Origin of the sequence: Longibacter salinarum (assembly GCF_002554795.1) — a bacterium.
In the GTDB taxonomy this organism is placed as follows: Bacteria; Bacteroidota; Rhodothermia; order Rhodothermales; family Salinibacteraceae; genus Longibacter; species Longibacter salinarum.
In genome coordinates, this window is record NZ_PDEQ01000001.1 from 288357 (window position 1) to 346027 (window position 57671).

At 58.8% G+C, this 57671-nt stretch carries 48 protein-coding genes and 1 tRNA gene (1 of these 49 only partly in view); 20 read left to right on the forward strand and 29 right to left on the reverse strand.

The features are described 5' to 3' along the window. From CRI94_RS01155 to CRI94_RS01185, 7 genes are all read right to left on the reverse strand, one after another. Positions 1-651, reverse strand: the beginning of a protein-coding gene (locus CRI94_RS01155) for a trypsin-like peptidase domain-containing protein (protein ID WP_179862102.1). The gene continues 1710 nt to the left of window position 1, outside the view; the window shows 651 of its 2361 coding nt (coding positions 1-651); it begins with the start codon at positions 649-651; the stop codon falls past the left edge of the window. Positions 652-875: 224 nt separating this feature from the next. Then, positions 876-1382 (reverse strand): 5-(carboxyamino)imidazole ribonucleotide mutase, encoded by a 507-nt coding sequence (gene purE / locus CRI94_RS01160; RefSeq protein ID WP_179862103.1) that lies wholly within the window; start codon positions 1380-1382, stop codon positions 876-878. A gap of 55 nt (positions 1383-1437) precedes the next feature. After that, on the reverse strand, positions 1438-2589 hold the full coding sequence (purK, locus tag CRI94_RS01165) for a 5-(carboxyamino)imidazole ribonucleotide synthase (protein WP_098073827.1): 1152 nt from the start codon (positions 2587-2589) through the stop codon (positions 1438-1440). Between the two features lie 27 nt (positions 2590-2616). Continuing rightward, on the reverse strand, positions 2617-5670 hold the full coding sequence (locus tag CRI94_RS01170) for a DNA translocase FtsK 4TM domain-containing protein (RefSeq protein ID WP_098073828.1): 3054 nt from the start codon (positions 5668-5670) through the stop codon (positions 2617-2619). Positions 5671-5877: 207 nt separating this feature from the next. Further along, positions 5878-6645, reverse strand: a complete 768-nt coding sequence (locus CRI94_RS01175; protein WP_098073829.1) for a 2-phosphosulfolactate phosphatase — start codon at positions 6643-6645, stop codon at positions 5878-5880. Between the two features lie 168 nt (positions 6646-6813). Beyond that, positions 6814-7932 (reverse strand): glycine cleavage system aminomethyltransferase GcvT, encoded by a 1119-nt coding sequence (gene gcvT / locus CRI94_RS01180; protein WP_098073830.1) that lies wholly within the window; start codon positions 7930-7932, stop codon positions 6814-6816. A 158-nt stretch (positions 7933-8090) separates the two neighbouring features. Then, positions 8091-9203, reverse strand: a complete 1113-nt coding sequence (locus tag CRI94_RS01185; RefSeq protein ID WP_098073831.1) for a prephenate dehydrogenase — start codon at positions 9201-9203, stop codon at positions 8091-8093. A gap of 120 nt (positions 9204-9323) precedes the next feature. On the opposite strand from CRI94_RS01185, the gene CRI94_RS01190 reads away from it, so the two are divergent. Both CRI94_RS01190 and CRI94_RS01195 read left to right on the forward strand, forming a co-directional pair. Next, positions 9324-10103 (forward strand): rhomboid family intramembrane serine protease, encoded by a 780-nt coding sequence (locus tag CRI94_RS01190; RefSeq protein WP_098073832.1) that lies wholly within the window; start codon positions 9324-9326, stop codon positions 10101-10103. A gap of 65 nt (positions 10104-10168) precedes the next feature. Beyond that, entirely contained in the window at positions 10169-10840 is a 672-nt protein-coding gene (locus tag CRI94_RS01195) for a Dph6-related ATP pyrophosphatase (protein WP_098073833.1), read from the forward strand. Positions 10841-11214: 374 nt separating this feature from the next. Here the strand turns inward: CRI94_RS01195 and CRI94_RS01205 are convergent, their stop codons facing one another. The 7 genes from CRI94_RS01205 to CRI94_RS01235 all read right to left on the reverse strand — a co-directional run bounded on the left by CRI94_RS01205 (position 11215) and on the right by CRI94_RS01235 (position 22893). Next, positions 11215-13812 (reverse strand): ATP-dependent Clp protease ATP-binding subunit, encoded by a 2598-nt coding sequence (locus CRI94_RS01205; protein ID WP_098073835.1) that lies wholly within the window; start codon positions 13810-13812, stop codon positions 11215-11217. Between the two features lie 654 nt (positions 13813-14466). After that, positions 14467-14826, reverse strand: a complete 360-nt coding sequence (locus tag CRI94_RS01210) for a HesB/IscA family protein (RefSeq protein WP_098073836.1) — start codon at positions 14824-14826, stop codon at positions 14467-14469. Between the two features lie 128 nt (positions 14827-14954). Continuing rightward, a complete protein-coding gene (locus CRI94_RS01215; protein WP_098073837.1) occupies positions 14955-16751 on the reverse strand; it encodes a lamin tail domain-containing protein in 1797 nt (598 codons plus the stop codon). Positions 16752-16991: 240 nt separating this feature from the next. After that, positions 16992-18353 (reverse strand): amidohydrolase, encoded by a 1362-nt coding sequence (locus CRI94_RS01220; RefSeq protein ID WP_098073838.1) that lies wholly within the window; start codon positions 18351-18353, stop codon positions 16992-16994. A gap of 319 nt (positions 18354-18672) precedes the next feature. After that, positions 18673-20847, reverse strand: a complete 2175-nt coding sequence (locus tag CRI94_RS01225) for a hypothetical protein (RefSeq protein ID WP_098073839.1) — start codon at positions 20845-20847, stop codon at positions 18673-18675. 174 nt (positions 20848-21021) lie between these two features. Beyond that, positions 21022-21996 (reverse strand): calcium/sodium antiporter, encoded by a 975-nt coding sequence (locus tag CRI94_RS01230; protein WP_098073840.1) that lies wholly within the window; start codon positions 21994-21996, stop codon positions 21022-21024. Between the two features lie 63 nt (positions 21997-22059). After that, complete coding sequence (locus CRI94_RS01235; RefSeq protein WP_098073841.1) at positions 22060-22893, reverse strand: cytidine deaminase; 834 nt, start codon at positions 22891-22893, stop codon at positions 22060-22062. A gap of 635 nt (positions 22894-23528) precedes the next feature. Between CRI94_RS01235 and CRI94_RS01240 the strand changes: the two genes are divergently transcribed. The 4 genes from CRI94_RS01240 to CRI94_RS01255 all read left to right on the forward strand — a co-directional run bounded on the left by CRI94_RS01240 (position 23529) and on the right by CRI94_RS01255 (position 27037). Next, a tRNA-Leu gene (locus CRI94_RS01240) sits at positions 23529-23614 on the forward strand. Between the two features lie 200 nt (positions 23615-23814). Further along, positions 23815-25077, forward strand: a complete 1263-nt coding sequence (locus CRI94_RS01245) for an MFS transporter (RefSeq protein WP_098073842.1) — start codon at positions 23815-23817, stop codon at positions 25075-25077. Positions 25078-25289: 212 nt separating this feature from the next. After that, a complete protein-coding gene (locus CRI94_RS01250; protein ID WP_098073843.1) occupies positions 25290-25550 on the forward strand; it encodes a hypothetical protein in 261 nt (86 codons plus the stop codon). A 347-nt stretch (positions 25551-25897) separates the two neighbouring features. Next, complete coding sequence (locus CRI94_RS01255) at positions 25898-27037, forward strand: lysylphosphatidylglycerol synthase domain-containing protein (RefSeq protein WP_098073844.1); 1140 nt, start codon at positions 25898-25900, stop codon at positions 27035-27037. Between the two features lie 433 nt (positions 27038-27470). Here CRI94_RS01255 and CRI94_RS01260 read toward each other — a convergent pair whose 3' ends face one another. Together CRI94_RS01260 and CRI94_RS01265 are read right to left on the reverse strand one after the other, a co-directional pair. Then, positions 27471-28352: a DMT family transporter gene (locus CRI94_RS01260; protein WP_098073845.1), complete on the reverse strand. Its 882-nt coding sequence runs from the start codon at positions 28350-28352 to the stop codon at positions 27471-27473. A gap of 41 nt (positions 28353-28393) precedes the next feature. Continuing rightward, positions 28394-29197: a hypothetical protein gene (locus CRI94_RS01265; protein ID WP_143815259.1), complete on the reverse strand. Its 804-nt coding sequence runs from the start codon at positions 29195-29197 to the stop codon at positions 28394-28396. A gap of 448 nt (positions 29198-29645) precedes the next feature. On the opposite strand from CRI94_RS01265, the gene CRI94_RS01270 reads away from it, so the two are divergent. Together CRI94_RS01270 and CRI94_RS01275 are read left to right on the forward strand one after the other, a co-directional pair. Further along, entirely contained in the window at positions 29646-29945 is a 300-nt protein-coding gene (locus CRI94_RS01270) for an isoamylase early set domain-containing protein (protein WP_098073847.1), read from the forward strand. A 124-nt stretch (positions 29946-30069) separates the two neighbouring features. Then, positions 30070-31422: an NTP/NDP exchange transporter gene (locus tag CRI94_RS01275; RefSeq protein ID WP_098073848.1), complete on the forward strand. Its 1353-nt coding sequence runs from the start codon at positions 30070-30072 to the stop codon at positions 31420-31422. 110 nt (positions 31423-31532) lie between these two features. Here CRI94_RS01275 and CRI94_RS01280 read toward each other — a convergent pair whose 3' ends face one another. Continuing rightward, positions 31533-31712, reverse strand: a complete 180-nt coding sequence (locus tag CRI94_RS01280; protein WP_098073849.1) for a hypothetical protein — start codon at positions 31710-31712, stop codon at positions 31533-31535. A gap of 73 nt (positions 31713-31785) precedes the next feature. Beyond that, positions 31786-32052: a hypothetical protein gene (locus tag CRI94_RS01285; protein WP_143815260.1), complete on the reverse strand. Its 267-nt coding sequence runs from the start codon at positions 32050-32052 to the stop codon at positions 31786-31788. Between the two features lie 278 nt (positions 32053-32330). Here CRI94_RS01285 and CRI94_RS01295 point away from each other — a divergent pair, with 278 nt between their 5' ends. After that, positions 32331-32603, forward strand: a complete 273-nt coding sequence (locus CRI94_RS01295; RefSeq protein ID WP_098073852.1) for a hypothetical protein — start codon at positions 32331-32333, stop codon at positions 32601-32603. Between the two features lie 138 nt (positions 32604-32741). Here CRI94_RS01295 and CRI94_RS01300 read toward each other — a convergent pair whose 3' ends face one another. Both CRI94_RS01300 and CRI94_RS01305 read right to left on the reverse strand, forming a co-directional pair. Continuing rightward, positions 32742-34253 carry a Do family serine endopeptidase gene (locus CRI94_RS01300; RefSeq protein WP_098073853.1) on the reverse strand — a complete coding sequence of 504 codons (1512 nt, stop codon included), beginning with the start codon at positions 34251-34253 and terminating at the stop codon, positions 32742-32744. 410 nt (positions 34254-34663) lie between these two features. Next, a complete protein-coding gene (locus CRI94_RS01305) occupies positions 34664-36067 on the reverse strand; it encodes a class II fumarate hydratase (RefSeq protein WP_098073854.1) in 1404 nt (467 codons plus the stop codon). A gap of 413 nt (positions 36068-36480) precedes the next feature. Between CRI94_RS01305 and CRI94_RS01310 the strand changes: the two genes are divergently transcribed. From CRI94_RS01310 to panD, 8 genes are all read left to right on the forward strand, one after another. Beyond that, positions 36481-36672, forward strand: coding sequence for a hypothetical protein (locus CRI94_RS01310; protein ID WP_098073855.1), 192 nt, complete (start codon positions 36481-36483; stop codon positions 36670-36672). Positions 36673-36785: 113 nt separating this feature from the next. Next, entirely contained in the window at positions 36786-37829 is a 1044-nt protein-coding gene (locus tag CRI94_RS01315; RefSeq protein WP_098073856.1) for a glycosyltransferase family 4 protein, read from the forward strand. A gap of 9 nt (positions 37830-37838) precedes the next feature. Continuing rightward, positions 37839-40034 (forward strand): amylo-alpha-1,6-glucosidase, encoded by a 2196-nt coding sequence (locus CRI94_RS01320; protein ID WP_098073857.1) that lies wholly within the window; start codon positions 37839-37841, stop codon positions 40032-40034. 302 nt (positions 40035-40336) lie between these two features. Beyond that, on the forward strand, positions 40337-40894 hold the full coding sequence (locus tag CRI94_RS01330) for a DUF2179 domain-containing protein (RefSeq protein WP_098073859.1): 558 nt from the start codon (positions 40337-40339) through the stop codon (positions 40892-40894). A 99-nt stretch (positions 40895-40993) separates the two neighbouring features. Next, positions 40994-41473 (forward strand): YbhB/YbcL family Raf kinase inhibitor-like protein, encoded by a 480-nt coding sequence (locus CRI94_RS01335; RefSeq protein ID WP_098073860.1) that lies wholly within the window; start codon positions 40994-40996, stop codon positions 41471-41473. A 53-nt stretch (positions 41474-41526) separates the two neighbouring features. Further along, positions 41527-43257 carry a DNA polymerase/3'-5' exonuclease PolX gene (gene polX / locus CRI94_RS01340; RefSeq protein ID WP_098073861.1) on the forward strand — a complete coding sequence of 577 codons (1731 nt, stop codon included), beginning with the start codon at positions 41527-41529 and terminating at the stop codon, positions 43255-43257. Positions 43258-43571: 314 nt separating this feature from the next. Continuing rightward, positions 43572-44492, forward strand: a complete 921-nt coding sequence (panC, locus tag CRI94_RS01345) for a pantoate--beta-alanine ligase (protein ID WP_098073862.1) — start codon at positions 43572-43574, stop codon at positions 44490-44492. A 49-nt stretch (positions 44493-44541) separates the two neighbouring features. Then, positions 44542-44964 carry an aspartate 1-decarboxylase gene (gene panD / locus CRI94_RS01350; protein WP_098073863.1) on the forward strand — a complete coding sequence of 141 codons (423 nt, stop codon included), beginning with the start codon at positions 44542-44544 and terminating at the stop codon, positions 44962-44964. A 186-nt stretch (positions 44965-45150) separates the two neighbouring features. Here the strand turns inward: panD and CRI94_RS01355 are convergent, their stop codons facing one another. The 4 genes from CRI94_RS01355 to CRI94_RS01370 form a co-directional block, all read right to left on the reverse strand. Then, on the reverse strand, positions 45151-45486 hold the full coding sequence (locus CRI94_RS01355; RefSeq protein WP_098073864.1) for a hypothetical protein: 336 nt from the start codon (positions 45484-45486) through the stop codon (positions 45151-45153). A 45-nt stretch (positions 45487-45531) separates the two neighbouring features. Then, positions 45532-46617: a succinylglutamate desuccinylase/aspartoacylase family protein gene (locus CRI94_RS01360; protein WP_098073865.1), complete on the reverse strand. Its 1086-nt coding sequence runs from the start codon at positions 46615-46617 to the stop codon at positions 45532-45534. Between the two features lie 71 nt (positions 46618-46688). Next, on the reverse strand, positions 46689-47927 hold the full coding sequence (locus CRI94_RS01365) for a RimK family alpha-L-glutamate ligase (RefSeq protein ID WP_098073866.1): 1239 nt from the start codon (positions 47925-47927) through the stop codon (positions 46689-46691). A 206-nt stretch (positions 47928-48133) separates the two neighbouring features. Next, positions 48134-48586: an ATP-dependent zinc protease family protein gene (locus tag CRI94_RS01370; RefSeq protein WP_098073867.1), complete on the reverse strand. Its 453-nt coding sequence runs from the start codon at positions 48584-48586 to the stop codon at positions 48134-48136. A gap of 250 nt (positions 48587-48836) precedes the next feature. Here CRI94_RS01370 and CRI94_RS01375 point away from each other — a divergent pair, with 250 nt between their 5' ends. Continuing rightward, entirely contained in the window at positions 48837-49691 is an 855-nt protein-coding gene (locus CRI94_RS01375) for a 3-hydroxybutyryl-CoA dehydrogenase (RefSeq protein ID WP_098073868.1), read from the forward strand. A gap of 146 nt (positions 49692-49837) precedes the next feature. On the opposite strand, the gene CRI94_RS01380 is transcribed toward CRI94_RS01375, so the two are convergent. Beyond that, a complete protein-coding gene (locus CRI94_RS01380; protein ID WP_098073869.1) occupies positions 49838-50788 on the reverse strand; it encodes a PhoH family protein in 951 nt (316 codons plus the stop codon). A 231-nt stretch (positions 50789-51019) separates the two neighbouring features. On the opposite strand from CRI94_RS01380, the gene dapF reads away from it, so the two are divergent. Then, positions 51020-51883 carry a diaminopimelate epimerase gene (gene dapF, locus CRI94_RS01385; RefSeq protein WP_098073870.1) on the forward strand — a complete coding sequence of 288 codons (864 nt, stop codon included), beginning with the start codon at positions 51020-51022 and terminating at the stop codon, positions 51881-51883. A gap of 148 nt (positions 51884-52031) precedes the next feature. Here dapF and CRI94_RS01390 read toward each other — a convergent pair whose 3' ends face one another. Further along, positions 52032-54113, reverse strand: a complete 2082-nt coding sequence (locus tag CRI94_RS01390; protein WP_245846059.1) for a peptidylprolyl isomerase — start codon at positions 54111-54113, stop codon at positions 52032-52034. A 412-nt stretch (positions 54114-54525) separates the two neighbouring features. On the opposite strand from CRI94_RS01390, the gene CRI94_RS01395 reads away from it, so the two are divergent. Beyond that, positions 54526-55431 (forward strand): M90 family metallopeptidase, encoded by a 906-nt coding sequence (locus CRI94_RS01395; RefSeq protein ID WP_098073872.1) that lies wholly within the window; start codon positions 54526-54528, stop codon positions 55429-55431. 14 nt (positions 55432-55445) lie between these two features. On the opposite strand, the gene CRI94_RS01400 is transcribed toward CRI94_RS01395, so the two are convergent. The 3 genes from CRI94_RS01400 to rplU form a co-directional block, all read right to left on the reverse strand. Further along, complete coding sequence (locus CRI94_RS01400; RefSeq protein ID WP_098073873.1) at positions 55446-56708, reverse strand: aminotransferase class V-fold PLP-dependent enzyme; 1263 nt, start codon at positions 56706-56708, stop codon at positions 55446-55448. 137 nt (positions 56709-56845) lie between these two features. Further along, a complete protein-coding gene (rpmA, locus tag CRI94_RS01405; protein ID WP_098073874.1) occupies positions 56846-57106 on the reverse strand; it encodes a 50S ribosomal protein L27 in 261 nt (86 codons plus the stop codon). A gap of 148 nt (positions 57107-57254) precedes the next feature. Continuing rightward, the gene (rplU, locus tag CRI94_RS01410; protein WP_098073875.1) at positions 57255-57572 is read right to left on the reverse strand and encodes a 50S ribosomal protein L21; all 318 of its coding nucleotides are present in this window, start codon (positions 57570-57572) and stop codon (positions 57255-57257) included. Positions 57573-57671 lie beyond the last annotated feature (99 nt).

A 57671-nucleotide genomic window follows, 5' to 3' on the forward strand; every position in this document is an offset into this window, starting at 1 on the left:
GTAACTCATAACCGAGTCGACCTGATCGTTCCAAGGATCAGCGATCGAGCAGGCCACGTCGATATTGCATGCACCCGATTTCCCATATCGCCCGGCGAGAGCCTCTTCCAGTGGAATGAAGCCATGCACGACCTTAGAGATTTGGATCTCAAGATTCTCTCGCTGCATCTGTGGGACGACCGCTTCGATGTAGAGGGCGCTGCCGTCGACGTACGGTGTCCAGTAGAGCTCTTCCCCGAGATCAGCCGGCTGGATCGGCTTCCGTTTTGTGGAATAATCGGCACCATACACGTACAATTCTGCACCGTCAGGCAGCGTCCCGCGTAGCGCAGCGGACATTGTCAGCGCCTCGGGCGAGGAGATCTGCACGCGCCAGAGGAAGTCGCCATTCGCAAGTTGGGTCCAGGATCCATTGCGTCGGGGGTGTATGTCCACCGGGCGATTGGTACCGTACTGCAGAGGCCCATCTACCGACTGCGATTGTGCCAGCTCCACATTTGAACTCGGCATCCCGGTCAGTTGGACCGTCGAGACGTTCTGCTCATCCAGTGGATCGGTGAACAGTCGCTCCGATGGTGGCTGCACCGACTGCGCAGCGACACTCATCACGGAAAAAAGTGCGACGGCGAGGAAGAGGGTGAAACGCTTCATGAGCATGAGGAACGACGAAAGGGGAATGAGGGAGTGACCGGGGGAGATCACTCCAGAGGGCAGAAGAGTCAGGCGGTCACTAGTGCCTCAACGAACCGGCGATGCGACATCGAGCAGACGGACCAACAGGGGCACTCAGAACAACGGCTTTGGCGGTACTGGCCATTCGAAGCAGCGGGGGGCCGGCGCCAGAACCGCGTTCCGTGATGGTTCGTCCGTCCCGTCTAGAGAGAAGAGTGCTGGCGTACGCGCTCGTCCATATCGTTGACCTTCTTAATGAGTTTCTGCTTGTATTCGAGCATGCGACCCATGAGGTCCGGATCGGCTGTAGCAAGAATTTGAACCGCTAGCAGCGCGGCGTTCTTTGCCCCGTTGATAGCCAAACTTCCGACGGGCACGCCTCCTGGCATCTGGACGATGGAGAGGAGGGAGTCGAGGCCGTTGAGCTTGCTTGTTTTAACAGGCACACCCAGAACGGGGAGTGGGGTGCTCGCAGCAATCATGCCGGGCAAGTGAGCCGCTCCGCCCGCGCCGGCAATGATGACCTTGATGCCGCGTTCGTGAGCCGTCTCTGCATATTCCTTCATTGCGGCGGGGGTCCGGTGGGCAGACAGAACCCGCATCTCGTACGAGAGCTCGAACTCGTCAAGGAGTTCAGCACAATCTTTCATCACGGGCAGGTCGGACTCACTGCCCATAGCAATTCCGATTCTCGGTGTGGAGTCACTCATCAACTTCGGATTGGCTACTCGGGTGGAAAAATGAACATCCTAGAGGACAGCCGTGCTACAGTTCGATGGCAGCAGCTGCTTCTTCCGCTCGTGCGCGCACGCTCTCAGGGTCGTCGCCGACAACGGTAACGTGGCCCATCTTACGATTCGGGCGCACCTGAGGCTTGCCGTAGATGTGAACGGCAGCACCTGAAACGGACAGTGCCTCCCGCAAGCCGGTTGTCTTCGGCGGACGCCCATCTCGGTGACCGAGTACGTTGACCATCACGGCCGAATTCGCGCGAAGGCCCGGATCTCCGAGCGGCCAATCGAGGATGGCCCGAATGTGATTCTCGAACTGGGACGTATGCGAGCCCTCAATTGAGTAGTGTCCGGTGTTGTGCGGTCGCGGTGCGAGCTCGTTGACGAGAATATCGTTATCTTCCGTCTGGAACAGCTCGACTGCCGTGAGACCGACCCCGTCAACCGCATCGACAGCCGCGGCGGCCACCTCTCGCGCGCGCTCGGAAACGTCTTCGTCGATCGGGGCAGGCACGACAACGGCATGGCACCGGTGATCGCGCTGAACTGTGTACGCTACCGGGTATGTCACCTGCTCACCGCCGGGTCGGCGCGCGACCTGCACGGCCAGTTCGCGTTCGAAGGGGATGAACGCCTCGATGAGTGCGCCGTCGTCGGCCGCTAGATCTGGCCACGCCTGTCGAAGCTCTGACTCGTCACGCGCTGTTGCATTTCCGTAGCCGTCGTACGAGCCACGGTATTGCTTCACTACGACGGGGTAGCCGAGCTTAGATGCAGCGTCGACGGCATCGGAAAGCGTATGGCAGCAGGCAAACGGGGGAAGGGGGAGTCCCGCTTCGGCGAGCGTGCGATTCTGAACGCCTTTGTCTTTGATCAGGTCGAGCGTAGATGGCCCGGGACGAAGAGCGGCATTTTCCGGTAAAACCTCAGCCATTTCAGCCGCCGGAGCCCATTCGCTTTCGACCGTGATCACATCGCATTCTCGGGCGAAGCGGCGCAAGACCTCCGGATCTCTCCAGTCGCCCGATCGCGAGTCCGCGAAGAATTGCATGGGGCCGGCATCCTTCGGGGAGAGAAGTCGCGTGTGAACGCCTAGCTGCTGTGCGGCGGCGGCCATCATCTTGCCGAGCTGACCTCCACCAAGGACGCCGACCGTGGGGAAGGACTCGGATGAAACCGTGGACATGATGCAGTTCTGATTAGCGAAAAAAGACTATTCGTCCTCGTCGTCCTCGCCAGAGAGAAGGCGGTCCAGCTGTTGTTCGTCATCGACAAGGACGTCACGCGCTTTCGTTCCGTTGAAGGGGCCGACGATGCCTGCCTCTTCGAGTTGATCGACGATTCGTGCTGCACGTGTGTAGCCTACCGCGAGTTTGCGCTGGAGGAGGGAGACGGATCCCTGCTGGCGTCGGACGATGACGCGGGCGCCTTCTTCAAAGAGATCATCGGTGTCTTCGACACCGAGGGTGACGTCGGGGCCATGACCGGCATCGGACAGTGACGGCAACTCGTACGCCCCGTGTCCCGGCTGATCCGCGATATAGTCGACGATCCGTTCGACCTCGTCGACGGAGACGAACGGACCCTGCAGACGCCTGAGCGTGCTCCCGCTGAGGTAGAGCAGGTCGCCGTTCCCGACAAGCCCTTCGGCACCGATCTGGTCGAGAATCGTTCGCGAGTCGACCCGAGAGGCGACCTCGTAGGCAATCCGGGAAGGGAAGTTGGCCTTGATCAGGCCGGTGATGACGTCGACAGACGGACGCTGCGTGGCGAGAACGAGGTGAATGCCCACGGCGCGCGCCATCTGAGCGAGTCTCGCGATCGGCCCTTCAATCTCCTTCCCGGCTGTCATCATAAGGTCGGCGAGCTCGTCGACAACGACCACGATGTACGGCATGTGACGGTGGCCGTCGTCGGGGTCGAGCGAGCCTTCCTTGAACTTGCGATTGTAGGCTCGGATACCGCGGACGCTCGCTTCGGAGAGAAGGTCGTATCGTTCCTCCATCTCTTTCTCGCACGACTTCAGCACGCCCAGTGCTTCATCGACATCCGTGACCACGGCATCGGTCAGATCCTCGGGGCGCGCAATAAAGTGTTCGTCGAGGTGGGAGTACTGCTGAAGCTCGATCTTCTTCGGATCGATGATGACGAACTTCAGATTCGAGGGATGACACGCGTAGAGAAGCCCCGTAAGTAGTGTGTTCAGACCGACGGATTTACCCGATCCGGTGGCACCCGCGATGAGGAGGTGGGGCATCTTGGTGAGGTCGGCCAGGAAAACCTCTCCTTCGATGCTCTTGCCGAGCGGGAAGGGGAGCTCCATATCGGTATCCCGAAACTTCGCGGTGCCAATCACTTCTCGCAGTCGCACTAGTTCGCGATTGCGGTTCGGGATCTCGATACCCACGGCCGACTTTCCGGGGATCGGGGCGATCATCCGGATGCCCTGTGCCGCCATCGCCATGGCCAGGTCATCTTCGAGCGACTTGATCCGGCTCACTTTGATGCCTGGAGCCGGCGTGAGCTCGTACCGTGTGACCGTCGGTCCGACGACCGCCTTGATATCCTGGATCTCGACGTTGTACGTCTCAAGCTTGTCGAGCAGGATGCGCTTGTTCTCTTCAAGCTCATCGCGGTCAACGCTCCGGTCCGACTCCTGCGACTCGTCGAGCAGGGCGATCGATGGCGCCGTGTACGGCAGCTCTTCCGGCACATCAGCGGGTCGCTCGATGTCTTCCGCGCGCTCTTCCTCGACCTGCTCCTGAACCTGAAGCTCGACATCCTGACTCGTACGGTCCTCCTCGTCCGAATTTTCGGAGTCCAGATCGTCCTCTGGCGAAATGTCGTCCGTGTCAGCATCCGAGGTTTCGTTCTCTTGTACAGACGGCTCCAGCTCGATGACAAATGGGTCATCATCGAGCTCTTCGTCGTCGACCTGATCCTCGACGCGGTCGAACGCCTCGCTGAAATCGGCCTCCATGTCGTCGAGGTCGAAGTCCTCGTCGGACGGGGCTTGATCGTTCCCGGGACGCGCCGAACCCGACTCCGTCGGGGCGTGATTGTCCGAACGCGTATCCGATCCTTCTACCTCCTCCACCTCGTCATCTGTTGATTCAGACGGCGGCGCATAGGTAGAGTGGAGGCGATCACGGAAAAGGTCGTTCCGTATGGTCATTCCGGGTGAGGACGAGCGTCCTCCTTCAGCTGCTCCGTCACTCGACGACGCAGATGGACTGGGAGAAGGGGGGACGGGGGTATTCGCCTCCTCCGGTGCCGAAGAGATCTGATCCGGTGCTTCGGAGTCCGCTTTAGGTGCAGGCGAAGCGGACGATTCGTCCGGAGTAACGAGACGAGGCGCGGCATCCGAAGCGGCAGCCTGCTCCCTGCTATCGGTTGGGCTTGAACCTGAGGTTGCAGTGGTTTCTTCCTGCTTCTCAAGACGCGCCTGGTGCGCCTCGGCTCGCTGGCGTTTTTCTTCTTGCTTGCGTCGTTCCTCTTCAATGGCAGCTTCGCGCTTACGTCGTGCGGCCTCTCGCTCCTTCTGCCGCTCCGTACGCTGAGATTCCATTTCCAGCTTCCTGCGTGCTCGCTTTTCGTTCCACTCGACGTAGCGGGTGCGTACACGCTCACGGAACGTCTTAACGAAGTCGACGACACGGTCGATGGAGCGCTGGATGTCGTGGTCCACGACGAGCAGAAGCATCACCGTGACCGCCAGCAGAAGAAGGATGAAAGATCCGGTGACGCCGAAAATGCGCTGCATCCAACCGGCCGTGCCGACACCTACGGACCCCGCCCAGGTGAGCAGCCCGTTCTCCGTCTCCAAGGTGTGCCCAAACCAGCCGATAAGCGTGGCAACGACAAAGGTCGAAATGGCCGTGAGGCCGGTGGCATAGACCAGTCGGCGAGGGTCAAGATGCCGGAAGACGGCAAAACCCCAGGCGAAGAGCAAACCGGTGAGTGCTATCACCGTGTAGCCGAGAAAGCCCGGGACCATCACCATGGCGAGTTCGGCACCAACGATTCCCAGCGCATTTCGCACGCGAAACTGGGCCTGGTGATCAGCCGGGTTCACGATTGCGTCGCCGAGAGACAATGCGCGAGCAATGGCATCGTCACCCGGGTTGTAGGTGACGAACGCGAGGGTTAAAAGAATGGCGAATACCATAAGCACGAGGCCTAAGACCTCGAGCTTCCGCCGGGTGGAAATGACGGGGGCGTCGCTAGACGCGTTCTTCTTTTTCTTTTTTGAGCCCGTGGAGGCCATACCGCAGTGGGAACCGATTCATTCGACCGACACTCATCCCCGAACATCAGGCAGATAACGCGTCGGCATGTGCGCTATATGTTAACCTCGCGTCTGGCGTGCAAACTTACAAGCGGGATGCACGGCTGGCGATGGAGATGTAAATCTTAACATGAATCATGAGATGGCGTACAGGAGGCGATGTTTGCCCGCATACTCGGCCCTTCGTCATGCGCTAGATTCCGTCTTATCCGCTAACGGCGCCGGGGAGAGGTCTTCGTACAAGACGAGCCGATTGTCGGTATAATAGGGAAGAACGGGCAGAGCGTCGACCTTGAAGCAGTATTCAACGTCGTCGCTGTACCCACGTTCAACCAGGTTTTGCGCGTGGTTGGCTCGTCTCAGTGCCGAGCCCACATCCTCACGATCGGTGTGAAACAGGGTGAAGGCCGTATGGGCCGAATCGGTCGCATATTCTGGCTCTTGTCCTCCCCAGAGGCGTTCCAGCATCAGACCTGCGCACAGCGTGTCCTCGAGCGAGAGTCTGTTTTGACGTCCGGCACAGATGATTGCTACGTCCCGTCCGGCTTCCCGGATGAAGTCAACAATCCGGCCGGCGTTAAGAAAGCATCCGGCGATGAGGTGGGGGGCGGACTTCGCACGGCTGAGAGCCTTCGTGCCATTCGTCGTGTTAAGAATCACATCGCGGTCTTCAACCTCCTCCTGCGTGTACTCCAGCGGCGAGTTACCGAGGTGATAACCTTCGATCTTTTCGGCATCGCGCTCACCACCGAGACGATAGACGTCCGGGTCGAGGTTTGCGGCGATTTTGCTCGCTTCCGCCATGTCTGGAACGGGCATCACGGCACGAGCCCCATTCTGCAGAGCCGTGGCGATGGTCGAGCATGCGCGGAGAACGTCAATGACGATGACAGTTCGATCGCGTACGTCCTCATCAGTGACGTTCGAGTGGGTCAGAAATACTTCTACGTCCATCGGGGTGAAGATAGGAGTTGAAAAAGCGTCTGCAAACCTCGCGAGTTGCCGGGAGGTCTCGTCGGCACATCAGTTAGACAGAGTAGGGGACAGGGGACCCGTTGACCATGAACAGGGGGTTAGTTCTGCTACAACCCACCGGTTGGACGCGGATCGGTCCATTCGCGGTTATTCGCTCTTGTGGAGCGGCGGTTTGCGGACTTCGATGCCGAAGGGGCGCCGACCTCCGATGCGAAGTGCCGTGCCCGGCTCGCTGTACGCGGCGTCGTTGGGCACATATCCGAGTCCGATGCCTGTTTCGAGCATGGGAGACTGAGAGCCACTGGTAACGACACCGATCTCGTTCCCGTCAGCCGTTTCGATCGGATATCCGCTTCGAGGAATACCACGCTCCGTGGCGACAAAGCCAACGAGCGTCCGTGCCGGGCCTTCCGTTTTGATCGCCTCAAGAGCCTCGCGTCCGACGAACGGGCCGGCGTCGAGTTTGACAACCCAGCCCAGTCCAGCTTCGTACGGATTCGTTTCTTCCGTGATATCATTTCCGTAGAGGCAGTATCCAGCCTCCAGACGAAGCGTGTCGCGAGCACCGAGACCGGTCGGAATGAGGCCGTGCTCTTCACCTGTTTCGAGAAGCTGATTCCATACCGTGACGGCATCGGCAGCAGGGACGTACAGTTCAAGCCCGATTTCGCCGGTGTATCCGGTACGCGAGACGATCGCCGTGTCCAGGCCCATGAATGCACCGTCGTGTGCCTCCCGAAAATGGTAAAACTTCAGGTCATCGAGGGAAGCATCGACGAACGGCTGTGCGATCTCGAACGACTTCGGCCCCTGTAGCGCGAGAAGTGCGAGGTCGTTGCTCAGGTTGATTAGATCAGCATCCATCGGGTTGTTCGCCCGCATCCAGCTGATGTCCTTCTCGATGTTCGAGGCATTGATGACGAGCAAGTACGACTCCTCCGAACGCCGGTAGACGAGAAGGTCATCCACGATGCCGCCGTCTTCCTTGCACATCACGGTGTACATCGCGCGGCCGTCATACAGCTTCCCGGCGTCGTTCGTGACCAGGTGCTGCACAAAGTCGAATGCTTTGGGACCGCTGACCTCTACCTCGCCCATGTGGCTGACGTCGAACAGGCCGGCGGCTTCTCGGACGGCGCGATGCTCCTCGATAATGGAGGAATACTGCACCGGCATGTCGAACCCGCCGAACGCCATCATTCGGGCATCGAGTTCGAGGTGAGCGTCGTGAAGCGGCGTGTACTGCAACGTGTCAGGTTCGGCCATGCGTGGCGTGTGCGGTTGCGGTGGAGAAGATAGTGGACGAGATCTGGCGAGCGACGCCAGTGTGTATGATAGGCGACGTCCGCGCGCAAGTCAACGAATCCCGTTTGATTTTAATCGCTAGACCGAGATTCTGACGTTGTCCTTCGCTGGGGGTGGCGCTACTCGAGTCGGCGTGCGGCGTAGTCGGCTCCGTTCAATACGTCCACCGCTTCGTCTGCGTCGTCGCTGTCGTCGAAGCCGAGTCGGAACGTGCCACCCGTCCCTTCGCGAAACTTCAGGAGTTCGACGTCCTGCACGTTCAGGTCGGCACTCAAAAGGATTCCGGTAATCTCATGCAACTCGCCCGGACGATCCTCTGCACGAACGACGATGTCAAACAGGGGCTGAAGAAACCCTTTTCTGTCGCGGGGAATGCGTTCACGTGCCTGGCCCGCCTGCTCGAAGGCGTCGTCGAGTGCATCGATGTCGTCCTCAATCAGCCGGTTGCGCATTCCCTGGATCGAGCGAGCAAACCCTGCAAGCGCATCTAGAATGCGACCCTGGTTGCCGACGAGAACGTCTCGCCACATTGAGAAGGGTGAGCTCGCGATGCGCGTCATGTCGCGAAACCCGCCGGCTGCGAGCTGCCGCGCCATATCGTCGTCGAGGTCGTCGACGACGTTCATGAGCGCGACCGCGAGAAGTTGAGGCAGGTGGCTCACCCAGGCTGCGATACGGTCATGCCGATCCGCATCCAGTACGACCGGCTCCGCTCCGGTCGATTCAATCAGATTGACAACGGGATAGAGATTGCCGGAAAGAGCGTCCTGGCTGGTGCCCTCCGGGAGGCATAGGGCGTAAACGGCGTTCTCGAAGAGAAGCGAATCTGCCGAGTCGATCCCTGAGGTCTCGGCGCCGGCCATCGGGTGTCCTCCCAGAAAGTGGATATCCTTCGGAAGGACATCGGCCGCCTGCTCCATCACGGGAGATTTGACGGACGCGACATCCGTCACGATCGCACCATCCTTCAGGTGTTCTGCGACGGACTCCATCAGCTTCACCGTGGCACCGACCGGCGTGGCGAACACGACGATATCCGCACCGGAAACGGCTGTGATCGGATCCGCAGCGCGTTCATCGATAGCACCACGATCGAAAGCTCGGTCGAGTACCTCGGGTCGGTCATGGCCGACAATTCTACAGTCCGGCTTCCGGTCACTCCAGGCAAGGCCCAGAGAGCCACCGATGAGACCCGTTCCAATGATTGCGATGCGCGGCGAGAAGTCCGTCATTCGTGCGTTAGATATTTGTAGAACTGCGATGCACTCCGGTGGTACACGTGACCGAACGGATCGTGCCGATCTCTACCTGATCGTATCTTCTCTTCAACGTAGCCGACGCGCCCGCTGTCTATGCTCATTCCGATCGGAGACGATGACCGTCGCCTCGCGGGTCCGGCATTCGTAACCGTAGGCCTTGTCATGGCGAATCTCCTCGCCTTTTTTCTATGGCAGGGCGCTGGCGCCAACCAGATCGCGATGTACGGGTGGAGCGTGATCCCGGTTGAGATCACGCAGGGCATCGACCTGGTGCAGACGCAGTATGTGGATGCAGGCGGGCGGAGTGTACCCGTGCCGCAGGCCCCCGGGCCGACGCCTGTATACCTGACGATTCTGACAGCCATGTTTATGCACGGGGGATACGCCCACCTCTTCGGGAATTTGCTGTACCTCTGGATTTTCGGCGACAACGTCGAGCATCGTCTCGGGGGATGGCGGTTCTTCGGGTTTTACGTCTTCTGCGGGATCGCGGCTACGCTCATCCAGGTGGCGACCGCGCCGGACGGGGTGATTCCCAATCTCGGGGCGTCGGGCGCTATTGCAGGCGTTCTCGGGGCGTACATGGTGTTCTTTCCCAAGAATCGCGTGCACGCGCTGTTTATCTATGCCATCGTGTCGGTGCCGTCGATCGTGGCGATTGGGCTCTGGGTCGCCTTTCAGTTTTTTAACGGATATGGGGCGATTATGGAAACGCAACAGTTGGGAGGCGTCGCGTATGGTGCACATATCGGTGGTTTTCTGACCGGCGCCCTGCTTGCCGGGGTCGTTCGCCTCGCGGGGATCTGGAGCCCTTCGAGTTCGTCTCCACCTGAACCGAGAGAACATGCGGGCGACCTCCCACGCCGTTGGTAGCTGTCTAACGAGCAGAAACGGACGCGTCTTCATTTCGGCGATTCAGACGAGATCAACGCAACGAGATGACATCTGCATCAAGCGTCATTGTACTGTGGAGTGGGGGGAAGGACGCCGCGTGGATGCTGTACGAGCTCCTCAATGATTCGAAGGTGCAGGTGGACGGTCTGTTGACCACTGTCATCGAAGGAGCGAACACCGTGACCACACACGGCACGCCAACCGATCTGATCGAGCAGCAGGCAAACGCGTTAGGTCTGCCGCTTCATCTCATGTGCGTTCCACCCGAACCATCAAACGCAACGTACGAAGAGCACCTGGAGCGAGCGCTTGCCCCCCTTCGAGCGCAGGGTGTTGCGGCCGTCGCAGCGGGAGATCTGCACCTGGAGGACATTCGCAGGTATCGATCGAACCTCTTTCGTCGTTTTCAAATGACCCCGATGTTTCCCATCTGGGGGCGCGACACGCATGTGCTAGCGCAAGATATGCTGGATCGAGGATTCCAATCTGTCGTCTCGAGCGTGGACACCACGCAACTCGACGCACGTTATGTGGGACGCGCCTACAACGAAGAATTTCTGAGCGATCTGCCCGATGGCGTCGATCCGTGTGGTGAGAACGGCGAGTTTCACACGTTCACGACCGATGCCCCGATGTTTGCCGAGGCGATTCCTGTTTGCGTCACGGAAACGCGTGGCACCGGCCGGATGCGTTACGCTCAGTTGTCGTCGTTGTAGTGGACTGCTTGTCTCATCAGGCCAGGGCGAATGTAAATGTACGCTCGCTTATCGGATTGGAGATCGAGATGGCATCTTCGGCACTGTTGATTCGAACAATCTCCTGTAGCTCAACAGTGACACGAAACCGAAATGGTCGTGTCTCGATGCCAGGCCTCAAATATGAGGTCGATTTGATCGAAAAAAGGGGAGGAGACGCAGGAATCAACGTTTTCTGATCCACGGCCGTTTGCAGAGACGATTGGTCGTGTTGCAGCCCTTTTCGTCGAGGTTGCCGTACCAGCGGAAAATAAAAAGCGCCCTCCCGTCGTGAGACGAGAGGGCGCTTCCGGATTTTGGTCGTGCCGGAGGCACGCCGGTGAGAGCGAGAAGATTTACTCTTCTCCTTCGGCGGCTGGTGTCTCGGATGATTTCTCTTCCGAATCGTCAGCCTCAGCGGCATCTTCCGGTTCGTCGGCGGCTGTTCCGTCGCCCGATGGGGCCTCGCCATGCTCGATATCAAACTCGAGCTCCTCGGCCGCATCTTCATGCGTGAGAATGACGGTGTCGCCTTCTCCGAGGTTCTTGTTGAGCAATGCTTCCGCGAGCGGGTCCTCCACGTACTTTTGGAGGGCGCGGCGGAGCGGGCGGGCACCGTACTTCGGATCGAACCCTTTGTCCGTGAGGAACTCCTTCGCCGACTCGTCAAACTGGACGTTGAGTCCAAGCTCTTCGGCTCGATCGAACAGATCCTCCGACATAATGTCGATGATCTCGAAGATGTGCTCCTTGTCGAGTGGGTGGAAGACAATCACATCGTCGATCCGGTTTAAGAACTCCGGATTGAAGACATTCTTGAGCGCATCCTGGACCGTGGACTTCATCGTGTTGTAGTCCATGTCCTCCGTCTCTTTCTGGGAGAAGCCGATACCTTTCCCAAGAGACTTAATGTCCTGCGTCCCAATGTTGGACGTCATGATAATGATCGTATTCCGGAAGTCCACACGGCGGCCGAGGCCGTCGGTGAGCACACCGTCATCGAGCACCTGGAGGAGGATGTTGAAGACATCCGGGTGCGCCTTCTCGATCTCGTCGAGGAGGATCACGGAGTACGGCTTGCGACGCACCTTCTCCGTGAGTTGGCCTCCTTCTTCGTAGCCAACGTAGCCAGGAGGTGCACCAACCAGGCGGCTCACACTGAACTTCTCCATGTACTCGCTCATGTCGATACGGATGAGCGAATCCTGGGAGTCGAACAGGTATTCCGTGAGGACCTTGGCGAGCTCCGTCTTACCGACGCCCGTCGGGCCAAGGAAGATGAACGAGCCAATCGGTTTCTCCGGATCCTTAAGGCCTGCACGGGTCCGTCGAATGGCCTTCGACAGCTTCTGGATCGCCTCGTCTTGACCGACGACGCGCTCCTTGAGCGTCTGCTCCATCTGGAGAAGCTTCTTCTTCTCCGGCTCGGAGATTTTGTCGACCGGAATACCGGTCATCATGGCTACGACCTCCGCAATGTTCTGCGTGGTCACGTCGTGAATCTCCGTGTCAGCTTTCTCTTCCCAGGCCTTTTTCTCTTCTTCGAGCTCTTCCTGAAGGGTTTTCTCCTTGTCACGGAGACGCGCCGCTTCTTCGAACTTCTGGCTCTTGACGACCTGGTTCTTCTCCTTCTTGACGTCCTCGATTTTTTCTTCGAGGTCGAGGATGGACTGAGGCACCTTAATATTGGACAAGTGCACGCGGGCACCCGCCTCGTCCATCACGTCGATCGCTTTATCTGGCAGGAAGCGATCCGTGATGTACCGGTCGGAAAGCTGTACAGCCAGTTCGATCGCGTCGGTGGAGTACCGGACGTTGTGGTGCGCCTCGTAGTGCTTCTTGATGTTCTCCAGAATGTTAATCGTCTCCTCTGGCGTCGAGGGATCGACGATAATCTTCTGGAAACGTCGGTCGAGGGCACCGTCCTTCTCAATGTTCTGACGGTACTCATCGAGCGTCGTCGCGCCGATGCATTGGAGATCCCCCCGGGCAAGTGCCGGTTTGAACATGTTGGAGGCGTCGAGGCTGCCGGAGGCTCCGCCTGCGCCGACGATCGTGTGGATCTCATCGATGAACAAGACGACTTCCGGGCTCTTCTCAAGCTCCTTCATGACCGCCTTCATCCGCTCCTCGAACTGCCCACGGTACTTCGTGCCAGCGACGAGCGACGCCAGGTCGAGGGTCACGATCCGCTTATCATAAAGCACGCGGCTAACCTTGCGCTCTACAATACGCATCGCGAGACCTTCGGCAATGGCCGTCTTACCCACCCCCGGCTCACCGATTAGGACTGGATTGTTCTTTTTGCGGCGACTCAGAACCTGAGCCACGCGCTCGATTTCCTTCTCACGACCGATGATGGGGTCGAGTTCGCTTTCCTCAGCGAGTTCCGTAAGGTCCCGGCCGAAGTTGTCGAGTACAGGAGTTTTGCTCTTCTCTGCCATGCCACTGCTTTCTTTTCCGTATCCCGATGACAGGCGTCCGCCCGAGCCCCCGCTGGTGCTCGACGACGCCTTTCCGCTTATGATCGAGTCGAGCTCATTTCGAACTGCGTCGTACGTCACCGAAAATCCCTGCTGTAGGATCTGCGCTGCAATATTCTCATTGTCTCGCAGGAGACTGAGCAGCAAATGTTCGGTGCCGATGACGTCGCTCTTGTAGAGCTTGGCCTCCAGGTAAGTAATTTTAAGCACCTTCTCGGCCTGCTTGGTCAGCGGGATATTTCCCACCGACAGGGCATTGCCCGTACTACGAACCGTATCCTCCACGGCCTTTTTTAGCTTCAGCAGGTCACACCCGAGGTTGCGTAGAATCTTTACAGCGATTCCCTCGCCCTCGCGGATGATGCCGAGCAACAGGTGCTCTGTTCCGATGTAGTCGTGACCGAGCCGAATTGCCTCCTCGCGGCTATACGAGATGACTTCTCGAACACGGTTGGAGAAGTTTCCTTCCATACTGAATGGTTTTCCAAGGACTCGCGCGCTCGCAGGGTGCGCAAGCGCGGGCACGAGGGGAAATCTGAACGTTGCAGGTAGCGACTTACGCGCCGTAAGTGCACCATCCTACATACCTGATCACTGAACTTCCGGACCCGGTGTCCTGGTCGGAAGAGTCGCTTGACGTCGCCGGGAGACCCTGCGCAGGACCGCTAGGTGCGGCGTCTCGTGCGCTCGAATCAGCGCGACAAGCGAGATGATCAGCGTCATCGCACTAACCATACCCTTCCGCGCACTGTTCCTGCCTCCCCTCGTGCCAGAAGGGGGTGAAAACAACGTTTCGTCGTGCTTCGACAGGCTGTGTGTGCGGCGTACTGTATGCGACTTTCGTCAGCGTCAACAACCGAAAAAGGGGTTGTAGCCGGTGTCGACGCATTTTATCTACCGGCAATGTCCAGGTCTATGTTCAAAAATGTTGCGCCGGTGACATGAAGTCCCTTCCCAAGGTCGGTCAGCATAACGTGTAATAATGTGAATACGTGGCCCGTCGGGGCGGATGACTGCGCACGTCTATGCCTTCGGAACGTAGAAAGATGACGCGAGCCGGTGCACACCTGTAACGGGGCGCACCGGCTCGTTCGTACCGGTACCTTCCAGATGCGAGAACGCTGATCAGGAGGCGAAGCTGGCGCCACAACCGCAGGTTTCGGTCGCATTCGGATTGTCGAACGTAAAGCCGCGGGCATTCAAACCGTCGTGATAGTCAATGGTCGTGCCCATGAGGTAGAGCCCATGGCGCTTATCCATGAAGACGGGGATACCATCGATGTCAAACTCAGAGTCATGCTCGCGCTGTTTGTCGAATCCGAGCACGTAACTCATTCCTGAGCATCCACCGCCTTTTACGCCGACACGGAGGCCGTAGCCATCGGGAATCTTCTTCGTTCGCATAATCTTACGGATCTCCTGCGCCGCAGTCGAGCTCATTTCAATCGGTGCATTCGCCGCAGACTTCGTTGTTGCTTCCGCCATGACGGTAAGCCGAATCGTTTGCTTCAGAGGGTGTGCGTGAGACCGGACATAACGTGCCCGATCTTGGCCCACCGATACCAAATATGTACGTCGACTGTTCCGTTTAGAAACCGTGTCTCGCTACCATGTCAGCGCTCACGGGCAACAACCACAGGAGCCCGAGCCGTTTCAAGCGATGCACCGTCCACATCCACCGATTCGAATAAGACAACGTAGATTCCCATGCGGACCGCATGTCCGTCATCTGTTCGGCCGTCCCAGAGCAATTCACCCTCTGATCCCGTTCTCTTAGACTGAACGAGGGTGCGGACGAGTCGTCCGTGCGCGTCATAAATTCGCACCCTGATCGTGCCCGCCGGTCGCTCAAGATGATACTGGATGCGCGTCGCTCCATCCCGGGACCGGCTGAACGGCGAGGGAGACACCGTGACCGAAGCTGTAACGGCGCTCTGTTCCTGTGGGAGGTGAACACTGTTTTTGTGACCGGGTGTCCCGCCGTCCGGGTGAGCACTCGACGTCCACGCGACAAGAGATGTACTTTCGGCCGTCAGGCTGATTTTCGCGAGCGAGACGCCGTCCGTTGACGCGAGGTCGTCGGCATGCCAGTCCGGGTCGTACAGCAGGCTGTCGATCAGTTCGCCGGCTTCTGATCGAAGGACGATTGAGCGGCCGGAGTTCGTGAGGCGCAGGCTGGATCGGTCTTCTTCGATCAAGACGCCCCCGCTATTCGCCATGTCCGGAAATGCTTCGTTCAAGGATGATTGGCGCTCTTCAGGTGTCGATCCACGAAGGTCACCGGAGGCGTAGATCAAAGCGTACGACTGTGGACTGATGGCCTTCGTTTGCGAAACTGCCGCTAGCTGATCCGTTTCGCCGTGCTCGTCCGTTGCACCCGTCACTTGCAGACCATGAAGCGTGAGTTGGTACGTGCTAAGGTTTACCATCTCCAGGTATTCCGACTGATCTGGCCAACCGTCGTGACCGTCCGCGCGCGGATCATACATGATCTCCGTCCATCGGAGGTCACCTTCAGTCGGTTGGAGTGCGACGATGATCTCATCCTTGTCTCGCGCATTTCCCGTTCGGTCGGCTAGGCCCGAAGCGGAAACGAGCGGGCTATCTGATTGATCACGGAGGGGGGCTTTTACCGCGAGATCAATCGTGCGCAGATCCTCATGCAACGTCGCGTCGTGGACCGGGCGGCCCCGCACCTCGAAGTTGTCGGCATGCACAGACTGTGAGGCAACGCCTTCGTCCAGGTAAAGTCGAACCTTTGGCTCACCGCCGGCTTCATCCGGTCTCTCCTCGGCAAACGTGATTTTCGGTGCGGTGGTGTCAGGGGCGTACTGTGTATTTCGCCGACCGGGGCTTGCTCCGTTCGTTGACGGTCGGACGTTGAAGGCGGCCGATGGTCCATTTGGGTCGATCCGTTCGAGGGACGTGTTGCGCGGAAACCAGTCGCCGTCGTACGTCAGCTGGTCCGATAGATTTCCGCCGATCCGGATGTTAACGACGTCACCGCCATTGTTTAGGCCTTCCCAGCCCGGGGGCGCAACCACGATGGCGTCGGACGGGGTCTGCGTCCACAGGTCAGGAAAGGCTCGTGCAGCGGCCGTGGAGTCGCGGACGAGGACGAGGTAGTGTCCCGGCGGCAGGTCGGACGGGAGAGGGGGACCGGACGCCGGCACAACCGGATCGAAGTCCTCATTGGCGTCGGCATACGTAAGCTCGCTCAGTGGAAGGGTGCGATCCGAGCGGTTCAGGATTTCGATGAACTCGGCATCGGAGTCGTTCGGCGCAGCGTGCACTTCATTGATTACAAGGGGGCCGCTCGGGAAGCGGGAACTGCCCGGTTCACTGGAGGAAGCCGCGAGTCCCGTAGTGATGCAACCAAATGCGATTGCGACGTAGACAAGGCGGATCATCTGTTCATGCCGTACCGTGGTGTGTAGTAATATGGAATTAATCAAATATAAAGTGCAGTATAGACAGGCACAAATAGTGCATAAGTTTTAGTGCTCTTTGATGTGACTATACCCGTGGTGTGAATAGAAAAAGCCGCCTCAAACGATTCGAGGCGGCTGTATACATCTGGACGAAATGGGGAGAGGTGCGGGTTGCGCACCATGTGGCGATTAGTACCGGCTGTCTCCGTTTGGCGACGGCTATGATGCGCCGTTGGACGAGTATGCGGGCTGCTGAGCGGAACGCGGTTGTGTTTCCGGCAGCGGTACGCCGTCCAAGTCATACCCGTCGCGCTGAAACGGCGTCGCGTCCTCCATCAGTTTCTCATTGCCGAGGTGGTTGACCAGCACTCGGGACATCAGGCGAGCCGTCGGTGCCAAAGGTCGCTCGTCAATGTCAAACTGATGATGGTGTAGCGGGAAGCTGGTTTTTGGGCTCGATGACGTACCGACGCGAATAAAGGCCCCCGGCAGCTCCTGCAGGTAGTAGGCGAAGTCCTCACCGCCCATACTGGATTGAGGAATGTTGTAGATCGCCTGCTCCCCGAACATGGATTTGATGCTGCGAGCAATGTTGCTTACCGCTCGGCCGTCGTTGACGACAGGCGGCGCTCCATCTTCGAATGCGAGCTCGACGTTCGCATCGTACATCTTACCGAACTCTTCGGCGGTACGGCGCATGTGCTGGCGAATGGTCTCGCGGTCGGCCTGATTGATGGAGCGGAGGGTCCCACCAAACTGGGCTGTTTCCGGAATGACGTTGTGCGCATCGGAGCCCTGCATTTTGCAGACCGTGAGCACGGCCGCGTTCCGCGCATCCGTCACGCGTCCGGCGAGCTGGTAAAACTGATTCATGATCTGATTTGCGATCCAGATCGTGTCTGCACCTTCATGCGGACGGGCGGAATGTCCGGTGCCTTCCTGACGAACATATACGTCGAAACGATCCGACGCAGCGGTCACCGGACCCGTTAGCAGGCCGTATCGACCGACATCGAGCGTTGGGTCGACGTGGATACCGTAGACCGCTTCGAGTCCGTCGAGCACGCCCGAACGGATCATCAGCGGGGCGCCGCTAGGGAGGCCTTCTTCATTTGGCTGGAAAAAGACGCGCACCGTTCCCGGAATTTCATCGCGCATCTGGTTGAGCACGAGGGCGACGCCGATTCCGACCGCCGTGTGTGCATCATGACCACACAAGTGTGCTACGCCCGGATTCTGGGAGCGATACGGGCAGTGCTTCTGGTCCGCCGCCGGTAGCGCGTCAATGTCCGCTCGGTAGCCGATCTTGTGAGGCTCTCCGTTGACCGGTTCTTTCGTGCCTTCGATATCCACGAACAGGCCCGTTCCTGCGACGGGACCCGTCACATCGAGTCCGTATCCCTCGAGCGTCGTTCGGATAAATTGAGAGGTGCTGTGCTCCTGCATTCCAATCTCCGGATTCATATGCAGGTGCCGCCGAATGGCAATCAGCAATCGTGCAAGCGTCACATCATCTCCGACGACATCAGCAACGTTATCGGGAAGATGAGCAGCATCGACGGGGGATACGCGAGAAGACATATGATAGCGCGGTGAATGAGAGAGACAGTCGATTCTGCTTGCGCCGCCGAGTCGATTCGACGGCAGAGCCGCCGCAGCCTGCTTCGACCCGGAATCATGCTAGCGGCGTTTCAAATTCTACGTGTTAGTACGGTATCTACGACCGGTAGATTCACGCACGCCGTCGGGTTTCCCGAATGATCGAAAGATGCGGCGTATATCGCTGTGAGCGTCGTCGCCCGTTATCTTAGCGCAAGAATGTTGCCGGGGGACCCGCGTTGGTGGTATCCGCCAGCTGACGTGGACACGATCCGGTGCTGTCGACGCGTACGTAAGGCGCTCAGACGAGGCCGAACCGTTTTCTCAGAGTCCACTCACCCGCCAGGCAGGCAAGGATGAGTGCAAGGAAGAGCAGGGTGCGCCAGAGTTCAGTTTCCTGCTCCTGTTGGAATGTCGTGGCCTTGAACCCTTCGGTCTGTTGCACGACCTCTGACAACCGGTCTGCCTCTGGGCCGAGCAACGCGACGCCTCCGCTGCGTTCGGCGATCTGACGCATCAGGACAGGATCCGCTCTCGTTTCTCGGTATTCGACGGTCAATTCGCCGACCGAAAACTCGCCGGTGTCTGAGCCAACGGTTGTATTTCCCCGCACGGCGGTAGCGGAATACGAATACGTGCCTTCCGGCAGCACGCCCACGTCCAGATTATACTGGCCGTTGTTTGCCGGCTCCATCGTCAGCGGATATTCGGTTCCATCCTCTGCCGTGATCTCGACCGAGATGTTCGCATCGCTGATGGGCTCCTGGCTTTCGTTGTACACCTGACCGGTGAACTCGACGCGCTCACTTCCGGCGAACACTTGCTGCACCGGTTGGACGCGAACAGGGCGCGTATCTTGACGGGCGGCCACCCACCGGACCAGATTGGAGATGACGCCAGGCCACACGGTTCGTGCGGGCGCGAGATCGTCGGGCAGGTTCGTCCAGCGCCAGGTGCCGGACGCAAGGAGGGCAGCTGAGCGCTGGCCCACCCGGCTGCGAATGACGAGAGCCGGATCGTCGAGCTCCATGCTCCGAACCTGAATCGTGGCCAGGATGCGGGCATCGGGGGAGGTTGACCACCGACTCTCGTTGTATCTCAAGGGTGGTAGCTGGTCCCATGGCGCAGTCCCCGCGTTTTCTACGTCCATGATCGGATGCTGCGATCCGCGCTCGGTCGGCCGAATCAGCGCTTCGATGGAGGAGGAGCGTGCGCGGTCGAGCGACACAGGAAGAGCGTCAGAAAATGCAGATAACCGCCCGAGATCCGCCGTAGGTTGCATAAAAAAGACCACGGGCGTTCCATCCGACACCGCGTCGGCGACCCGACGCAGATCACCGTCTGAAACGCTTGTGCTCGGATAGCCAACGAGGGCAAGCACGTCGAACTCGGTCAGGTCCTCAGGCAGCTGGCCATCGTAATACCGACCGTCCTGTCGTACGACGCGCGCCGTCAGTTCCGTATCCGTGTCTCGGGAGAGAATTCGACGCAATGCCCCGACATCTGGAGATGGTGCACCGGCAAGAAGGAGAACGCGACGCTTGCTTTCGAGGACGCGAACTGTCTTAGATGCAGCATTATTCCGTTCCGTTGCCTCGCCCTCGATGGACGAGACAGATACCGTCAGGGACTGCAGTCCCGCATTCTCGGGTGTGAATGACAGCTGGACGGTTCGCTCGGATGTGCCGGACGGAAGGGTGACGGTCGTATTGTCCAGTACATTGCCGTCGCGAGAGAGTCGGACAGTTACCTGTTCTCCGGCTGCCTGTGTCGCTCGGATGGCTGCCTGGACGGGGAGCTCGGTCCCAACGTAGGCAATGTCATTCGTCGTAACGCGCCGGACTTGAACGTCCCGTGCACCGGTCGTATCGCCCAGGGTCACCGTATGGATCGGGACCGGGCTGCGCTCGGCTGTGTAGAGCGGGTTCCGGCCGGCATTGTACTGTCCGTCCGAGAGCAGAGCGATGCAAGCCAGGTTTTCCCCCTGCAATTCCGTTCGTGCGGCGTCGATAGCGGCCGCAAGGTTCGTTCGTGCTCCGTCGAGTCGGAGAGAGTCGGTCGCATTTGGGGACGTACCGATGGGACGCACATCACGGTCGAACGCAAAGACGCGGACGGCACCGTCGAGGGATTCTACGGATTGCAATGCCGACCGAATGGAAGAACGCGCATCCAGAGATGGGGACTCGTTATCGCTTGTCCCGTCGCGCTTTGTGGTCACCTGAAGGCTCTCCGAGTTGTCGACGAGCACAGCCAGGATAGGATTCCGTTCGATTTCGTCAACGCGGCGCAGCACCGGTTGCGCCAGGAGAAATAGAATCGTTGTGAGTGCGACGAATCGTAATGTCGCAGGCACCGCCTTCCGCCAGCCAGACAGCGGGGGGACCGTACGGCGGTAACTCCAGACCGTTAGCGCTCCGGCCGCGAGGATGCAGGCGGCGAGCAGGAACGGCGAGTATCCAAAGGTGAACGACATGAAGGGCGGCGTAGGGAGAGTTCAGTGTCGCCGGTCATACCCGGACACAGTAGTGCAGGTTCAGCGTCGTCGACGAGCACGAGACGCCGTGATTGACGCGGTCACCACACATTAGCGATAGATGCTGTACGGGTGGCGAAATTCGGAAAACGATGGTCTTTTCCGAAATGCGAATCAGACCGTCCAGACAACGATGTACGTCATGTAGCTGAGGAACGTCGCGAGGAGAACGCCTCCCTCGAGGCGGGTGATTTGGAAGCGGGTCCATGCGATGGGGAGGAGCATCACGCAGATGCCGAGCATCACGGGAAAATGGACCGTCTGCGTGGTTGGCTCGACGCTGAGCGGGGACATGATCGACACTGTTCCCACGACGAACAGCACGTTGAGCAGGTTCGAGCCGAGAATATTTCCAACCGATAGATCGGCCTCGTCCTTGATGGCTCCGACCATCGAGGCCGCCAGTTCGGGAAGGCTCGTGCCGATCGCGACGATCGTAAGCCCGATGGTAATCTGGCTGATGCCCATCACGTTGGCGATATCGACCGCGCTGTCGACCATGAAGTGAGCGCCGACGGCCAGACCAATCGTTCCTCCGACGAGAAAAAGAGTTTTCTTCAGCAGCGTATCCTGCGGACTCGACGTTTCTAGCGAGTCGTCGTCGACGTCGATCTCGTCGATCATGCTGCTGGCCGCCGAATTATTCTGCGCATCGTAGAGCAGGTAGCCGATGAAGGCAATGAGGCAGGTGACGAGAAGGCCACCATCCAGTCGGCTGATTGTGCCGTCCAGAGCGACGCCATAAAACACAACCATTGCACCGAGCATCATCGGGTACTCCTTCTGCAGAATTTGCGGAGTGACCGCGATGGGAAGGACGAGCGCGCTGGCGCCCAGAATGAGCGCAATATTAGAGATGTTCGACCCAATGATGTTGCCGAGCGCGAGGTCGTGTTCGCCGCCCAAAGCCGCGATGAAATTGACCAGGAACTCGGGCATCGAGGTGCCGAGTGCGACGATGGTGAGGCCGACAACCACAGGTCGGATACCGTAATCGAGGGCAATACCAGATGCACCTCGAATGAGCCACTCGGCTCCGTAGTACAGAATGATGAGACCGAGGAGGAAGAGTACGGTGTCGAGGATCATGAAGCGGGGGACGCAGCGATCGCCGGGCGAGGGAAGGCTTCGATGGTGGGGGCAGGTCAGGCGTTAGTCCGATGTCGCCTGCTCGACTGAGGAGGGATCGTCGCCCTGCAGCAGCTTTGTGCCCCTGAAGAATCCGGGCAGTAGCGTGGCAGGCGCCGATTTCTCTGGTTGTGACGAATGACGATCCATCCAAAGCGCCGCGTCGGGCGTGAGTTCCGCGAGCACCTGCCTGCACGCACCGCAAGGCGTGCCTTCAGCATCGTCGAGACAGGAGAGGAAGATGCGCCGTGCGCTCGGCTCTCCGTATGTCCGCGCGGTTCCCGCTGCATTTCGCTCCGCGCAGAGGATCCGCGACCAGTCTGGGTGTTCGACATTGGCCCCGGGAAACAGGTTGCCGGCTTCGGTTTCAATGACTGCTCCGACGCGGAAGTCCGACGATGGAACGTAGGCCGCAAGTGCAGCATCTCGCGCGAGTTGAATTCCCTGCCCATGATCGAGGTCGGAGATGGCGCCGTCGGTCCACATCCTCGGATCGAGCACGGATGTGGGTTCGGGACGCTCGGAGACATGTAGCCACGTATCGTTTGCCACAGGCTCGAGGGATAATCCAGGAAGTGAATCCAGATAATGCGCATCGCCGTCGGTTAGAGGACGGTTCACAGCAACACCGACCAGACGATGCAGATAGCCCGCAGAGACGGCCGTGGTGAACGCGTTCAACAGGGCGGGGAGGGAGAGGGAGAACGATGCACTTTCGACCCGCACACCGGGGATCATGATGCCATCGTCGGCCAGGAAGACAGCGCCAACCGGTTCCTCAGAGAAAGGGGCATAAGATCGGCCGGCGAAGGCTCGAGCCTGCTCACGGAGGGTCGCAACGATGGCGGACGTACTCACAGGGATTAATAGACGACGAGAGAGAAAACGGACATCGTCAATCGGTCGACTTCGCAGAGGTTCCAGTTAACATCGGCTTGGCGCGTCGTATAATCGCCAGGGCTATGGTTTTAGCTGCTGGTTGCGAAAGGTACGTTTTCCTCAAGTTCATCTGCGTGTAAGTGAAGGCACGAACAGGCAGTTGGCGATGAGAACTCTGACAGGAATCGCCGGTGAATCCCCTTGTCGTGGATCCTGAAAAACGAGAGGAAATAAGCTGGCGTTCGTGGTCTCTAAAAGCTATGTTGTTTTACTGCTGTCAGCTAGCAGGATATCCTTCTCCACGGGTGCGGGAAGGATATGCATGTTGTTCAGGCGCAAGCTGGGCAGTAGAAGCTTGACGCAAGCTTTCCAGAGTAGGCGTTGATCTATGTGATAAGAAACCGGATACTACGACAGTTCTGGTCGCAGGTACTTCGATTAGAAAAGAACGGCAAGCTCTGAGGACGATGCGTTCTCGCGCGCCGGACCACCCAATCGACGGGACGAACGTGCGGAGCGACAGCTTGTCTAACTCGTTATATTTACGACGTATGTTGCCGATCATGGGAGAGGGACTACCGATCCGTGATTAGCAAAACAGACATCTACACCCTGGCCCGGTGGCGGAATTGGCAGACGCAGCGGACTTAAAATCCGCTGGTACTCACGTACCGTGCGGGTTCGAGCCCCGCCCGGGCCACACGAAAGACGCCCCTCATCCACCTTTCCGGTGGGGAGGGGCGTTGCCATGTTCGGGGGGCGGACTCCGTGATTGTTGGCTCCGTGTCAACAATGGCCGTCGCGGGCGGCAGAACGGGAGGATCCTGCAACTGCCGGGCACCGCACGGGGACCGCTACGTTTCGAGTGTGCCGTGTTACGATCCGTCAGCCCGACTGCCTATGTCTCCCGCCAAGATCGCGTCCTTTTTCAAAACCGACCGTCGCGTGCTGGCGCTCGCGATCGCTCGGATGGCGGACGCGCTTGGAAATTCGTTCCTTGTAATCGTTCTGCCGCTCTACGTCGCCAGCGGCATTGTCGACGGATATACGTTCGGCCTGTCACAGCCGATGATTGCGGGACTCGTCCTGGCTCTTTTTGGGATCGCCAGCTCCATCACGCAGCCACTCGCCGGGCGACTCTCTGATCTAGCCGGAAAGCGCCGTGCGTTCGTGATTGGTGGCCTGCTCGTCTTCACGGTGTCCAACCTCGGATTCATCTGGGCAGATAATTACGTTCTGCTTTTCGCCCTCCGCATTGTGCAGGGCACAGCGGCCGCGTTTACCATCACGGCCAGCATCGCACTGGTAAACGAGGTCAGCCGCATGGATAGCCGGGGCGGCAATATGGGCATATACAACTCCTTTCGGCTTGTCGGCTTCGGTGCGGGTCCGCTCATCGCCAGCGTGATCATCGAGTCGGGTCCGTTTGTCGTTCCAGGCATTGGAGCGGAGGTAACCGGTTTCGAGGTGACGTTTTACATTGCGGCGGTAGCGGCTCTCGTGAGCGCCGTGCTGGTCGTGTTCATTGTGAGAGATCCCGCGGGCATCCAACCATCCGATCGCCGATTCAAGATCGCCATTCTGGACCGTACGGGGACGCGAACGCTCGATCCGATCTTCGCGTTGGGCATCGCAACCCTTGTGATGGCGGCGTGCCTCGCGCTCCTATCGACGCTGGAGCCGCAGGTGAACGAGCGTCTGAATCAGTCGCCGATCCTCTTCGCAATTGAGTTCGTCGCCCTGATTCTGACGCTTGCGGTTTTTCAGCCGTTTGTGGGGCGGCTCACGGACGAGTACGGCCGGAAGGCGTTCGTGGTGTACGGCCTGATCGCGCTCGTTCCGACGACGCTCGTGCAGGGATTCGTTTTCGAGCCGTGGCAGATGATCATAGCACGTATGCTCCAGGGCGTCGCTGGTGCTTGCGTCTTCGCACCCGCCCTCGCGCTGGCAGGTGATCTCGCAGACAGCGGTCAGTCAGGGGCACAGCTCTCTGTGCTCACCGTCTCCTTCGGTCTCGGAATCGCAGGCGGTCAGATTCTCGCGGGTGCCGTCGTCGGACACGGGTTCTACGTGCCGTTTCTTGCTGGTGCGGTTCTGGCGCTCGTCGGCTCGGTTGTCGTCCGCTCGGAAGTAACAGAGCGTCACATTCGTGCTGCTACGTGACGAGACGGTGCTACGCTTGGGAAACAGAGCGTCGTTGTGAGAAGGACGTGAGTCATCCCGGTTTTAGCCGCGTTATGGAAACCCTGAGATCCGTGTGCGTTTGGTAAGTGAGACATAGCCGCGGGTCCACACCAGCTGCAGGCAAAATCAGTAGAAACGCGCCGCAGCGGTTCCCTCGGATAAAACCATTCTACCGCAACGATATCCACGTTATGCGAGGAGTTAGCTTTAAGCCGCAGGACGCCGACGATTTCTCAACAGGTGAGATTAAATCATACGGTGGCATTTACGCCGCTACGGCAGAAGATTTTGCCGGTGCGCTCAAGGTGGAGCCGGAGGAGCTGATTGAGACGGTGAAGTCGTCCGACATCGAGCCGCTTACGGCTGTGGGGGACGAAGATGACCCGGGGAAATACAGCCTTTCCTTCGAGCGCGATGAGTTCGAACGCCTCCGTGATCTTCTCGTGGAATAGCGCGATCCGATGCGCCGCCACGGGTTGATCGTATGACCTCACGGCAACCGGTGTCCGGTGAATTGATGAAGTCAACGCCTGTCTCTGCGCAGAGACAGGCGTTTCGCATTGTGCCTTAAACGCACTGTCAAACCGCGAACAATGAGAATGACGTCTGGATCGAAAGGCAAGTGTCTCCGTTACTGACGGCGCATCCGATTGCGATGCCTCAATCCGAACCCGCCGGCACAGACGCTTAAAATCTGCGCATTTGGCGCACGCTTTGCGGTGACATGTAACGCCGGCGCGACGTAGGGCTGACGAGCTGGGGAAGAACGATCAACGATTGCGAATTACGAGATCCGTCGATGACCGACCCGCGTGAGAGCGGAACACAACAAGCTGATTTCGACGCCTCTGGCGAATCTGTGCGATCGACAGAGACGGATCTGGAGCCGGAGGACGAACCGGCTTCGATTCCCGCCGGCAACCGAACCTCATCTCGACGTTCGCCTTCGCGCACGCGATCGCTGCGATCCCGTCCATGGCAGTGGGTGCGCCTCCTCCGCCGAAAGCTTCCGATGGACAACCTGGCTCCCATCGCGGGCCTCGTGATTTTCGTCGCCGTGGCATGGGTGATGGTGCATGAGTTGCGTGATCTGCCCCTCGGGGAAGTGCGTGCGTATCTGGCGGACTTGCCACTCGTCTATGTCGGAATTGCCCTCGGTCTCACCGCACTGAATTTCTTTGTGCTTTCGGGGTACGACTGGCTCGCAATGCGGTACGTCGGCGTGGATCTCGAATACCGCCGCGTTGCCTTCTCTGCCTTTATTGGGTACGCCTTCAGCCAGGCGATTGGCAATCCGTTGATAACGGGCGGGGGCGTCCGGTATCGGCTGTATTCGTCCTGGGGGCTCTCCGGCCGCGATATCGCGAAGACCGTTCTTTTCGCGGGGATCTCCTTCTGGCTGGGCTGTTTCGCCCTTGGATCCTTTCTATTTCTGGGGCAGCCGGTTTCCCTCAATGCGCTGGATCTCCCGGTCCAGCCTGCTATCATCGGGTTTGCCTGTTTGCTCCCGACGGCCGGGTATGTTGGCCTTACAAGTCTACGTGAGCGTCCGCTCGTCATCCGCGGATGGTCGCTCGACATGCCGGACCAGTGGATGGTGCCCGTCCAGGTCGGGCTCGCCGTCGCGGATTTGTTCGTCGCCGCGAGTGTACTGTACGTTTTGCTGCCCGCAGGAGCGGAAATCTCGTACCTTTATCTCCTGGGCGTCTTCCAGATCGCACTGATCGCCGGGGTCATCAGCCATGTCCCGGGCGGACTCGGTGTGTTTGATGGGATTCTGATCATGATGCTCGACCCCTTCCTGAGCACGTCCGTCATCGTCGGGGCTGTCCTCGCGTTCCGCGCGATCTTCCACATCCTTCCGCTAACGCTTGCGTCGATCTCGTACCTTGTTTTTGAGACCGTTAGCGTGAAGGATCATCTCACGGAAGAGGCATAGACGCGGATTACGGGAAGCAGAGAGCGGTCACGACCGATCTCTATATCCGTTATTGCAAAGAAAGCAGGAGGCTTTGACATGATTTGACGCGTACGCTGCGGGGAAGCCGTGGCGTTCTCCCGAAAAACGTGGGCTGGCTGCCTGATTGCGGCTAATAAGCTGTTTGACAGATCGACTCGCAGTCAGGGTCGACTGCGTCATACGTTTTCCGAATCATACAGGCGGCAACGCTCAAACCGTGTCTTCGCAGCGGCTCCGCGTCGAGAAGAGAAACGTTTATCTGCTAGAGAGTGGCGGCTCCGCCGAGTCGAAGCCGTTGGAGACACCGAGATAGTAGAGTCGAAACGGTGTCAGAGGTTGGAAACCGTCTGCCGAATAGGTTTTGCTCGTCCAGATCATCCTTCGTAACGACCCGTGATTGGGCGAAGGCCCACTACGACTGTCGTGAGATCCAAAACGTGGCGCCGAGAATCATCGCGCCGCCAACGACGGTCCACACGTCGAGCACGTCATTCAGGATAAGAACGCCAAGAGCGGCCCCAACGACCGGCTCGATATTCAAAAATACGCCCGAACGTGCGACGCCAATGTGCCGCAGTCCCCAGTTCCACAGGGCGTAGGTGAGCGCAGTGCACCCGGCGCCGAGCACAATGAGCGAAATCCACGTCAGCGAGGAGAGGTCGAGCGAGGGCAGGCCGGGCCAGGTGAGCGCGATCGGTAAGAGGAGGAGCGTCCCGCCCGCCATGCACATCGCGGTCGTGAACAACGGCGGATACCGATCCATCAAGTCTTTCGTCACGATCGACCACACGGTCAGCGTCATGATGGACGCCAGAACCATCAGGTCGCCGACCGTATCGCCGGGTGCCTCCGGTCGACCCACCATCAGCAGGACGCCGAGGACGGAAGCACCGACCGCGAGCCATTCGCCCATAGCCAGCCGGTCCGTTCCAACCATCACAGACGCCACAGCCATAATGGGTGGGGCAGCGCCGATAATCAGCGAGGCGCGAGCAGCGCTTGTGCGATCAAGGCCCTCGAACTGCAATAGAAAGCTGATCGGCACCATCAGGAGAGCGGCGAGAGCGAACCGGGACCAGTCGCTCTTTTCTATCGTCACATCCGGGAAGCGGTTGCGCGAGAGAGGGAGGAGGATCGCCGTACCGATCACGAAGCGTCCTAAAACCACGTGTGTCGCAGGAAGAGCACGAAGAGCAATTTTGCCGAACAAAAACGATACGCCCCAGAGCGCAGCGGCAGCAGCGAGAGCCATCACGGCTCTAGATGTAATACGGTCTTTCGTAGCGGTGGTCATTCAGCGTCGAATCGAGGAAACGAAGTAATCTGAAGGCAGGATCAGTACACCCAGCGCCCGAGAGGCTTAATTATTTCCCAGCGCAGGCCCGAGCGACGATACGCCACCCAGATGCCCCCTTTGATTCCCCATCCGAAGGCGAGGATGGCTCGATCGCGTCGCTGATTAATCAGAACGGAGAGATGGGGGGGCGAGTGCATGCGTCTGGAGGTTCGAACCCAGTCGGTCAGTCCGACAAAGTCGTCGACACAATCGATTCTTCGGTTCAGTTCGGCATCCGTGATCGCGGCCCCGTTCGGGAGGAAAAAGTCGATCACGTCTTCCCGGTAAGGTTCGTCTGCATACAACAACTGTTCGGACGGAAGGTCGGGACGGGGTCGAAACGGGGCGATGGTGTCCGTCCGCACGAGGGGAGGGCGGTCCCAATTCAGGTCCAAGGCGTATTCCCGACGCTCCCACCGAGCGAAGGTGGTGTCTGGTACGATGTCGATGACCAGGTGCGGCTGGACGACGGCAAAGGGTTTCTGCCCCGTCCATGTGGAAGTCTGGTGCGGATCGCGGTACGGACGATAAACCTGCTCGACGAGGTCGTACACGTCACGGTGCACGGGCGAGAGTCCGCCGCGGTCGATCACGGAGATGGCAGGGTGCCGGGTCTGCCACTGAAGAAAGAATAACTCCCTCATCCCATCGTCACCATTGCAGGCCTGCATGAGTTCGATGCGTGCTGCGTGGTCAGGGAGCCGCTGCCCGTGTGCGGCAAGGGGGGCGAGGCGGAGCACCGAAACCAGGAGCATTCCGATCGCGGCCCAGCGAAGGGGGGAAACAGAGGAGAGTCGGTGCACGGGCAGAACGTGGGTGAGCAAAGAGACAGATGCTCATACGAGGTGGGGAGCCACGAGAGTTTCGTGACTGACACCAACGGTACAGTGTGCATTCACGGATAGGGCGGTGCGCCAACACCCTACATCATCCTTCATTTCGCCCCCTATGTTGTGAGGGCGCGTCCGTTTCGCATTGCGGAGCGTTGAACTTCAACCTGGAAGAGGTGAGAACATCGAGGAAGCGTTGCGTTCTCCGGGCGGAGAGCAGCGAAGAAGGCACCGAGAAAAGCACTTTTTCGCCCGGAGTGTCGAAAATCTATCGAAGGAAGCGCTTTTCGAGTTCAACTCCCTCCAATGCCTTTCGTACGTTGCGAGGGCAATTGCGAATTCAAGGAGAAGGCTTAGCGCACAGCTCACCCGCACCGGGACTGCGCACTTCACGCGAGGGAGAACCAATTCTACAATAGCGATGATCAAAAAAGTCAATAAGCGCGGTAGCAACAAGGTCAAGGTCACGTTCGTGTTGCCCGAAAATCATCCACATGCTGCCGATATGCATGTGGTTGGCGATTTTAACAACTGGGAGGAAGGAAGAAATAAATTCGTTCGCCGAAGCAATCAAACGTATAGTACGAATGTGATGCTGAAAGAAGGCCAGCGGTATGCGTTTCGATATTACAGCCCGTCAAATGGCTGGGAGAATGAGCCAAACGCTGATGCCTTTGAGCACAATGAGCATGGAAGCGACAACTGCATCATTGTGACCTGAAGAGTACATCTCTGAGTAACAAATAAGTGCCTGCCGGGTACGTACGAGACGCAACTTGCACCGACCGGGTAGCCCGAGGCTGCCCGGTCGTTCGCGTGCCCGACTCGGACGATCATAGCTACACATGTTTTCTACCCTTCGAGAAGAGTTCTTCGACATCCGTCCGAGCGAGATTCCGAAGGCGGTCGGGCTGTCGGTGTACTTCTTTCTCGTGATTGCCGTGTTCTGGGTTCTGAAGCCGATGAAGCGTGGGCTGATCATCGGCTATTTTGGCGAGGATCCCATCCAGTTGCTCGGGTACGCATTCGACGGAGCCCAGGCGGAGCAGTTGGGCAAAGTGCTGAATATGTTCGTCGCGTTCGGCGTCGTTGTCGCGTTCACCTGGCTCGTGCGTCGCGTGGCACGGCACTGGGTCATCATCGGCTTTTGCGCTGTGTTCGGTGCGCTCTTTGCCTTTTTCGCATCATTCATCGGAGACATCGACCTCCTTGGCGCGCCGGGGGTTTGGTCCTTTTACGTTCTGGGTGACATCTGGACGACGGTGATGGTTGCGACGTTCTGGGCGTTCGCCAACGATCTGAACTCGGGAGGAGAGGCTGAGCGATTGTACGGGGTTGTTGGGCTCGGAGGCGTGATCGGTGGCTTCGTGGGAGCAACCGTGGTCAGTCGGTACGTGCAGGACGTTGGACGCGAGCCCTTCCTGTGGTCGCTCCTTGTGCCGCTCGCATTGATCGCTGGATTGGTCTGGTATATTCACCATCGGGAGAAGGAACAGGTGGGGTACGACCCTTGCTGCCCCGATGACGACATCGACGAGGCCAAAACGCCAAACGCAGCTCTAGAGGGGGCAAAACTTGTTCTCAGTTCGCGCTACCTGATCGGCATCGCCGCTCTGCTCGGCGTGTACGAGATTGTGTCGAATATCGTCGACTTCCAGCTCGGGGTTTACGTCGAGGACAACATAGACAGTAATCTCGCGCGTGACGAGTTCTTTGGCTTCGTGGGCCAAGTGACCAGTGCCGTTTCAATCGGTGTACAGCTCTTCCTCACGTCATTCGTAATGAAGCGGTTCGGCTTACGGGTCGCCCTTCTGTTTCTCCCCATTGCCCTGTTTGCCGGCTCGTTCGGCTTTCTGTTCGCGCCATCACTGCTGCTGGTTGGCTTCCTCTCGGCGAGTGACAACGGGCTCAATTATTCGATTAATCAGTCTGCAAGAGAAGCGCTTTACACGCCGACGAGCAAAGATGTGAAGTATAAGGCGAAGGCGTTTATCGATATGTTTCTCCAGCGTGCGGCCAAAGTTTTTGCGGTCGCTCTTAATCTCGGACTCGATATTCTGGTCGCCGGAGGGATTCGCTGGCTGTCCGTCCCGGTGCTCCTTCTCATTGGCGCCTGGACCTACGTGATTCGCTATCTGGGTCATGAGTTCGAGAACAAAAAAGACGAGACCGACTCGGCGGCTCCGATAGAAGCCTGACCGGTCGGTCCAGCACAACGCTATATATGTGTTGACGCGGGGAACTGCTACAGCAAACTGGGGAAGAAGATGGCGCGGGGCGTAAACGGCTGAACGTGTGCAGAAGACGCTTAATTCGTGTTTGTGATTCGGCCGTACTCCATCCATACTTCGATGGCGCGCGTCGAGGAGCCAAAGGGCTGACCTGCGTGTTTGTATTCGCGCTGCGCTCGTTTCCAGACAGCTAACATCTTCTGGCGGAGCGATTCCGCATTGGGTGCGTGCGGGCGATCTGCGTCAAATATGGGCATGGGCGCGGGGCATTCGATCGAGCGGTACGGCGGGGGCTAAGCGCGGGTCAACGGCGAGCGGATGCTTCGGTCGTTAAGTCGCTTGCAGTTCAGTTGCTACAGTTTCTGAACTTTTGTTGGGCTCCCAGGAATCACGCGTCACGAAGTCGTCGAGCAGGACACACGTCCCGCGTGGAGAAACAACCAGGTACGTGTCTGATCCCCACGGGAGGGCTGCAGCGACGGCTTCAGCATGCTCTTGGGCTTCCGTGCGAAGTTGGTCGATGCCGTCGGGCGTGGGCGAGGCATCCAGGTTTTTGACATTATGCATCTGCAGTCGTGACGCCGAATTGGCAGTCATAATAAAAACAGCTTCTTGACATCGAAGAGGATAGGACCCATGTTGCGATATCCTTCACCTGTACAAGCCGCGCGTGATTCACCAAAAGTAACGAGCACGTAGCGTTGAACTGGTTTTTTCCGTGCGTGACAGGCATGTTACTGTACTTAGGTCCGATATACCTGTGGACGTGAACCGGGTCCAACCTTGGTGCGGCCAGCGCAGCCGCGAATATTGCTAATTGTGCGCTATTGTCGAGATCTGTTTTTCCCCCTTCTTTCCGCTCTGAAAAGATCATCATGGCCGCCTCAAACGAGCCAACGCGCGAAATGCTCAGTAGTATTGCTGCCCAGTTGATGATTTTATACGACCAGGCCATGAGCGATCAACGGCCTGATGTTGCTGAAGCATATGCACGCGCACTGAATGTCGTTAGAAATGAGACGCCGGGCGTGCGAATCAAATTTGACGGTCCACCGCCGACGCTCCGACAGATTCCCCGCGTCGGCTTTCCGGATGAACTCGTCTCGCGCCTTGCTCCACCGCACCGACCTGAAAAGTCGTCGTCGTGAGGCCTAGACCCGCCTCATCCTTTGGCAAGCATCCTTTGGCACGTATTTACCTGGTTCATACGAAAGCGCCTCCCCGAACGATCGGAGAGGCGCTTTTCTGATGATCCCTCCTCGGTTAGGGGAGGACGGATGTGCTTCCTAGTTCTCCGGTTTCCGAAGGCTCGTCACGAACGCCATGCCCTCGGGGGTGCGTGCGACGACGCGGAATGCCGTCCCCGCTTCGATCCCAGCATACACCGATTGAAAGGTCTCGACATCCGGCGTCGGCTCACCGTTGACGCGAACGATGATGTGCCGCGGACGCAAGCCGGACTCCCGGATCATGCGACTCCGTGTATCCACGTCCGTGATCACAATTCCTTCCGCGTTCTCGAGGCCGAGTTGACGGGCGATTTCCGGCGAAACGTTCTGGAAGGAGAGACCGAGCTCTTCCATCATCGAATCACTCGACGGGGTTTCGTCCCCCGAAGCAGATTCACCGTCTGAGCTCTCCTGGTCCATCGTGCCGAGTTCGACCGTAATCTCCTCACGACTTCCGTTTCGATCCACGGTGACCGTAATCTCTTCACCCGGCTCCTTCTGCATGACCGAGTTGCCAAGCTGGAGGTATTCCTGCAGCTCTTGGCCTTCGATCGCAACGACAATATCGCCTTGCTGCAGGCCGGCTTCGGCGGCCGGGGAGCCGTCTTCAACCGACGCGATAATGGCGGCGCCACGCGGCAGATCCTCGTTCTGAACGAGCGTCTCCGGCGCGGGCTGGTACCGAACGCCGAGGTAGGCCCGGCGCACGCTTCCATCCTCGATCAGCTGCTGAGTGACGCGCTCAACTGTGTTCGACGGAATGGCGAATCCGATGCCCTGATACCCTCCGGACCGGCTCACAATCGCCGTGTTGATACCGACGAGGCGGCCCTGCATATCAACCAGCGGCCCGCCTGAGTTACCCGGGTTAATCGCCGCATCCGTCTGGATAAAGTTTGAAACGGAGCTCGCACCCATAGCACGGAGGCGACCAACGGCACTCACGATTCCTGCTGTCACGGAGTTTGACAATTGATCCGAGAGCGGAGACCCGAAGGCGAGCACCCACTGTCCGGTCTTGACGGCCTCGGAGTCGCCGAAGCTAATGGACGGAAGGTCCTCCCCGTCGACCTTGATCACGGCAAGATCGCTTCGGGGATCCGTGCCGATAATTTCGGCATCCATGGATTCACCGTCAAACATAATGACCGAAAGCTCTGTGGCATCCTCGACGACGTGATTATTTGTGATGATGTAGCCGTCCGAGCGAGCAATCACACCGGAGCCGAGCGCCTGCGACTCAAATTGCTGAGGGCCAGGCTGTCTGAAAAAATCCTCGAATGGGGTGCCTTCGAACGGAGATCGCCGTTGGCGCTCCTGCGTGCGGCGCGCTTGAATCTGCACGACCGCCGGGTTTACCGATTCCGATACTTTGACAAAGGTTTCCTGGAAGGCCATCGCCTGCGCGCTCACGTCCGACTCGTCGAGCGCCGTCGTGCCGTCCGCCCATGTCGTGGGCAAGCCCGAGTTGTCAGATCCGAAAAGGTTTGCGCCGGCTGAGACGAACAGGACGCCAGCCACAAATGCCGCAACGATCGCGGCAGCCGTAATAATCTTTTTAGCATCCATTGAATGGAATGATCGTCGTTGGAGAAAGGACGCGTGTACGAGAAAAACCGCAGCACCTCCTGATAAAATCGAAAAACATTCGGGGCGCGGTCATAGCGTGCGGTGCCGAGTAGATACGGAAGAGTGTTACCATATACTCGCTCGACGATTTGTATAACGCACGCCCCCCTGCGTTTCGCATAGGGGTTTAAGATTTCATCCCACGTGCAACATGGTCGCGTACGTGATGAAAACGTGACGGCGAATCTCCCATCGTTCAGATGAGGGATCCCTTGAACAGGACGGTGGAGCGTTAGGACAGACCACCACTCGACTGTGATGATTCCGGCCCGTAAGGAGAATAGAAAAGCACCCACCTCCGAGATGGGAGGCGGGTGCCGGGTACAACTGATTTGATGCGGCCACGCGGATCATTCGCCGGGAATGCCCGGCTCGGTCATGCTCCGCACGTCGAGGTACTCGTCCAACTCGTCCTCGCTGAGTAGCCCCATATCGAGCACGACCTCGCGAACGCTCTTCCGTTCTTTGGCGGCCGTTTTGGCCACTTCGCTCGCCTTGTCGTATCCGATCGCCGTATTCAGCGCCGTCGCGATGGACGGATTCAGTTCGAGTAGCTCCTTGCAGCGTTCCCGATTTGCTTCGATGCCCTCCACGCACTTGGTACGGAAGGCTTCGATACTGCCGGAGAGAATCGAGATGCTTTCGAGCATGGCGTGGGCCATGACCGGCATCATCACGTTCAGTTCGAAGTTGCCATGCGTGTTCGAGACCGTCAGCGTCGTGTGGTTGCCCATAACGCGGGCCGCGACCATCATAACCTGCTCGCTCTGGACCGGGTTGACCTTACCCGGCATGATCGACGATCCCGGCTGAATGGTCGGGAGCGTGATTTCCGACAGGCCGCTTGTCGGGCCGGAGCTAAGGTGGCGCAGGTCGTTCGCGATCTTGAGCAGGGCGGTGGCCAGCGTGTTGAGGCTGGCGTGTGCGTTGACGAATGCATCCTTGGCCGCCTGTGCAGCGAAGTGGTTCGGCGCCTCGTGAAAGTCCAGGCCCGTGCTCTCGGAGATCGCCGCAATCGCCTTCTTGGGAAAATCAGGCGGACAGTTCAGGCCCGTCCCGGTCGCGGTGCCTCCAAGTGCGAGTTCGGCCAGCTCCTCGGACGCGCGCTCGATCCGTTCGATGGCCTGCTCGATTTGCGCAGCATACCCAGCGAACTCCTGTCCGAGCCGTACGGGCGTCGCATCCATCAGGTGGGTGCGGCCGCTCTTCAGGACGTCATCGAACGCCTTGGCTTTCTCCTCCAGCGCGCCGTGCAGGTCTTTCAGTGCCGGCAGCAGTTCGTTTTCAATAGCCACCCGCGCGGCGACGTGCATGGACGTCGGGATCGTGTCGTTCGACGACTGCGACATGTTCACGTGGTCGTTCGGGTGCACGGCCTTGCTGCCGCGATCCGCACCGATAAGCTCAGACGCCCGGTTCCCGATCACCTCGTTGGCGTTCATGTTCGTGGACGTACCGCTTCCCGTCTGGAAGATGTCGAGCACAAACTGGTCGTCGTGTTTGCCATCGATCACTTCCTGAGCCGCTTCGACGATCACCTTCGCTTTGTCGGTGTCGAGCCCCCCGAGCGACTCGTTGGCTTTCGCGGCTGCCTGCTTCACCCGTCCGATCGCCTCAATGAAGCGTCGGGAGAATCGGAGATCACTGACGGGAAAGTTCTCCTTCGCGCGCTGCGTCTGTGCACCGTACAGCGCTGAAGCCGGGACCCGGACCTCGCCGAGGGAGTCGTTTTCGATGCGAAAGTCTTCAGCCATGAGTAATTACGGTCCTGGTGAATAGTCGAGCGGTCGTGGTGCCTGCAGTATTCGGACGGCGCCCCAAAACGCGAGCATACATTTGCAGGGCCATCCGACCGGTAACCTCGCCAACGGACCGGGCAAGGTCAACGGAATCGAGTGCATCTCAGTCGGTCGCGAGAAGAATCGTCCGCTTCTTCAGATTTCTTTCGGTTGGTCCGTTCGCGAAGCCGTCGCCGAACGGCATTCATGCGCCAGATTCCCTGTGCGACATGCGGCGTTGCCTCACATCGCTCGTTCGCAATTACACTACGCGTCCGACCCAAAGTCGATGTAATGTGGGTCGATTCCTGGATGCATGACGCCCACATATCGCCCAATGCGATTCGCGAAACCGGTTCTCATATCCATAAATAGCCCTTTCGATTCCAATGAGCCCACTGGATGTAGGTGACGAGTACGAAGAACAGTCGCCCGCCTATGAGGAAGGCTGGGCCGCGTATCACAACGAGCTCGATCGCTCCGAAAATCCGCATGATGCAGAATCGGATCCCGCTGAATTCGAGGAGTGGGATCAGGGCTGGTTCGATGCGCTCAATGAGGCAGAAGAAATCGAGCAGTAGCAGAGATGATTTCGCAGCTGCTTGTGCGTCTGTAGCGTGATTTCGCGCGGAACGGACGGTCCGGCCAGGAGAGAGGCGGTTTTGAATCACACATTACCTGCTACGTATCGATCATGCACATCGCCCAGGTATCTCCTCTGTACGAGAGCGTTCCTCCAAAGCAATACGGTGGAACAGAGAGAGTCATCGCTTACCTTACCGAAGAACTGATCCGACAGGGACACAGGGTCACTCTCTTTGCGAGCGGAGATTCCGAGACGGAGGCGGACCTCGTGTCGATGTGCCCGCACTCGCTTCGGCTTGACGATAAGGCCGTGGATCACCTGGCTCCCCATGTGCTCATGCTGGAGGAGGTTTACCGTCGCGCTGACGCGTTCGATATCATTCATTTCCATGTCGATTACCTGCATTACCCCGTCTCACGGCGCGAGACGACACCGCACCTGACCACGCTGCACGGCCGGTTGGATTTGCCCGAACTAGGGCCACTTTACCGGGAGTTCTCCGACATGCCTGTGGTATCGATCTCCGACGCGCAGAGAAGCCCGATTTCGACCGCAAACTGGCAGGCGACGGTGTATCATGGTCTCCCGCCAGACCTTTTCACGTACCGAGAGCAGTCGGAAGGCTACCTTGCATTCCTCGGTCGGATCTCACCGGAGAAGCGAGTCGATACGGCGATAGAGATTGCGTCACGCGCACATGCGCCGCTGAAAATCGCCGCGAAGGTAGATCCAGCCGACGAAGCTTATTTCGCGAACGAGATCGAGCCTCTACTGGACAATGCGAATGTCGACTTCGTCGGCGAGATCGATGACATCGAGAAAGGCGATTTGCTCGGACATGCAGCGGCCCTTCTCTTCCCGATCGATTGGCCGGAGCCCTTCGGACTGGTCATGATTGAGGCGCTCGCCTGTGGCACGCCCGTGATTGCGTATCGACGGGGCTCCGTGCCCGAGGTGCTAGCCGATGAACGGGTTGGCTTCGTCGTGTCCGACCTGGACGAGGCGGTCGAAGCCGTGCAGCGCATCGACGAGATTGATCGCCATGTATGTCGGCAGTACTTCGAAGAGCGATTCCAGGTCGATCGCATGGCTCGCGATTATCTGCGTGTTTACGAGCAACTGATCCCGTCACCGGCACAGACTCTTTCCTGATGTCCTCCCATGGTCGACGTACCGCCCACCGTCCCAGGACAGCATTACATTCGAACAACCGAAGCGCGATCGGACGAACGGACGCGTGTGCTCAAGCATGGCGATACGTTCGCCGTGTTCAACCACCTCGGCGATATCGAGGGGCATGATCGTAGTGAATTCGGCCTTTTTCACCGGGACACGCGCTTCCTCTCGTGGATGACGATGCGATTGGTTGACGATGAGTCGCTGCTCTTGCTGAAGTCCGCGATTCGAAAGGATAATGCGCTGTTGACCGTCGACCTGATGAATCCCGACATCATTCGTGGAGGCGATGTCATCATTCCCCATGGAACGATACATGTCTATCGTTCGCAGGTGCTGTGGGGGACAACCTGCTACAGCCGGGTTCGGATCCACAATTACGGGGATTCGACCGTCCACATTCCGATACAGTTGGCGTTTAGCGCAGACTTTGCCGACATTTTTGAGGTTCGAGGTCTCGCTCGAAAACAACGCGGACGGCTCCTAGAACCGTCGGTTAAACAGAGCGCGATTGGCTTTGCATACGAGGGGATGGACAACCGGCGCCGATTTACGTATGTCCACTTTTCGCCAACACCTACCTCGTTGACGGATACAGTGGCGCTTTACGAATCCGATCTCGACCCGCAGTCGGCGATCGAGTTCGGGTGGACGGTCACGTGCGAAGTGAAAGATCCCGACACATCATCGGGCAACGGCGGACCGGTAGCAGTTCTAGGGTATGACACGGCTGCAACCCGGGCGACATCAGCCCTTCGAGCGACGCGTCAGGCCGAGCCGAAGGTCGTTACGTCAAATGAGCAGTTCGACGTGTGGGTGAATCGGTCGCTCGCGGATCTGCACATGCTCCAGACAGAGACGCCTCACGGGACATATCCCTATGCCGGCGTCCCGTGGTTCAGTACGCCCTTCGGTCGAGATGGTATCCTGACGGCGTATCAGTGCCTGTGGTTTAGTCCAGACGTGGCGCGTGGCGTGTTGAGCTACCTTGCGGCGATGCAGGCGAAGGAATTGGATGACGCGCGAGACGCGGAGCCCGGAAAAATACTGCACGAGACCCGTGCCGGGGAGATGGCTTCACTCGGTGAGGTTCCGTTTGAACGGTATTATGGCTCCGTGGACGTGACGCCGTTATTTGTTATGCTTGCTGGGGCATACTATCAGCGCACGGGCGATCGCTCCTTCGTAAAGCGACTCTGGCCGCACATCGAGCTTGCACTGCACTGGATCGACGAATACGGGGATATCGACGGCGACGGGTTTGTCGAATATGAACGCCGCTCCGAGGAGGGGTTGGTTCAGCAAGGATGGAAGGATTCGAATGACTCCGTCTTTCACGAGGATGGTCGTGCGGCGGTCGGACCGATTGCACTCTGCGAGGTTCAGGGATACGTGTATGCAGCAAAAATGGCGGCCTCACGGCTCGCATCTGCGCTGGGGCACACCGATCAGGTTCGGATTCTGAAGGACGAAGCGGCGCGCCTTGCCGATGCGTTTGAGGATGCATTCTGGTGCGAAGACCTGTCGACCTATGCCTTGGCGCTCGATGGCGACAACCGTCCATGCAAAGTACGCACGTCGAACGCCGCCCATTGCCTGTTTTCGGGAATATCAGAGAAGCGCCATGCCCATCGGGTCGCAGAGACGCTGTTGAGCGAGCCGGGCTACACAGGGTGGGGGCTCCGCACCGTCGCCTCCACGGAGGCACGCTACAACCCGATGTCGTATCACAATGGATCCATATGGCCGCACGACAACGCCATCGCGGCGGCCGGACTTGGTCGGTACGGGCATCGCAAAGGCGCGGCACAAATAATGACGGGCCTGTTCGATGCATCTCAGTATTTCGACCTGCACCGGCTGCCAGAGCTCTTCTGTGGGTTCACGCGCCGTCCGGACGAGGGGCCGACGCTATACCCGCAAGCGTGTTTACCGCAGGCGTGGGCAGCCGCGACACCGTTGCTATGTCTGCAGGCCTGCCTGGGGTTGGAAGTAAACGGAGTCAGGGATGAGGTTCGGTTTCACGATCCCTACCTACCTGCGTATATCGACCAGATTCAGATCAACGATCTGAACGTCCGAAATGGACAACTGGATTTGCTCGTCACACGGTACGAGCGCGATGTGGGTGTCCGCATTACGCGGCGAGAGGGGACCACGAAGGTCGTCGTTCTGAAGTGAGGACATGTTCAGACGACGTCGGCTCGTCGACGCAGATCGTCTCGGCGGGATACGCGGCATTGTGTGGCGACTGTGTGGATGATGATAACCATGTTGTTCTTGGGCCGGAGAGTGGTTGGGCGTGGCAGAATGGTGAAGACAGCTCGAACGAGGAACCGGAGTTCTGCAGCACGTCATCAGAGACGGTTGACGTGCCCACCGGATAGGCGCCGCTGGTGACGCGGGCTGCGTGCCGGATGCCCCCGATGATGGTTCGGGTTTGAGCGACCGATCGCGTTGAAAACCGGATATGACTCGTTGACATGGATGCCTGGTTCGCGTTTCCGTACGGGCCTTTTTTGATCTTCATGATGCGGGTTGTTGATGTCTCGATGGGTACGCTCCGCCTGATGCTGACCGTCCGTGGTTGGCGGACGATCGCAGCTGGCATCGGCTTCGTGGAAGTGACGATCTGGATTCTGGCGGTCGGTAACGCCATGCAACACCTTACCTCTCCGTATCACCTGGTCGGGTATGCCGGCGGGTTCGCGGTGGGCACGTTCCTGGGCGTGTCCCTCGAGCGAGCTCTCGCGCTAGGACAGGTGATGGTTCGCTCGATTCTGCCAGACGGGGATGGTACACAAGTGGCCGATGACCTTCGCACGGCCGGCTATGCGGTGACCGAGATCGATGGTCGAGGTCGAGATGGTCCGGTTGACATCATCAATGTCGTGGTAGCGCGACGCAATGCCCGTCACGTGGCCGAAAAAATTGAACGCACCGCACCTCGGTCGTTTATGACGATTGAGGAGGTGCGCACGGCACGGTACATGTTGCTACATCACCGATCGGAGGTCGACCGTCTGCATATGAGAAAGTGATTCAAAGGTCAGAAGGACCAGGATGAAGGCGCTGCTCGACGCTGCTAACGATGCGGATCGAGCACCATTGCTTCTGTTGAACCCATTCGACCCAATCCAATGCCTGCACCGTTCAAGTTTACGACGACACCATTCGCGGATGGTGACTCTATGCATCGCGACTTTACGTGCGAAGGGAGCAACGTGTCACCTGCGCTGGAATGGAACGGCGTGCCAGATGGCACGAAGAGCCAGACGTTGATTCTGGAAGACCCGGACGCTCCTCGGCGAACGTTCACGCACTGGGTCCTCTTCAATGTGCCTGGGGACACGACTCGTTTGCCACGAGGACTTGACGTCAAAACCGCCTTCCCGAAAAGCGACCCGGCGCCCCGAGAGGGACGAAATGACTTCGGAAATGTTGGGTATGGTGGACCGTGTCCTCCGCCCGGTGACGGGCCGCATCGCTATATTTTCCGGCTCTTCGCGGTTGATACGACGCTCGAACTCGACGAAGGGGTATCGAATGATGCTGTCATGCAGGCGATGGATGGTCACATCCTCGCGGAAGCAGAGCGCACGGGCACGTACGAGCGCTGAGGGGCATTCGTCGGCATTCTCGTATCTCTTTTCATGCATCGACGTCGCTCTTCATGCCAATCCACAACGCAGACGTCGCAACGGTTTTCGAAGAAGTCGCCGACCTGCTCGATCTACAAGGCGCCAATCCCTTTCGCATCCGCGCCTACCGGAACGCTGCACGAACTCTTTCCCAGCTTTCTGAGCCGGTCGCAGAGATGATCCGTGACGGACGAGACCTGAGCGAACTCCCGGATATTGGCGATGACCTGGCGGAAAAAATCGAAGTGATCGTCCAAACCGGTACCCTGCCGCTTTTAGAGGAGCTCGAGAAGGAGGTTGATCCTGCTATGACCGAGCTGATGGACGTTCCCGGACTCGGCCCTTCGCGGGTGCGAACGCTTCACGATGAGCTCGGAATTTCGAGTCGTGCCGAATTGACGAAGGCGGCCGAGGAGGGGAAGGTTCGGACCATTAAAGGGTTCGGGGAAAAGTCCGAACAGAACATCCTGAAAGGGCTGAAGGATATCGGAGAGGAGAAGCGCTGGCTTCTCTCGAGGGCCGACCCGGTTGTGCACTCGCTAAAGGCGTATCTCGAAGATCATGAGGCCGTCGAGAAGGTCGACGTGGCTGGAAGCTACCGGCGCCGAAAGGAAACGGTTGGCGACCTCGACCTTCTCGTGCTGAGCGATGATGGGGTAGCCGTCTCGAATCACTTTGTCGAGTACGAAGACGTCGTAGATGTGGCCTCGAAAGGGGATACACGATCGACGGTTCGGCTTCGATCGGACATACAGGTAGATCTACGTGTGGTGCCACCGGACAGCTACGGCGCTGCGCTCCTCTACTTCACCGGCTCGAAAGCACATAACGTTGCGCTTCGTAATCGTGCCGTCAACAAAGGCATGAAAATCAATGAGTACGGCGTATTTCGGGTCAATGGGGAAGAGGAGCGGATTGGTGGCGAGACGGAGGAGGGTATCTACGGGTTGTTCGATCTGCCGTACATCGTACCGGAGCTACGAGAGAACCGCGGTGAACTGGAAGCGGCTCAAGGCGGCCACCTACCTAATCTCATCACGTTGGATGATCTACGGGGAAACCTGCACGCGCACACGACAGACAGCGACGGTCAGGACTCCATACAGGCAATGGCGGAGGCCGCGAAGGAGCGAGGATTGGAGTACCTCGCCATTACCGACCACTCGCCCGCGGTGGCAGTAGCTCAGGGCCTCGACTCAGACGAGCTCCGGCGGCAGATGGACGCCATCGATGAGTTGAACGAAATGATGGTGGGCGTTCGGGTTCTGAAGAGCATCGAGGTCGATATCATGAAAGACGGATCCCTCGATCTTCCGGACGACGTGCTCGATGAGCTGGATTTGTGCGTGTGCTCGGTCCACACGAGTCTCGGTCTTAGCGAAAAGGAACAAACCGAGCGCATCCTACGGGCTATGGACAACCCAAACTTCCATATTCTAGCGCACCCGACGGGGCGCCGGCTCAACCAGCGCGGACCGATCGATGTTGATCTGGATCGCATCATGGAGGCGGCCGTCGAGCGAGGCTGCTTTTTGGAGCTCAACGCTCAGCCACAGCGCCTCGATCTGAACGATGTCTACTGTAAACGCGCGAAAGAACTCGGCCTCAAGATTTCAATTGGCGCTGACGCGCACGCTCGAGACGAGCTGGATTTTCTGAAATATGGAATCGATCAGGCACGACGGGGCTGGTTGGAGCCGGGCGATGTGCTCAACACGATGTCGTGGAATGAAATTAAACCGTTGATCGACGCCCGGCGCTGATTCGTCGGGTTTGATCGAGCAGACAGACAACTGAATGTACTACGCGTCGCCTCGCTCGCGTCTTCCACTTCGATCCGTTGAAGGTCCAGAGTGGCAGACGCAGGGATGTCATGCGCTGGCGTATCCACACGGTATGCTGTGACGTCCCGAGACGCCTACCTCGAACAACGGGGCTCTTCGAGGCCAAACGTTTCTGCGTACGTTTCGCGCTCAATCGCGTGAATCATGTCCGCGGTTTTGCGGTACGTCCATGCCGGTAGGGGTAACAACGGACCCCGCCTCTGGCCTCACTGAATGTCATCCCTCTGCCCTCCATGGACATCCTCCGTTCGGTCGCCCACATGCAATCCCATGCCGATGCCGTTCACACGGCCGGTGAGACCGTAGCGCTCGTGCCGACGATGGGAGCCCTCCACGGCGGGCACCTATCGCTCGTAGATCGAGCGTTGGAAGAGGCAGACCACGTGGTTACGTCGATCTTCGTGAACCCAACACAATTCGGTCCGGACGAGGACTTTGAAGAGTATCCGCGTGACCTGGACGGTGATGCTAAAAAGCTCAAGGACCGAGGCGTCGACGTTGTGTTCGCGCCGTCCGCCGACGAAATGTATCCGCACCACGACAACTCCGTCCGCACGGCCCCGCTCGCGTGGGTAGATGTCGACGAATACAACGACTCTCTCTGCGGGAAATACAGGGACGGTCATTTTCGCGGTGTGACGACGATCGTGACCAAGCTTTTTCACGCGTGCAAACCGGATGTCGCCGTGTTTGGGCAAAAGGACGCACAGCAACTCGCCATCCTGAGGCGCATGGTCGACGAGTTGCTGTTCGACGTGGAGATCGTTGCCGCACCGATCGTTCGAGAGGCGGATGGGCTTGCGATGAGTTCGCGGAATGCGTACCTAAGCGACGAGCACCGAGAGCAGGCCACGGTCCTGTTCGAAGCGGTACAGCAAGCAGAATCGGCCATTCAGGCCGGGGAACAGGATGCTACCCGCATTGTTCGAGCGATGCAAAACGCTCTGGATAACGCGCCGGATGCGCGTGTTCAGTACGCTGAGGTTGTCGACAGCCGAACACTCGTGTCTATCGATCGCCTTGAACCCGGCCAGGATGTACTCGCCGCCGTAGCTGTCTTCTTTGGCGACACCCGCCTCATTGACAACGCTCTCGTGTGCGCTCCAGATGCGTCGGCTCCCAGATCAACGGAAGCCACTGCCACGTCTGCCTGATGCAGGTCAACCCCCGCACCCCCTAAAGAATCAATTCTCGCCGCCGTCCATGACGATCACCATGTTCAAGGCGAAGCTGCATCGGCTTCGCGTGACCGAAGCAGACCTGTACTACGAAGGCTCCATCACGATCGATGAAGAGCTCCTCGAGGAAGCCGGCATTCTGCCGTACGAGAAAGTACAGGTCGTGAACGTCAATAACGGTGCGCGCCTCGAAACGTACACGATCCCGGGAGAGCCCGGCGAGCGGACCGTTTGCCTCAATGGCCCAGCGGCCCGGCTTGCTGCCAAAGGCGATCAGGTGATTGTCATCTCATACGCGGAGATGACGCCTGAAGAAGCCCAGTCATTCGAGCCGCGCGTGTGCCTCGTTGATGAGAACAATGATGTTAAGGAGTCGATGACGCTGGAGCCGGGGCGGAAGAGCCCCGATCTACCCGACGATGTTTCGGAAGACGTCCTCATCGCGTAAGCTCTGCTGACAGAACCCGTCCGGCTTTCGCACGCAGGGTTTCTGATACATTTAGCCGACCGTTGCCCCGCTGGAATCCATCCGGCGGGGCTTTTTTGTACGTGGACACTTCAATGAATCCACAATCCCGAACCGGGCAATGCACGCATGGATGTCCGCACGTTCGAAACCCACCGTTGGCACCGCCTAATACCAGATGAAGGAGTCGCTCACCTCCATGAGCTTCCGGTCGAGTAAGCGGCGGGCACAGGGGGGATGAAGCACCGCAGCGATGCTGATCAAAATAATCCCGATCGCGATCACGATGAGCGTTTGCAACCACAATGCCTCTGGCAGAAACGGTAGGATAAGATGCGCGTCGATGCCTCGGATGAGCGGGATGCCGGTAACCAGAGATTTGAAGTGATTACCGAGCAAAAAGAGGCCGGCTACGAAGATCGGATATGCCACTCCCCATCCTAAGGCCGCTCCGAAGTCAAGCAGAAAGGCGGAGATGGTCTCCGTTTGCGGTTCATCAGCCATAGTAGAATAAGAGTGGAGTTGAGTCCTGCGAATGCGTGCCAAAACCTACGTATCCTCCTCAACTCGGATATTTGCAGCAAGTTCAGTCCGGATCTGTTCCTGAAGTTCGCCGTGGCGCGCACGTCGACGTTCAATCAGATCAGCCGTGATTCCCGGTGGGAGCTTCGCGATGTGGCAGATCGGCGTGCCCGGATGAGCTGCGGGGAGCGTACTCATGCCGATTACGATGCCATCTGTCGGGGAGAGCACGTCGCCTTCCTCCTCGACCTCATCACCGAGTAGCGTCGTGGATGTCGCGAGAGCCTGGCCTTCCCGTACGACATCTCCCGGTCGAATGTGGAAAGAGAGAAAGCCGCCCGCATCCGCCCGTACCCACGTGGTGTCATCACTCGTCACCGGGATCGGGGGACGCCGTGGAGCTGATGGCCGCTTTGCTGGCGTGTCGAGCATGTCGAAATGTTCAAGTACGCGCAGCACCCCACGACTGGCAAGCGTCGTAATGGCTGGCTCGACCTTCCATACTTCTCCGGCCTCGAGGGAAATGGTGGGGCATCCCACATTGCAGGCCTCACGACGAAAGGACCCATCCGGTCCCTGCTTGTCAAGAATGACCTCGGTGCCGAACGCTTCGGCGAGCTCGCGAACGCCGTCGACGGACAGATCGCCGCGTACGGTCGGATAGTTGGTGCGGCGCACCGCGGCCGTGTGCAGGTCAATGCCTGCGTCGCTACGGTGGACAATCTCGCTGAAAATCGTGTGCGCGAGACGACTAGCGAGGCTACCCGATCGGCGTCCGGGGAAGCAGCGATTCAGGTCACGGCGGTCCGGCATGTACCGGGAATGCCGGTCGAATGCCAGCGGGTTGACGACTGGGACGAAAATAACGGCGCCGCGCGAGAGGTCGAGATCGGGATCTCGAATCAACTGTCGAATGGCGCCGGTCCCGTTGACCTCATCGCCGTGAACGGCTGCTGTGACGAAGATGACGGGGCCGTCTTCGTCGCCACGCCGAACATGAACGGGAATGCGAACCGTGATGCCGCTGTAGGTCTCACCGACGTCCAGAAACACGTTCCGGCTCGTTCCGGCCTCTACGTGAACGTCGCCCCATTTCTCGATTGAAGTTGTCACGGTACGCTCCGCAGGTGAAGGGTAGGTGCGTAAAACAAACGTGGATCAAGCATGCCGCTACGGGTTGTGCGTCATTCCTCTTCTTTGGGGCGCCACGTGGCCTGTGGGTCCATGTCGTCAGCAACACCCGAGTCCGTCCCGAGGTGTGAAATGTCGGGGATGCGACCACGGCGGGTCTTCGGAGGAACCATCGTTCGCATGGATTCAAGCTTTCCGTAGCAGAGCAGGCGATCGTGCGGCTGCAGGACGCGGCTCGCCCTCGGGTTCGGGACGCCCTTTGCTCCACGATACAACATGAGAACGTTGATGTCCCGCTCGCGGAGCCCTGAGTTGGCGATCGTCCGACCGACATATTCCGATCCCGGTGGCACATGAATCTCGGTTACGCCGTACCCTGTGCTGACGGTCAGACGCTGGCGTAAATCGATTTCGGGAAAGTCGACCTGGGTGCGCATGTAGTCGATGATCGAGCCGGCCACGTCGAGGTTGGTGCATGTCTCGATGCCCTCCAGACCGGGGGATGAGTTGACCTCCATGATCTGCGGGCCGTCGTTTGCTTCTAACATGTCAACGCCTGCAACCCGCAGACCCATGATCTGGGCAGCACGAACAGCTGTTTCGCGATAATGGTCGTCCAGCTCGACCGCCTCCGTCTGGCCACCGCGATGGACGTTGCTCCGGTACTCGTCGCCCTGAGCCACCCGGCGCATGGCCGCCACGACGGTATCGCCCACGACCAGGGCGCGAATGTCACGACCCTTGCTCTCCGACACGAACTTCTGAACGAGGACATTCTGTTTCGCGCTCTGCAGCGTCTCGATAATAGCCTGCGCGACCTTGACGGAGTCGGCCAGGATGACGCCGATGCCCTGCGTACCCTCGATAAGCTTAATGATGACCGGCGCACCGCCCACGCGCTCGATTGCAGGAATAACATCATTTCGATCTCGCACGAACGCGGTTTCCGGAATGCCAATCTGATGTCGGCTCAGGATCTGGAGGGAGCGGAGCTTGTCGCGCGAGTTGGAGATGCCGGCCGCCGTATTAGCGCAGTATACGCCCATCTGCTCGAATTGCCGAACCACTGCTGTCCCAAAGTAAGAGATCGATGCACCGATACGAGGAAGGACCGCGTCGTACTCGCTGAGCTTCTTCGATCGGAAAAACAGTTCAGGCGTGCCCTTCTCCAGGTCGATTGAAAATTTGAGTGTGTCCAGCACCTTGACTTCGCAGCTACGTTGCTCGGCGGCTTCTCTCAGGCGACGGGTGCTGTAACACTTGGGACTGCGCGACAGGATCGCAAGCTTCATGCAGGATTGGGGGGTACGGATTGTCGATTGCGGATTGTAAATCTTTCCTTCGCCCGTGTCATGATTTTAGACGTCAACCGTACGCTGCGCACGTTCGTGCGTTGGTATGAAAGTACATATAAACGGTAGCACGTCAACACGTCAACACATTGACACCTTCACACGTCGACACTTCGACACCTTCATACCTCGACACCTTCACACCTTTACACTTTCGGTTTGCCGCCTGCGTACGAGGCGCCTGGATCGACGAGCATGCGGCGGCGGATGGCCTGCCGGCCGAGGAGCATGCGAAAGCCCATTTTATCGCGCCGGGCGAGGGTTAGTTCAATATCCCAGGTGTGCCCGAGCACGCGGACAGGAGTGAGAATGACGACGCGTTCTTGCTTCTGACCGCTGGAGCTGCGCACGCTACGGACGTCGTGCACGCTCGCTTCTGCAATGACCGAGCGCTCCTTGCTCCGTTGCACGGGGTGAATTTCGAAGCGAACACGTTCGATCCCATTTTCCTGAAAGCGCTCAATGTTGAACGCATGGAGCGCGGACGATCGCGCACCTGTATCCACTTTTGCCTTGATCCAGGAGATATTTAGATCTGGAAGTGCCAGCCACTCGCGCCAGCCGATGATTGGCAGATTCGGGTTGGGCTTCTTCGGCATGTAATCGAGCTTCGAGCGGGGGGCGGTAGACTCAATAACGTAATGGACGCCAGCGGGACGAATCAAGAAAAACGGATAGGTTGTCTACGTTTTCCGATTTTCCGCAGGTGAACGCTGAATCGATTCTTGATATAGCGTGTGTTGCGTTCTTCAAACACGAAATTCGTCTTTGTGGATGGCCTTCGGAACCGCTTTCATCTAGGTTATCGTCCCAACCCGCACTTCGTCCTTTCACCATACCCAGTTTCTTATGTCGATTGATCGAATCGCCGTCGTTGGTGGCGGCACGATGGGAAATGGCATTGCCCATGTCTTCGCTCTCAGCGGCCGTCACGTCACCATCGTGGACCTCAACGAGGACGTTCTCGACGATAGCGTCTCGACCATCGAGTCCAACCTGAATCGCCAGCTCAAGAAGGAGCGGATCACGGAGGACGAAAAGCAGGCGACGCTGGACCGAATCGACACGTCGACGGCGATTGCAGAGGGCGTGAGCGATGTCGACCTCGTCGTAGAGGCAGTGAGCGAGACGATGGAGGTGAAAGCGTCGGTCTTTCAGCAACTAGACGAGCACGCGCCAGATCACGCCATTCTCGCGTCGAACACGTCGTCGATCTCCATCACGGCCCTCGCGGCGGAGACGGACCGCCCGGAGCAGGTCATCGGGATGCACTTCTTCAACCCGGTGCCGGTAATGAAACTCGTCGAGATCGTGCGCGGGCTCGTAACGAGCGATGAGATCTACGACACGATCGAGGCGCTGGCCGAAGATCTTGGCAAGACGCCGGTAGAGGTCGAGGACTTCCCGGGCTTCGTCTCGAATCGGATCCTGATGCCGATGATCAACGAGGCGGTCTTCTGCGTGATGGAGGGGGTCGCTTCGGTCGAAGACATCGACACGGTGATGAAGCTGGGAATGAACCACCCGATGGGCCCGCTGACGCTGGCCGACTTTATCGGCCTGGACGTCTGCCTCAACATCATGGAGGTGCTGCACGGCGAGCTTGGCGACGACAAATACCGCCCGTGCCCGCTGTTGCGCCGCATGGTGACGGCTGGTAAGCTTGGCCGGAAGACCGGCGCCGGCTTTTACGACTACGAATAATGACACATCGAAATGCTGAGTGCGAAGGGCGAAGTGGATCTCGTCTCTCCGGCTGCAGAACGCGAAACGCCCCGGCCATGGTGGTCCGGGGCGTTTGCTTTGGTACATGCGGCGACGGTTTAGCGACCCAGGTGACCCGCGGCTGCCTATGCATCGTGTTGTTCGTAGGCGGCGATGATCTCGCGGACGAGTCGGTGGCGCACAACGTCCTCACGCTCCAGGTAGATGAAGTCAATGCCGCGGATGCCCTTCAGGATGTTCTGCACCTGAATGAGGCCGCTGCTCGATCGACTACGAAGGTCCGTCTGCGTAATGTCTCCGGTGATGATCGCTCGGGAGTTGGGACCAAGACGCGTCAGAAACATCTTCATCTGACTCGTCGTGGCGTTCTGCGCCTCATCGAGGATCACAAAGGCCGATTTCAGCGTGCGTCCACGCATGTACGCTAGCGGGACGATCTCGACACGCTGATGCTCGATGAACTCTGCCAGCTTATCGCGAGGCATCATATCACCGAGTGCGTCGTAGAGAGGGCGGAGATATGGATCCACCTTCTCGTGGAAGTCGCCCGGCAGGAAGCCAAGTTGTTCACCGGCTTCGACCGCGGGTCGGGAGAGCACGATGCGCTTCACCTCGTGCTCGCGCATGGCGGCGACGGCGAGAGCGACGGCAACGTACGTTTTGCCCGTCCCGGCCGGGCCGATGGCAAAGACGACATCGTTCTTCCGCGATGACTTCACAAGCCGTGACTGGTTCGGCGTGCGGGGCTTAACGGGATCACCATCGGGCGTGTAGAGGATGACGTCGTCCGTGGCGATGTCCGCCCGCGAACCGTCGTCCGTCGCGTAGAGGGTGAGAACGGTGGAGACATCGTCTTCGGTGAGGTCTCCGTTTCGGTCGATCAGGACGACCAGTTCGTCGAAGATCTGCTCCACTTCCTCAACGGCGTCTTCTTCGCCACGCACGAGAATATCCGTGCCGCGCGCCGTGATCTGCGTGTCGGGGTATGCACTTTCGACCTTCCGCAGGTACACGTCGTTAAATCCGAACAGGAGGAGCGGGTCGATGCCTTCGATACTCAGGCGTTTTTCGGGCAACGCGATGTGGGGTGTTTGAAAAAGAAATGCGACCGGGACTGTGTCCGTCTGCAGGTGTAAAGGTGACGTCTCCGCACCACTGTTTTCGTCGGTGCACGGACGCGAACCGGCGTCTCATGGCCGGTAGGCTAATCAACATTGTCTGTACGGAAAACTTGGCGTTGCGTTCGATTGCTCGATGAACGTTTCGGCTCCGGCTTTCCGCGCTCAAAGTAAACAAACTGTCGTGGTATGTCGCGAAAACTAGTCGTTGAATTTACGAAAATGGAAGGCGCAGGGAACGACTTTATCGTTCTTGATAATCGTTTCCTGCATTTTACTGCGGACGAGCTCTCCGACATCGCGGACCGTTTTTGCCCTCGACGCTTCGGGATTGGTGCCGACGGGCTCCTCGCGTTCGAGGACGACGATGACGCTGACTTTCGGATGCGGTACATAAATGCGGATGGATCTCCGGCGACGATGTGCGGCAACGGCGCACGCTGCATCGCCCGTCTCGCGGTCGCCGCTGGCATCGATGGTCCGGACGTGACGTTTGCGACCGATGCAGGCATGTACCGTGCCCACGTTCCGGTGGACGCGACGAAACCGGTGCGATTGTTTGTGCCCGAGCCGCGGGAGTGGCAGGAACACGTTTCGCTCGATCAGTCGCTACCGGACGGAATCGACACTGTTCACTATATCTGGACCGGGACGGAGCATCTCGTCGTACCGGTGCGTGATGCTGGAGCCGCTCCGCTCGCAGTCTGGGGACCACGATTGCGGAAGGACCCGGCACTGCAGCCGGAAGGCGCGAATGTCAATGTCGTCGCGGAAGGAAAGGACGTACACTCGATTACGGTGCGCACCTTCGAGAAAGGTGTCGAGGCGGAGACGCTCGCCTGCGGCACCGGTGTGATCGCGTCAGCGATTGCCACATCGCGGCTTCGGGGCGAGGACGACCTCGCGACGCACCCGGTGACGGTTCACGCAGAGGGAGGAACGTTGCGGGTCGGACGCGCCGATACGTTTGATCGGGCTGGCCACCTATATCTGGAGGGTCCGGCGCGGTCCGTTTTCCGTGGCACGTTCGAGTGGGGAGGGGAGGAGCGGTAGAGCCAGAACACCTCCTTCACTCGCTCCGCGGTGGATCTACGTGATCTCCTGAATTCATAAAGAGCGGGCTGCCTTCTCGTGATAGAAGGCAGCCCGCTTTCGCTTTTCTAACAACCGAGACGACGCTGTGAAGCGTCGCACTCATCGCTTAATTGAGAAGCTTGGATCGGTTGTCGGTGATCTCTGCATTCTCACGCAGGCCCGAGATGTACTGCTGGGCAATCTGGCGCTGCTCCTGGGCGAGAAGCTGTTGGCGGATCTGCTCCCGCTTCTCTTCCGTGAGTTCGGCTGGTTCCGTTCGATTCGTCACGTTGACCACGTACGCGGCGTTTTCTCCTTCCATGACGCCCGACGTGGCGCCGACATCGAGGCCGAAGGCCACACCGATGATCGAACGATCGTTGCCGAGACCGGCGACGCGCCGTGTGCCGAAGTTCAGTCCCGTCTTCGTCCGTACTCGCGTGCCGAGAGCACTGGCGAGTGCGTCGAGGTTCGCCCCGTTCATAGCGCTGCGCATCTGGCCGAGAACGATGTCCTTCTTCTTCTGCGTCAGAACGCGCGGGCGGATTTCATTCTTAACGTCCTCGAACGGGCGGTACCCTTCCTCAGTGATACCGGTCACCTTCGCGAGGATGAACTTGTCGTCCAGCTCGTACACGTTGCTGATCTGGCCTTCATCCGCTTCGGAGAGGAACCGCATGAGCGAAGCGCTTCTGCCGACACCCGGGATATTGCGGGCGTCCTCTTCGACCTGAACCGTCCGGACGTCGTATCCGGCATTCTGGGCTTCTTCTTCGAAGTCACCGCCGTCTTCAGAGAAGTACGCGATGTCCTCAAGCTTCGCCTGAAAGTCGTTGAGCGTCGCGGGGCTCGGGTCGAGGCTGTAGGCCATGTCGGCGTACTGAACGGCCTCCGACGTCTTCTGCTGGACCTTGATCAGGTGGAAACCGAACCGGGTGCGGACCGGGCCGACAACCTCGCCGGCCTCAGCACCAAAGGCCGCGTTAGCGAACGGCTCGACCATGCGATCCCGCGTGAACCATCCGAGATCACCCCCTCGGGAGGCAGATCCATCGGCCGAGTGGCGTTTGGCGAGGTCGGCGAACGAGGCGCCCTGATTTAGGCTATCCTGAAGCGCTTCGATACGCGAGCGAATTTCCGCAACGGTTTCGTCGCCGGCGGATTCACCAACGCGTAGAAGAATGTGACTGGCGTGGACGTACGTCTGGTCCGCTGGGCGCGTGTCCTTAATCTTGAGAAGGTGACCCGCGTTGTTGGCGAAGATCGGCCCTACGACCGTTCCGGGCTCCAGATTTTCGTAAATGGCAGATGCAACACCGCTCGGCATTTGATCCGGCGTACGGTACTCTTTCGAGTAGTCCTGTGCCGAGGCGTTGATCTGCAGGAACGTCGAGTCGTCATCCGCAGCAGCGAACTCCTCCTTCAGGCGACGAAGGTCGTCACGGACGAGCTGGGTGTCCTGCTCCGTCGCGAGCTTCTCCTGCTGCACGTATTGAATCGTATAGGTGCGCTCGCGCGAGAAGTCCTCCTTATTCTCGTCGTAATAGGCCTCAAGATCAGCGTCGCTCACGTTCACGCTGTCGTTTGGCACCGAAGCGTACCGCTGTAGCACGTAGCGGATGTCTGCGTTCGTGTTCTGACGCTCATAGTAGTTCTTGACATCGGCGTCGGACACGTGAACCGTCGCCTGCACGATGTTGCTCATCTTCTGCTGACGACGCTGCTCGCGCATGTAGTTCTCAATCTGAGCCCATGTGGCTTTCGCCTCCGGATTCTGCGCGAAGTTGTTCAGCAACTGGTAATTGATTTCGCCCGTGGAGTCCGCGAACTGCTGGCGGATGATCGGATGTGGGTTTTCCCCATAGACCATGTCCAACAGCTCCGCGTTCGTCACCGTGATGCCGAGGCGCTCCATTTCCTGTTCGAGGAGCCTGCTCGTCACCAACTGGTCGTACGCCTGTTCTTCGAGCTGGTCGCGCTGAGCCTGTGTCAGCTCACCGTCCGACTGCTCCCGGGCGCGTTCACGCAGCTGTTCGAGTGTTTGCTGATACTCCTGATAGGGAATAGCTTCACCGTTGACGACAGCAATGTCGCGCGGCTGTGCCCCGATCGCATCGAAGGCCTGCGAGTCCTGCAGAACCCAGATGACGCCGAAAGAGAATACGAGAATCCACAATACGACTCCGGTGTTTTGCCGGAGATTATTCATCACACCCATGATAAGGCAGAAATGGTCTTCTTGGGGGACGGGCCGAGTGCGGCTGGAGGGGACGAAACCGTAAAATTTCACGCCGCATCGAACCCGTACCATGCTCTCAACGAATTGTTCTTCCTGATCGGCCGCCTAGCAGGTATTCGCGGTCAATCCATCGAAGAAGGGTTTAGCTGATGCACCGGATGACGACGTCTACGGATTTGCTGGCAAGAATCCGGAGCAACCCGGCCAGACCGATGGCGGTTGTTCTGTATTCGACTTGATACCTCTTGGCCTTTTAGACGCTGAAAACATTCAGCTTCGATACCTCAACATGCGAGGAGGGGACCGAGCGTGTTGTTCGGGCGTAACGCGTATTGCTTTCATAGCCGCGTACACTCAAGTATTTTCTCCCCGGCAAACCGCGATGCAAATCTTAGGTCCGAGCACATTGATCTGGGGAGTTCTGATGGCCGGTGTGGCCGGAGGGACGCTGGCGGTCATAGGTGCCCAGGCGACGCCGTACGGACCGTGGCCCGGTATCGTAATTGGAGGTCTGGTGCTTCTTCTGGCATTACGGCGACCGATTCGGCGATGGCGGGTCAGTAAGAAATCGGTGCCGCACGACACGCAGCAGTGGTTGGCTACACACATCCCGCTCTACCAAAAGCTCGATGCGGAAGGTCGAGCGCGATTCGAGCGTGACGTTCAGTTCGTCCTCGACGAATACTCGTTCGAAGGCGTACAGTCTGTCGATGTGTCGACCGAACTTCGCCTCGGTGTTGCGGCCGGGGTCGCCTGCCTGCTCCACGGTCGGCCCGAGTGGGAGTTGCCGGGCACGACGAGCTTCCTGTTCTACCCCGACCGATTTGACGACGACTACTACGGCGGCGACTACGCCAGCTACGACGGCATGGCGCACGAGCAGGGCCCTACGATTCTGACAGCGTCATCTGTCGAACTAAGCTGGGACTCGCCCGATGACGGCGACAATGTGGTACTTCACGAGCTCGCCCATCATTTTGATTTCGACAACATCAACGCGGACGGCGTGCCGTCGCTCGTTGCTCCGGAGTCGGCGGAGGCGTGGCAGTCGCTGGTCAAACAGGAGATGCGGAAGGTTCGGCACGGTACGTCGATCTTACGACCGTACGCAGCGGAGGCGCCGTCCGAGTTCTTCGCTGTCGCGACGGAGGTCTTTTTCGAGCAGCCGCACCGCATGCACGACCATCACACCGATCTTTTCGAGGCACTCTGCGCATTTTATCAAATCGATCCGCGAACGGGCCGTGCGCCGACCTCGAGCAACGAGGATGTCGTCGTTTCGGGATAAGAAATGCAGGCGTGTCAGGTGACCGGACCGCCCGTGGATAAAATCGGTGCGTCGAGGTGTTCGCCATTGGAGATCGCGTCGCCGATGATATCGAACGCACGGTCAACCTCGGCTTTCGTATTCCAGACAAACGGCGCCATCCGCAGGTACGCATCTTTTCGGCTGTCTGTGTAGACGCCCTTCGTCTTGAGGTATTCGCATAATGCATGTGCGTTCTCAACCTCGATCAAGATCATGGCGCTTCGTTGCTGCTCAGCGCGTGGAGAGCGGAGGGAAAGGCCGAGTCGTTCGGCATGCTCAATTGCGCGACTCGACAGCGCGAGCGAATGCTCCCGTACGTTTTCCAGGCCCGCGTCGAGCAGGATGTCGACACCTTCGACCGCGTGGTACATGGAGGCGACGGAAGTCGTGCCACCGAGGAAGCGGCGGCGCACGTCGTCGTTTGGTCGCGGCTGTGTGTTGAATCCGAACGGATCCGCATCGCCAAACCAGCCCGTAAGACGCGGTGTGATGTCGAGGCCGTCTCGGAGATAGACAAAAGCGTTCCCTGCCGAACCGCTCGCTTCCTTGAGCAACCCGCCCGTGAAGACGTCCATATCGAGGTCAGTGAGGCTCAGCGGCATGGTCGACGCACTGTGGTAGCCGTCGAGCAGAAAGAGTCCCTCGTGTCGATGGGTCGCACGGACGAGTGCACGGACATCGTCGTCCGGAAGAAGGGCACCTGTCGTGAACCCGACGTGGCTGATGGCCGTCATGGCCGTATCGGGTCCGATCGCATCAAGTATAGCATCTACATCGGGGCGGCCGTCCGGTTGACTCGGGACGATCCGGGGTTGTACATCGATGAGGTCCGACCACTGCTGCACGCTGTGGAGCACAGAAGGGAATTCGCCATCCGTGACGACAATCTCGGTGCCGCGGGCAGCCACCTCCGGTGCACTGAGGAGACACTGCACTGTCCAGTGAACATGTGGTTGGAGAATACAGGTGCCGGGATCGACGCCGAGGAGGGGAGCGACGAACTCATCCGCCAGATAGGTTGGGAGGCTCCACCATCCGACGCGGTCGTCGGAGTCAGGGCGCCAGTGATTGGGGACCTCGTTCCAGGCGTCCACCCCGAAGCGGCGCCAGTCTTCTGTAAAGGCCTCCATCATCGCCGGTACGGTTTCCGGTTGCAGGCCGTGGGTGAACGCGCGAAACTCAACGACCTCATCGACGCCATTGGCCGGATCCGGGTGGCGGTACTTCGATCGGAACGACGGGGGAAGGAGGCTCATGCTGATCAATCGAAAGGAGCGAAAGAGGTGGCCTTTGGGCCGGCCGGGGTTGTGCGAGACTCACGCGCGGTGCAAACAAAAAACGTCCCTGCCGCGAGAGCGACAAGGACGTTCTGTATCCTGGAAGGACGCGCAGTTTACGCTTCTTCCGGCAGGATGTGCACGTAGCGACGGTTGCCACGGCTGCGGGAGAACTTCACCGTGCCCGTCTGCTTGGCGAACAGCGTGTCGTCGCCGCCTTTGCCAACGTTCTGGCCTGGGTGGAATTTCGTGCCGCGCTGACGGACGATGATGCTGCCCGCGGTGACGAATTCGCCGCCGTACGCTTTCACGCCGAGATATTTCGGATTGGAGTCGCGACCGTTTTTGGTCGACCCCATACCTTTCTTGTGTGCCATAACGAACCTGCAGTCTCAGTTGGTGATGTTACGAGGGGGATGTGCCGATGCCACGCGTCGCGGCGAACAGCACAAAATCAATTCAGCCGGGAGGGGCCGTGTGCTTCAGCGGGATCTGCTCCGTCGGAGATCGAAGCAGACACGGTGCTTAGTTGGTCAGCGCGTCAATGCGGATCTGCGTGTACTGCTGACGGTGCCCGCGTTTTACACGATAGCGCTTGCGGCGTTTCTTTTTAAAGACGATGACCTTATCGCCTTTGACCTGGTCAACGACTGTGGCGTGCACGGCCGCACCGTCGATCGTCGGCGTACCGAGCGTCACGTCGCCGGCGCCGTCGGATACGAGAAGCACGCGATCGAAAACGACCTCGTCTCCTTTGTTCAGTTCGCTATGAAACGGGACGTAAGCCGTCTCGTTTTCACGAACCTTGAATTGCTTATCTTTGATGTCAACAATAGCGTACATGGGCGGCTCTGCTTTGGAGCGCCGGGCTGGATACCGACGCGAGAGTGAGGAAAAGTGTCCGTTCGAGTCCTAGAACACGCAGGTACGCGCCGCAGGTTT

Coding starts and splice junctions, on each gene's coding strand:
- purE (WP_179862103.1), bottom strand. CDS start 1,382: ATGAGTGACTCCACACCGAGAATCGGAATTGCTATGGGCAGTGAGTCC.
- purK (WP_098073827.1), bottom strand. CDS start 2,589: ATGTCCACGGTTTCATCCGAGTCCTTCCCCACGGTCGGCGTCCTTGGT.
- CRI94_RS01170 (WP_098073828.1), bottom strand. CDS start 5,670: ATGGCCTCCACGGGCTCAAAAAAGAAAAAGAAGAACGCGTCTAGCGAC.
- CRI94_RS01175 (WP_098073829.1), bottom strand. CDS start 6,645: ATGGACGTAGAAGTATTTCTGACCCACTCGAACGTCACTGATGAGGAC.
- gcvT (WP_098073830.1), bottom strand. CDS start 7,932: ATGGCCGAACCTGACACGTTGCAGTACACGCCGCTTCACGACGCTCAC.
- CRI94_RS01185 (WP_098073831.1), bottom strand. CDS start 9,203: ATGACGGACTTCTCGCCGCGCATCGCAATCATTGGAACGGGTCTCATC.
- CRI94_RS01190 (WP_098073832.1), top strand. CDS start 9,324: ATGCTCATTCCGATCGGAGACGATGACCGTCGCCTCGCGGGTCCGGCA.
- CRI94_RS01195 (WP_098073833.1), top strand. CDS start 10,169: ATGACATCTGCATCAAGCGTCATTGTACTGTGGAGTGGGGGGAAGGAC.
- CRI94_RS01205 (WP_098073835.1), bottom strand. CDS start 13,812: ATGGAAGGAAACTTCTCCAACCGTGTTCGAGAAGTCATCTCGTATAGC.
- CRI94_RS01210 (WP_098073836.1), bottom strand. CDS start 14,826: ATGGCGGAAGCAACAACGAAGTCTGCGGCGAATGCACCGATTGAAATG.
- CRI94_RS01215 (WP_098073837.1), bottom strand. CDS start 16,751: ATGATCCGCCTTGTCTACGTCGCAATCGCATTTGGTTGCATCACTACG.
- CRI94_RS01220 (WP_098073838.1), bottom strand. CDS start 18,353: ATGTCTTCTCGCGTATCCCCCGTCGATGCTGCTCATCTTCCCGATAAC.
- CRI94_RS01225 (WP_098073839.1), bottom strand. CDS start 20,847: ATGTCGTTCACCTTTGGATACTCGCCGTTCCTGCTCGCCGCCTGCATC.
- CRI94_RS01230 (WP_098073840.1), bottom strand. CDS start 21,996: ATGATCCTCGACACCGTACTCTTCCTCCTCGGTCTCATCATTCTGTAC.
- CRI94_RS01245 (WP_098073842.1), top strand. CDS start 23,815: ATGTCTCCCGCCAAGATCGCGTCCTTTTTCAAAACCGACCGTCGCGTG.
- CRI94_RS01250 (WP_098073843.1), top strand. CDS start 25,290: ATGCGAGGAGTTAGCTTTAAGCCGCAGGACGCCGACGATTTCTCAACA.
- CRI94_RS01255 (WP_098073844.1), top strand. CDS start 25,898: ATGACCGACCCGCGTGAGAGCGGAACACAACAAGCTGATTTCGACGCC.
- CRI94_RS01260 (WP_098073845.1), bottom strand. CDS start 28,352: ATGACCACCGCTACGAAAGACCGTATTACATCTAGAGCCGTGATGGCT.
- CRI94_RS01270 (WP_098073847.1), top strand. CDS start 29,646: ATGATCAAAAAAGTCAATAAGCGCGGTAGCAACAAGGTCAAGGTCACG.
- CRI94_RS01275 (WP_098073848.1), top strand. CDS start 30,070: ATGTTTTCTACCCTTCGAGAAGAGTTCTTCGACATCCGTCCGAGCGAG.
- CRI94_RS01280 (WP_098073849.1), bottom strand. CDS start 31,712: ATGCCCATATTTGACGCAGATCGCCCGCACGCACCCAATGCGGAATCG.
- CRI94_RS01285 (WP_143815260.1), bottom strand. CDS start 32,052: ATGACTGCCAATTCGGCGTCACGACTGCAGATGCATAATGTCAAAAAC.
- CRI94_RS01295 (WP_098073852.1), top strand. CDS start 32,331: ATGGCCGCCTCAAACGAGCCAACGCGCGAAATGCTCAGTAGTATTGCT.
- CRI94_RS01300 (WP_098073853.1), bottom strand. CDS start 34,253: ATGGATGCTAAAAAGATTATTACGGCTGCCGCGATCGTTGCGGCATTT.
- CRI94_RS01305 (WP_098073854.1), bottom strand. CDS start 36,067: ATGGCTGAAGACTTTCGCATCGAAAACGACTCCCTCGGCGAGGTCCGG.
- CRI94_RS01310 (WP_098073855.1), top strand. CDS start 36,481: ATGAGCCCACTGGATGTAGGTGACGAGTACGAAGAACAGTCGCCCGCC.
- CRI94_RS01315 (WP_098073856.1), top strand. CDS start 36,786: ATGCACATCGCCCAGGTATCTCCTCTGTACGAGAGCGTTCCTCCAAAG.
- CRI94_RS01320 (WP_098073857.1), top strand. CDS start 37,839: ATGGTCGACGTACCGCCCACCGTCCCAGGACAGCATTACATTCGAACA.
- CRI94_RS01330 (WP_098073859.1), top strand. CDS start 40,337: ATGGATGCCTGGTTCGCGTTTCCGTACGGGCCTTTTTTGATCTTCATG.
- CRI94_RS01335 (WP_098073860.1), top strand. CDS start 40,994: ATGCCTGCACCGTTCAAGTTTACGACGACACCATTCGCGGATGGTGAC.
- polX (WP_098073861.1), top strand. CDS start 41,527: ATGCCAATCCACAACGCAGACGTCGCAACGGTTTTCGAAGAAGTCGCC.
- panC (WP_098073862.1), top strand. CDS start 43,572: ATGGACATCCTCCGTTCGGTCGCCCACATGCAATCCCATGCCGATGCC.
- panD (WP_098073863.1), top strand. CDS start 44,542: ATGACGATCACCATGTTCAAGGCGAAGCTGCATCGGCTTCGCGTGACC.
- CRI94_RS01355 (WP_098073864.1), bottom strand. CDS start 45,486: ATGGCTGATGAACCGCAAACGGAGACCATCTCCGCCTTTCTGCTTGAC.
- CRI94_RS01365 (WP_098073866.1), bottom strand. CDS start 47,927: ATGAAGCTTGCGATCCTGTCGCGCAGTCCCAAGTGTTACAGCACCCGT.
- CRI94_RS01370 (WP_098073867.1), bottom strand. CDS start 48,586: ATGCCGAAGAAGCCCAACCCGAATCTGCCAATCATCGGCTGGCGCGAG.
- CRI94_RS01375 (WP_098073868.1), top strand. CDS start 48,837: ATGTCGATTGATCGAATCGCCGTCGTTGGTGGCGGCACGATGGGAAAT.
- dapF (WP_098073870.1), top strand. CDS start 51,020: ATGTCGCGAAAACTAGTCGTTGAATTTACGAAAATGGAAGGCGCAGGG.
- CRI94_RS01390 (WP_245846059.1), bottom strand. CDS start 54,113: ATGAATAATCTCCGGCAAAACACCGGAGTCGTATTGTGGATTCTCGTA.
- CRI94_RS01395 (WP_098073872.1), top strand. CDS start 54,526: ATGCAAATCTTAGGTCCGAGCACATTGATCTGGGGAGTTCTGATGGCC.
- CRI94_RS01400 (WP_098073873.1), bottom strand. CDS start 56,708: ATGAGCCTCCTTCCCCCGTCGTTCCGATCGAAGTACCGCCACCCGGAT.
- rpmA (WP_098073874.1), bottom strand. CDS start 57,106: ATGGCACACAAGAAAGGTATGGGGTCGACCAAAAACGGTCGCGACTCC.
- rplU (WP_098073875.1), bottom strand. CDS start 57,572: ATGTACGCTATTGTTGACATCAAAGATAAGCAATTCAAGGTTCGTGAA.